Here is a 57671-nt window from a genome sequence, read left to right as displayed (position 1 = left end):
ATGGCATAGGCTATCAAACCGGCGGCAACTAACCCGAGTAGCCAGGCTCCATAGGAGGAATCCTGAATGAAAGAGAAAGCTTCAGTGGTAGTTTTTATTTCCGAAGGATCGGAACTTAAGGAGGCCTGCAGGGCAAAATACCCAATGATAAGGAAAATGACTCCCCGTGCGCTTAATCCAAATTTCGCTGTTTTTTTAATGCTTTCCCTTTTCTTTTCATCACTCAGAGAGGAAAGTCCGAATTTTTTGGTATAATCGTTTTTATACGCCTTTACAAACTGAAATATCCCTGCAATCGCTATGGCTGCTCCTCCTATTCCCAGTAGAATGAGTCCTGTCTCACTGGCGAGAAAAGAGGAATTTTCAGCAGAAGAAGAGCCGGAACCTCCGGAAGCACCAGATCCTCCTGCAGTAAAGACCCTGAGGATCCCTAAAACTGCAAGTCCGAGGTACAACAGACCGCTTATAAAGAAAGCTACCCGTTTTGCTTTTCCCTTGGTATCTGTGCCAATATTTTCGGGATCTGAAACAGATTGAACAAATCTCCAGGCGGCATAGCAGGCAAGGCCCAGCCCCATTAATACTAAAAGAATATTTCCGAATGTTTGTTTGTCAAGAAATTCAAGAACCTGAAGTTTTCCGGCCTTTTGTCCGCCCATATTAAAGGCAGCCATAAAAGTGAGGATTCCTGTTATTGCGTAAACTACTCCCTTGGCTACAAATCCTGTTTGCGCCATCTTCTTAATTTTACTGTCCATGTACTTTTTTTGTTGGTTACTTATTAAAGTTAGGAGAAAGAACTTATTTCAACAATCATTTATAAATACTTTATAAGAATCTTGATAACAAAAAAAGAGGAATTGATATCTCAACTCCTCTTTTTCGAAAAAAATACAGGCAAAATTATTTTTTTACCAACTCTGCCATTTCAGCATATCCTTTCATCCGGGCATGATGATAAGCGGTACTTCCACGACTGTCCTCAATCGACTTGTCTGCTCCGTTATCTAGCAGGAGTTGGGCTGTTTTCTTTTGATCAAACATGGCTGCGAAGATCAAAGCTGTAGCTCCACTGGAATTACGGGCATTTACATCTGCTCCATTTTTGAGAAGTAGTTCAGCAATATCAGTATATCCTTTAAAGCAAATCCCCATTAATGCAGTATTTCCGGCGGCATCCCGGGCGTCAACATCTGCACCGGCATCAATCAGCAGTCGGGTGATCTCCAGTTGATCGCTATAACTTGCTAGTACTATGGGAGGAAATCCTTTGGAGTCCTTTTGTTCTGCAAGGGATGGATTTTCAGAAAGCATCCTTTTTACTTCCGCCGATTCACCTGATTTAATTTTGTCGAAAATGCTCATTCTTTATTTTTTATTAGTGTCTGTAATATTGCCGATCCTTAAATAATTAAGTCAACAATTTTATGACAGGGTTTATGTGGTAGGTTTTTTTTATCAAAGTTCCTGAAATAGAACCAGCATAAATTTACGAAAAAGGGAATGTTTCTGTCTCTTCCCGTATTATATTTCCTTTCTTCTCAATAATTAAAATTTATTGTAACGTTGAAAACTACTCAAGATTATTATTGTTGCACGGTAACTTCCAATGCTTTCCTTCCTGAAAAAATAGTTTTTTCAGGCCAGGCTTCCTATTTTTAACCTTCAGATGTTTTTCTTCAGAAGAAACAAGCAGGGATTATCAGAAAAGGAATCAGAAGTAAATTACAGAAATACATTAATGCAAAAAGAACATTACGGAACCACTCCTAAAGGGGAAGCAGTCGACCAGTATACGATGGAGAATGAGAACGGATTAGAAGTTAAGATCATCACTTTTGGCGGCAGGATCACTTCCCTGAAAGCTCCCGATAAAAACGGTGATTTAAAGGACATTGTGCTGGGTTTTGATTCTCTTAGTGAGTACATCAATGAAAATCCATATTTCGGAGCTATAATTGGTAGGTTTGGAAACAGGATCGCCGGGGGGAAATTTTCCCTGGACGGCAGGCAGTATGAATTGGCAAGAAATAACGGGGAAAACCATTTACACGGCGGAAAAAAAGGTTTTGATAATGTGGTTTGGATTGCTGAGGAAAATGGACACAGCCAGAACAGCTTGAAATTATCCTATTTAAGTAAACATATGGAAGAAGGGTACCCCGGTAATCTGGAGGTTAGCGTTACGTATACTTTACAGCAAGATAATATTCTTGAAGTCAATTACGAGGCTACAACAGATCAACAAACCATAATCAACCTTACCCAGCATTCTTATTTTAATCTCTCCGGAAATTTTTCAGAAGAAATTTTGGATCATGAGGTTCAAATAAATGCAGATGAATTTCTTCCGGTGAATGAATCCTTAATTCCAACAGGAGATTTTAAAAAGGTAGACGGTTCAGCTTTTGATTTCAGGAAACCTAAAAAAGTAGGGCTGGAAATTGAAGCTGAAGATGAGCAGCTGAAACTGGCCAAAGGCTATGACCATTGCTGGATCATTAATAACAGTCAAGACGGAGTACGCTTTGCAGCTTCTGCCCATGATCCCAATTCCGGCAGACTTCTGGAAGTTTATACTACAGAGCTGGGAATGCAATTCTACACCGGAAACTCTTTGGATGGCAGTTTATCACAGAAAGGAGGGGAAGGAAACTTTGGGAAAAGAAGCGGATTCTGTTTTGAGACGCAGCATTTTCCCGATTCTCCCAGTCAGGAGAAATTTCCATCGGTAGTACTGAAACCGGGAGAAGTTTTCTCCTCAAAAACCTTCTTCAAATTTTCGGTAAAGTAGAAAATGAAGTATTGATTACATAATTTTGAAAAAATGGAACTATTAGATATAAATTCAAAAGTCACCTTGCTAAATGGGGTGAAAATGCCTGTTCTGGGACTTGGGGTATATAAAGCAAAGAATGGGCAGCAGGTGATAAATGCCATTCATTATGCACTTGATGCCGGATACCGCCACATAGACACGGCGAGTTTTTACAATAATGAAGAAGGGGTAGGAGAAGCAATACGTAAGGGAAATGTTGCAAGAGAAGAGATCTTCGTCACTACCAAGGTCTGGAATGATGACCACGGATTTGACAATACATTAAAAGCCTTTGAAGCCTCCAGGCAAAAGCTGCAGCTCGATTATATTGATCTGTACCTTATTCACTGGCCTGTTCCCGGAAAATATCTTGAGACATGGAAAGCGCTTGAACAATTATATCGGGAACGCAAAGTTAAAGCAATAGGAGTGTGTAATTGTATGGAACATCACCTGCAGGATATTATGGACAACTCTGAAATAAAACCTATGCTGCTTCAAAATGAATTTCATCCCCGGTTAGTTCAGCAGGAGCTGTTGGATTTCTGTAAAGAAAATCAGATTCAGTATGAAGGCTGGTCTCCACTTATGCGTGGACAGATCTTGACCAATGAAACCTTGAAAGGTTTAGCAGAAAAATACCGCAAGTCGGTTGCTCAAATCACCCTGCGATGGAATCTTCAGAAGGGAGTGGTGGCTATTCCTAAAAGTGTACATAAACACAGAATTGAGGAAAACGCCGATATTTTTGATTTTTCTTTATCTGAAGAAGAGATGAACCTGATCGATTCTCTCGACAGGGAGGAACGTACAGGCGCTCATCCAGATCATTTCATGGATCATTTTAAATAAAGAGTTGAAAATCAGTAGTGTTTTCCCGCGAATGCATATAAGGAATATTCGTGGCTTTTCTATAGTACTTCTTAAGGTTGAATAAAATAAACCATTTTTATTTTATTCAACCTTTTCACAATAATCTAAAGCCCTGGAATCCTGCCGGTGCCGGTTTCTTTTCTTTTGCTGGAGCCTTCGGGAGGATAAGGAGTCTTGTCCTGGATCTCCTTGACCTTTTCGGGATCGAACTGCGGGATCTGTAACTCTCCTTTTTCTCTCCACTGCTTCACTTTTTCTTCGGCATTTTTCGATTTCTCCTTTGATAACCCGCTGTCACGGCCAAAATAAATAGTTTGAGATGGGAAGGCAAAACCGGTCCCACTTTCTCCAACCACATCCATCATTTGTAAAAGCAGGTCTTCCTTTACCTCCAGAAATTCATCAAAAGTGGCTACAGTGATATAAGCAAACACCTCGAGGTTAATGGAATCAGATCCCAGTTCCACAAAACGTACCCTTGCAGGATCGGGTGACACCATAGGGTGGGAATAAAGTACTGCCCTTAATTCCACGAGCAGATAACGAATCTGTTCCGGGGTGGTTTCGTAACGTAATCCAAAAGTGGGATGAAACCAGAACCTGTCCCTGTGGGCATAATTTTCAATATTTTCTGAAGAAAATTTTCCGTTAGGAATGGTCACTACGGTTCTGTCCAGCGTTCGTATGCGCGTGGAGCGCATCCCAATCTTTTCGACAGTTCCTACCATGTCGCCTACCTTACAGAAATCTCCAACCCGTACAGGTTGGTCGGCGATCACAGTGACACTCCCAACAAAATTTTCAATGGTTTTTTGGGCTCCCAAGGCCAGCGCAATACCACCAATACCAAGTGCAGCAAGCCCGGTAGTGATATCAAATCCTATGGCCCCTAAAACGGCAATGATCCCAAAAATGACGATCGCAACCTTTGCGGTTCTTTGCAGGAACAGAACAACAGACACTCCGGAAATATTACCGCGGAGACTCATTCGATTTTTGCTGAAGGAACCTATAAAATCAGCTAGTTGCCAAAGCAGGATCAGGAAAGCAATTAATCCGATAATGAGAGTAATCCCGCTAAACCTTTGACGAAGGATGATGGAAATTCCCATTTCCTGTGACAAAAAAACAAAGAGCCACACAGCTATGTACAACCTGAAGGGCAGGCCAAGAGCTCCAATGATCCCTGAAGTTGGTTCTGTTCTAGCTTTCCGCCAGGAGCTACGGATCAAAAATTTGATGATAAAAACGATGGTCCATGCCAGCAGGTAGGAAATGATCGCCAGCAAAATGGCTGCCAACCATTGACCTACCGGTACGCCTCCCCATAGATTTTCATTAAGTATCTGGGGCATATACCGCTCCACTATTAGCTCGTCTTCAACGGTCACTGCGGCCAGCGTCTCTATAGTTTCTGATGAAAAAAGCCAGATGGGACCACCTTCCGGTCCTTCTGTACGCTGTACGTAAAGATCAATGTTTTCTCCATCTGCAGATACTGTTCCAACCCGATCCACATCTGGCGGAAGTTCTTCATCGGTACGGCCCCCGGGATCACTGCTTATCCAGGAATAGGGCATGATGTCTCCTCCACGGTCGAGTAATCTCTGGAGTACCAGGGCCAGATCTTCTCCTTGTTCGGCAGTATACCTATCATTTAAATGCAGGTATTGGCCCGCCCGTTCATAATTCCTTTTGGCAACTGCATCTATAAATCCGTTTACAGTACCCCGGGGAGTTCTTCTGTTTAAGGGATCATCTGGCCAATCGGGTTCTGCCTGTTCTTCATTTTCAGATTGAAGCTCCGGAAGGAGCTGGGCGGTTGACGCGATAGGGTTAGCCAAAAGAAGAATTCCGGTAAGAAAAAGTAAGGTGTATCTGTAAAAAAGTGAGGTTTTATTGGACATCATAAATACTAAGATAGGGTTTTCTTCATTTTTAAACAGTCAAAAAAATATCAATTTTCTGAAAAAATAAAGGTATCAAAACGAAAATCAGATAAAAATCTTCATTAATCAACACCTTTCAAATTTTCATGTTTCAGGTGTGTTGAGAATAAAATGTTCTTAGAAAAGGCTGAACTTTTTTCCGGAGCAGCTGCAGTTGTAAATTTATATATTAGTAGACATTTAATTTTATAACGAATGAAAAAGATTTTTGCCTGGTCTATTAGTGCTGCCTTAGCAGGTTTTTTATTTGGGTTTGATACGGTGGTGATTTCAGGAGCCGATAAGGCGCTGCAGGAAGCATGGGGAACTTCCGATGCTTTCCACGGATCGGTGGTCATGGCCATGGCTCTATGGGGAACAGTGATTGGAGCTATTTTTGGAGGTTTTCCCACCAATCACTTCGGAAGGAAAAATACCTTGTTGGGAATTGGTTTTTTATACATCATTTCTGCCCTGGGATCTGCCCTGGTAAATGATCCTGTATCTTTTGCCATTTTCAGGTTTATAGGTGGTTTGGGAGTAGGAGCCTCCACTATTGCCGCTCCCACGTATGTTTCTGAAATTGCTCCTCAAAAATACCGTGGCCGTCTGGTATCTCTTTATCAGTTTAATATTGTGCTGGGAATTCTCATTGCGTTTCTATCAAATTACCTGCTAAGGAACACTGGCGAGGAACCATGGCGGTGGATGCTTGGCGTGGAAGCTATTCCGGCAGTGATATATACGATATTTGTGGTAATGGTACCGCGGAGTCCCAGGTGGCTTATTTCAAAAGCCAGAAATGCCGAAGCAGAAAAGGTGCTTCTTGCGATCCACCCTGACAGTGACATTAAGGAGAAAATGACAGAGATCCGGCAGCAGTCGGAAACTAAACTTGCCGGGGAAAATATTTTCATGAAAAAATACCGTTTTCCACTCATCCTCGCTTTTCTGGTGGCATTTTTTAATCAGCTTTCTGGGATCAATGCATTGTTGTATTACGCTCCAAGAATTTTTGAAGCTGCAGGGCTGGGGGAAAGTACGGCATTGTTGAGCAGTATAGGTGTGGGAGTGGTTAACCTTCTTTTTACCATTCTTGGGGTGGTGTTGATCGATAAACTTGGCCGTAAACAGTTAATGCTGATAGGATCCATTGGCTACATAATTTCCCTGTCTTTGGTGGCAGCTTCCTTCTTCCTTGACTGGGGCGGACTTAGCGTACCTATTTTTCTGTTTCTTTTTATTGCGGCTCATGCTATTGGCCAGGGAGCAGTGATTTGGGTATTTATTTCTGAGATTTTTCCGAATCATTTGCGTGCCATGGGGCAGTCTTTTGGATCTTCCACCCATTGGTTACTGGCAGCAATTATTCCCTCTTTGATCCCATTCCTTTTCTCTACTGTAGGCCCTGCTTATGTTTTTGCCTTCTTTGCCTTTATGATGTTCCTGCAGTTGCTATTTGTAATTTTTATGATGCCGGAAACAAAAGGAAAATCTTTAGAAGAACTTAGCGAAGAGTTATCAATTAAGAAACATAGATCGTTCTAAATATCGGTAAATTGCTTAAAAATTAGGGGGTGTATGATCAAAAGGTTATAGATAATGATTAATCGCCTATATTTTTGAGGGGAGTATTCATTAATTTAAGTAGTATATTTGGTTTTGAATCCAAAAATAGAAAATATGAAAAAAGGATTTTTAATTGATATGGATGGGGTCATTTATGGAAATGACACCTTGATCCCTGGTGCAGATAAGTTTATAGCAGAACTTCAGAAGAAAGGAATTCCGTTTTTGTTTATGACCAATAACAGTCAGCGCACACCATTGGATACGGTGAACAAAGTAGCTAAAATGGGGATCAAAATAAAAGAGGAAAATGTCTATACAAGCGCTATGGCGACAGCTTCTTTCCTGTCCTTTATGGAACCTAAAGGAAGTGCTTACGTGCTTGGGGAAGGCGGACTTTTAACCAGCCTTTCTCAGGAAGGTTATATCCTGGTAAACAGCCATCCTGATTTTGTGGTGGTGGGGGAAGGAAGGAATTTCACCCTGGAAATGGTAAATAATGCAGTAGATATGATCTTATCAGGTTCACGTTTGATCGCTACCAATCTCGACCCTTCTCCTAAAAAAACCGGATGGGCAAATCTCGGGATCAAGGCCGTGGTTGCCATGATCGAGGAAGCAACGGGGAAAAAAGCCTTTTCGGTAGGGAAACCGAGTCCGGTGATGATGCGATCTGCCCGGAAATATTTAGGTCTGGAGGCAAAAGAGACCATCATTATCGGGGATACCATGGATACCGATATTTTGGGTGGAGTGCAACTGGGGTACACAACCATTCTCACGCTTTCGGGAGTATCAAGAAAAGAAAATCTAGCTGACTATGCCTTTAAACCGGACCTTATCGTGAACTCTGTTGCTGATATTGAACTGGAGAAAGTTCTGTCTATAAAATAAGCTTCGCAAGTAATGAATCTATCGTAATACGCTTCATAGTTTTCTTTAAATTCACCATTTATCGCTGAAAAATAAAATTTTTCAGAGAAATGCTTATAAGGTGGCACAATTACAAAAAAAATGGGGAATTGTATAGTCGTTTTATTAAATTACAGACGGTTTGGGAGTTAATTTTGGTTCTTGATTCCTGCAGCACAGCGGTCCTGGTTCTTTAAAGAGAATAATGGTTAATTACATGGCAGATTTAAAAGCGGTTTGTTTCGGGGAAGTTTTGTTTGATGTATTTCCCGATGGGGAAAGAATAGGAGGTGCTACATTAAATGTGGCATCACGCTTAAGCAGCCTCGGAATAAAAACTGAAATGATTAGTAGTGTTGGCGAAGATTCCCGGGGGAAAGAAATTATTTCCTATCTGGCTTCAAGCAATGTGGGTACCGAAAATGTTTCTGAAAACGAGAATTTTCCGACGGGCGTGGTGAATGTGACCCTCTCCAAAAATGGTTCTGCCACTTACGGCATTGCACATCCCGCGGCCTGGGACAAGATTAAACTCAACTCAAATGCTGAAAAAGCCGCGGCGACTTCAGATGTTTTTATCTTCGGAAGCCTGGCGTGCAGAGATATGGTCAGTAGAAACACCTTGTTTGAATTGTTACCAAAAGCAAAGTTCAGAGCACTGGATTTTAACTTAAGGACACCTCATTACAGCAGGGAAATTCTGCTGCAACTTATCGAAAAGGCAGATCACATTAAGTTCAACGACGATGAACTTTATGAAATTGCTTCACTTATGGGATCTAAAGCCAATTCCCTCGAACAAAATCTGAAATTCATAATTCAAAACACTTCTGCACAAACAATTTGTGTGACCAAAGGGCAGCATGGTGCTGTATTGTGGCATGAAGATCAGCTATATTATAACAGCGGTTATAAAGTCGAGGTGAAGGATACAGTTGGGGCAGGCGATTCTTTTTTTGCAACCCTCATAGCGGGGCTGCTGAAAAAGAAGCAACCACGAAAAGTACTTGACCACGCCTGCGCTGTAGGAGCCCTGGTTGCAGCCAGGGAAGGTGCTAATCCGGAGCTGAGAGCTGAAATGGTCAAAAAGTTTATGTATCCTGATATTAAATCTATTACTATGGATTTGCACAGAAATAAGCCGAAATAGATCAAACCTTAATAATTAATTGCCCTCAATTTCTGCATTTCGTTTTACAGTCCTCCCTTCTTTAATAAGAAGAGTGATATCTTCCAGGACAAGATACAGGCAAGGTACAATGACGAGAATAATAGAGGTGGCAAAAACGATCCCGAAGCCCAGGGAAATAGCCATAGGGATTAGATATTCTGCCTGGCTGGAATTTTCCAGAATAATAGGAGTGAGGCCACCAAAAGTGGTGAGCGTGGTAAGCATAATTGGCCTGAAACGTCGCAGCCCGGCTTCATGAATGGCATCGTAAACAGAGGAGTCTTCCCGTTGTTTATTGGCATAATCTATCATGATCAAAGAGTCGTTCACTACAACTCCCGAGAGTGCTATTACTCCCATTAAACTTACTACAGAAAGATCATACCCCAGCAAAATATGTCCTATTACGGCTCCCACGATTCCAAACGGAATGGCAGAAAGTACGATCAGGGGTTGCGTATAACTGCTAAAAGCAATAGCCAGCAGGGCATAGATAATTAACATGGCCATAGAGAATCCGCTCCACAGGGAATCGGTAGATTCCCTCATATCTGCCTGGCTGCCTTCAAAGCTCCAGGTAAGCCCCGGATAGTCTGCCCTTAGCTGAGGTAAAACTTCATTTTGAACAGAAGTCAGCACCTGGCTCACCGCGTTCGAGGGTTCCACATCCATTCCCACATTTACCACCCTGCGGCCGTCACGGCGGTTAATGCTGGTGAACGCCTCCCGTTGCTGTACCTCTACCACATCCAGAAGCGGAACTTCAACACCAGCAGGAGTCCGGACAAGAAAATTTTCCAGGTTATCGATATCGCGTCTTTCCTCTAGTGGAAGTTTAACACGGACTTCAATTTCATTAGTACTTCTCAACTGCCGCATGGCAAGAGCTCCAAAGAATGCATCCCGCACCTGCCGGCCTACTTCATTGGAGGTAAGCCCCAGGTTGCGGCCTTCGGGTAAAAGTTTAAAATCATACTGCACTTTTCCCTTGTCATAGTTATCATTCAGGTCACGGGTGTTCTCAAAAGTTTCCATTTCCTGAAGGAATTTGGTGCTTGCCTGCTCCAGCACATCAATATTTGAATGACTCAAATCCACACTTATATCCTGTTGATAGCCGCCCGGGCCGCGCTCTGCTTCAAAGGTAATCTGGTCCACTCCTGCAATGTCTCCAATGTTATCGCGCCAAAGCGCGATAAGCTCCCTTGCAGACATATCCCTTTCATCTGGCGGGAGCATCACAATTTCCACATCAATAAAATTTTGTCCTCGTACGTTGGTTTTTACGCCTTCTGCCACTTCGTACAGGTTATGTTCTTCAAACATTCTGCGAGTGGATTCAGTAATTTCTTCGGCGACACGGGCAGCCTGCTCGGGAGTGGTGCTTACCGGCAGTCGTACTCCGGCTTCAATTTCGTCGGCCGCTACTTCCGGCATCATGATCATTCCCATATGGTCACTGTAGCCGTAGCCGCCCACTATAAGGAGGAGAGCGACTGCCGCACTCAAGGTGATATAGCGGTATTTAAGGCAGAGGTCGAGTAAAGGCCGGTAATACTTATCAATAATCCGGTGATAGCCTTCAGCAAAAGATTCCTGCAATTTTTCCAGCTTCGCGAACCATCCCTTGCTCTTTTTGGCTTTAAGGTGCGCAAGGTGGGAAGGCAGGATAAATAGGGCTTCCAAAAGTGAAACGGCCAGGATTACAATTACCACTGCCGGAAGGGGCCACCAGAATTTTCCTGTTTCCCCGGGCATAAAAAGCAATGGAACAAAAGCAATAATTGTGGTAAGGATACTAAAAATCACCGGCTTGGAAACATCTTTGGTTCCCGCTATGGCAGCATCAATAGGGCTTAGTCCTTTTTGCCTGTATTCATGAACATTCTCTCCCACCACAATTGCGTCGTCCACAACAATCCCTAAAACAACCAGGAATCCAAACATGGAAATCATGTTAATGCTGAGTCCAAAGAGCGGAAGGAAAATAATACCACCAATAAAAGAAATGGCCATACCCATCATTACCCAGAAAGCCAGGCGGTATTCCAGGAATAAGCCCAGAATTACCAAAACGATCACGATGGCCATGATCCCGTTTTCGGTAAGCAGGGAAAGTCGCTCCCGGTAATCTTCTGCGCGGTTGCTGTCTACGCGGAATTCCACTCCCGGCGGTAACTGAAAATCATCCAGCATGGCAAGAACGGTTTCTTCAATTTCGAGCGGAGACTGATCCCCGATTCGATAGATACTCAGGTCTACGGAAGGGCTTTGGTTGAATTGACCATGAAATCCGGTTTCTTCGAATCCGTCGGTGATGGTGGCGATGTCTTTCAGGGTTACCCTTGCGCCTGAAGGGGAGGAGACAATGGTGATATTTCCGAATTCTTCTGCCCATTGTTTACGTTCCTGCATCCGCAGTAAAATTTCTCCGGAATGGGTTTCTACTGCTCCCGCCGGCACATCTTCACTGGATTGTGCAACTATGTTTGCCACCTGTCCCAGCGTCAGGTTGTATTGTCTGAGATTGTGACGCGGGATTTCGATGTGGGTAACATAATCGGGGACATTTCCTATTTCTACCTGTGTGATCTGCGGATCACCGAGTAGCTGGTTCCGAAGCCGTTCTGCCAGGATTCGCAGCGTCCAGATATCAGCTTCGCCGTAGATGGCAATTTCCATTACATCCCGCTGCCGGGACTGGAGATTTACCTGCGGCCGTTCTATATCATCGGGAAAAGTCTGGATACGCCGTACTCCCTGATCTATATCGTTAAAAGCCTGCATGCGGTTTGTCCCGGCAACCAGTTCAATAAGTATGTTTCCCGAGCCTTCATTGGCAGTGGAAGTAATCTCTTTGATACCTTGAATCCCACGAATGGCTTCTTCTACCGGAAGCAAAATTCCCTGTTCCACTTCCGCAGGGGCAGCACCCGGGTAAATCACGCTCACTTCTACATAATCCAGCTGGAACTGCGGAAATACTTCCTTTTGAATATTAAACATCGTCCAGATCCCGCCGCCTATTAAAATAATCATTAGCAGGTTTGCAGCAATGGAATTTCTGGCCATAAACGCTATAGCTCCTTCCTTCCGCACTTTTTTATCTTCAGGCTTGCCCATTGCTGTTATTCCTCTCTGTTTTGTTCTTCTTCATTAGTATTATCCGAAGATGTTTCAGCTGCTTCTGTTCTAAGTTTTACTCCTTCAGAAACCACACTCAAGTTAGTAGTCACTACTTCTTCTCCCTGTTCCAGGCCCTGACTGATGTAAACGTATTTTGCATCTGTAAGGATAACCTCTACTTCCCTGATGGATAATTCTCCATCCTCATTTACCCATACCGTCTGGTTTGTCCGGAGGTAGTCCCGGTTGAGGCGTACCACGTCTTCAATTTCCCGTGCCTGTACTTCCGCTTCTACAAAACCGCCTATCATAAGTTCCCGTTGGGTATCTGTAGTATCTTGCTGCGCCAGTGGATCCTTGACTCTTACGAGAACACGCGCGAGACGGGTCCGGTCATCCAGTGCGCCGACCTGTTTATCCAGATAACCTGTTCTGGAAATACCTTCCGGCCAACCTGAATTCCTGATCTGTACCGTAGAGCCGGACTCTTCTTCAGATTTCGGAAAAGATAACCACTGCAGTTTATCTACAGGAACTGTAAGGGTGATCCAGTATTGTTCACTGCCCACTAATCTTCCTAACTCGTCACCTGGAGTAACCTGGGAACCTACAGTTACGTTCTGACTTAAAATATGGGCATCAAAAGGTGCCCTGATGGTGGTACGTGATAATTCCAGTTCAGCCTGTGCCACTGCGGCTTCGGCAGCTTTTACCTGCGCTCGTATAGCATCCAGCTGGGGCTGGCGTAGCACCAGGGAACGTTGATTTGAGGACAACGAATCTAACCCGGCCAGTTCCAGGTCCTGTTCTGCCACTTCCTGCCGTCCCATTTCCATGTTGAGGTCGGTTTTAGCCTGTAAAAGATCACTTCTTCGAAGCTCCAGGGTATTCCGGAAATCTGAAGGATCGATCTGCAACAGAACTGCTCCTTCTTGAACAAATCCTCCCGGAATAAATTCCGGCGACCTGCGAATAATTTGTCCGCTCACCTGCGGACTTAACATTACGTCCTCCACCGGTTGCACCATTCCGGTAGCCTCAATAACCGGTCGGAAATCACCCTGTTCTGCTTTTACAACATCTATCAGCATCGCTGTTTGCTTAGTAGCACCTTCAGAACTTGCCGTAGGTTCGCTGGAAAAGATAAAATAAGTAACAACCACCGCAACAAGTAGGATGCCAAGGCAGATAATCAATATTTTTTTTGTGCTCATAATTGCCTTCTCTTTTTAAAATTCGACAGAATCTGTTCGTTCTGTTTCAAATCCGCCGGCGAGGGTTCGGTATAAACTAATCCTGTGCTCCAGGAGCGTTTGCCGGGCATCCAGGACATCCCGTTGTAACTGCTGTTCCTGGTCCAGAGACAGCAGCACATCCAGGTATTCACTAAGTCCGTTTAGAAATTCCAGTCTTAGTTGTTTATTTGTTTTTTGCGCAAGGTCCAGTCGCCGTTCCAGTACCTCAATTCTTTCCTTTTGTTTCTGTTCCCGGATGAGGGCATCCTCTACTTCCCGAAAAGCCGTCAGCACCGTTTGCCCGTATAAATAAAGCTGCTGATTTTTCAAAGCCTCGGTCCGGTCTACTTCTGCACGAAGACGACCGCCGTAGAGTAAAGGTGCTACAAGGTTCCCCGCGAGTGTGTAGGCCCAATCCCGAAAAAGGTTGTTGTAATTATTGGATCTTGCCTGTGCGCTTAAATCGAAAGACAGCCTGGGATATTTACTTCTTATCGCCTGCGCCATCTCCCTGTCGGCAGCCAGCACCAGGTTGTAAGCCTGCTGAACATCCGGACGGCGGCGGATTAGCTCCAGCGGAAGTCCGGTATTGGGAAGTGGTGGTAATTCGGGTAAATTCCTTTCTGTTATGAAATTTTCATTTTGAGGAGGACGCCCCAATAGAACGGCCAATTGATTTTGAAGCAGGCTTACTTCAGTTTCATAAAATATTTTTTGATCGCGGGTACTTTCCAGCAGCTGTTCCTGGCGCAGGATGTCTACCGCACGTATTTGTCCGCTGGTAAAACGTGCTCTAATAAGCCTGATAATATCTTCATTGGTTTCTATTTGTTGATTGGTTAATTCCAGTTGTTTTTGGGCGGTGAGAAGCTGGAACCAGGTCATGCTGATTTCTGCGGAAAGTGTCATGGCTGCGGACTGGTAATCATAAAATGAAGCCTCAGCCCTGAATTCCTCTGCCTGAATTCCCGATCGGATTCTTCCCCATAGATCCAGCTCATAGGCGGCAGAAAGTCCAGCCTGCAAATTTTCACCCCCGGCGAAGTCCGGTTCTGGACGGCTTATGGCGCTGCGCGCGGTAAGATCTAAGTCTGGCCATAAAAATGATTTTTCCCTCCGTACAATAGCCTGTGCTGCCTGAAATTGCTCCCAGGTAGCAGCGAGATTTAAATTTTCTGTGAGGGCACTGTCAATAAGTGAATTTAATACAGGATCATCAAAGGCAGTCCACCATTTTTCAGGAATAGCTTCGGTCCCTGTAAATGAAAAATTTTCAGCTTCTTTGATGGGAGCCTCGACGTTTTGAAGTTTTGGAGCACAGCTTTTCAGCAGAACTACACAAAAGATGACCAGGGGCAGCCGAATGGAGAACGATTGCCTGCAGGCCTGTTGCCTTAAGATATTACGAATGCCGGTTGTAGTGAAAATAGCTTAGCTTAAATTTAAACAAATTCCTCCAGCAATTTCCTTTTTAAGAAGTGAAGAGATACCTGTTTTGGTTCTTAATCGTTTAAACATCAGTACTTTTTTAAAGTTACATTTTTTTTGGAAGTAAACAACTGCGAGATTAGGTGCTCGAGAAGTTAAACAATCGTTTTTAGGTGTTTTTTGGGTTTCTGTGTAAGAAAAGTAATGCAAAAAACTTTTTTTAGGATATTTTTCAATCATTTTTATGAGGGATTTAGCAATTGGATTTATAACAATCACTACTTTCATCAAAAAAAATAGTCATGGAAGCAGAGGGACAAAATAATTCAGAATTTTTGGGGATAGATCTTGCCAATTTTCCCGATCGTGATTTCTGGGCAGATAAACTCGAAAAAACCAATAACGAACTCAGGTCAATGTTGAGCGAACAGGTGGTGATCCTGTGAACCTAAACATTTTGTGGAAATCTTTTTAATTTTTGAAGTGTTTCTGACTAGTAATTTTTAAATTACAAGCGGAAGGGAAATCAGGTTGTTTTATTCTGGAAATTTCTTTCCCCGGAATTTAATTTAAATTGAAAAGAACCGCAAAAGGAGAGGTAATAATTCAAGGTTGAATACCTTCAGAAGGATTATTATTTCACCAAAATATGAAGCTGCTGAAAAAAGCAATTAAATCGTCATTCTGAATTTATCGTGAATCTGAATTTTTTTCAGAATTAATGAAGTTGAAACAATTTCAGGTTGGCGTAAAAGGTACCTTTTAGAAAGCTTCCTGTTACATTAACTCCGGATGTTGGTTTCTTTTACCGGAATAGTTTTATGCAGGATCGGGATATTTCCGATCTTTGAAAAGGCTAAAAATCTGAAGTTAATGTTAGTAGACAAACATCAAAGAGTCCACGATTATTTACGAATTTCCCTAACCGACAGCTGCAACTTCCGGTGCCAGTACTGTATGCCCGATGAGAACGTCCAGTGCCTGCCCAACAAGCACCTTATGCAGGTGGATGAGATCGAAAAAATAGCAAAAACCTTTGTGGATCTTGGTGTGAACAAGGTGAGGCTTACCGGCGGGGAACCCATGGTAAGAAAAGAATTTCCCCAAATCCTGGAAATGATTTCTGCGCTGCCGGTGGAAGTAAGTCTTACCACCAATGCCGTACTTGCCCATAAATACATCGATCATCTAAAAGCAGCCGGAGTGCGCTCTCTCAATATAAGCCTGGACACCCTTGATCCCGAAACCTTTAAAAGGATCACGAAAAGGGATCAATTTCAGCGAGTTTGGGATAACATAATTTTGCTCCTAAACGAAGGTTTCAGGGTAAAGATCAATGCTGTAGCCATAGAAGGGGTGATCGAAAAAGAGATCCTCAATTTTGTGAATATCACAAAAAACCTTCCGTTACACGTAAGGATGATAGAATTCATGCCTTTTGAAGGCAACCACTGGAACAGCAAAAAAGTGGTGACGGCCAAACAAATGCTCAAGTGGGTGGAGGCGGAATATGATATGGTGAAACTGAAAGATGAACCTCATGCCACCGCAAAAAAATATAAAGCTATAGGCCACCAAGGAACCTTTGCCTTTATTACCACCATGACCGAACATTTTTGCGGCGACTGTAACCGGATGCGCTTAACAGCCGATGGAAAAATGAAAAACTGCCTCTTTGGTAGTGAAGAAATGGACCTGCTTGGCACCTTACGGAAAGGGGAGGACATTGTGCCGCTTATCCTGAATTCCATTAGCAGGAAACATGCGGTTATGGGTGGACAATTCTCAAAGTCTTACAAAGACGCAGAAGCTTCTGCACTTAAAAACCGTAGCATGATTAAAATAGGCGGATGATCTCAGTAAATGAAGCCAGAAGAATTCTTTCCGATAACTGCGAAAGAGGTGAAAAACAAACAATTTCATTAAAAAACAGCCTCAATCTTATTGTTGCTGAAGATATTTTCTCTCCCATAGACGTACCTTCCTTCAACAATTCTGCGATGGATGGGTATACCATGAAATTTGATGAAAACCAGCATCAATGGCAGGTAGATACCATGATCCAGGCCGGAGATACTTCGGTACATAAAATAGCAGAAGGAAAGGCAGCCCGGATCTTTACCGGCGCAAAGATGCCTGAAGGTGCAGATACAGTGATCCCACAGGAGCTGGTGGAATTTGACAGCGAATCCAGGGAGATTACGTATAAGGATGAGAAAATCAAAACCGGCAGCAATGTACGCTTAAGAGGCTCACAGTGCCAAAAAGGGGAGTTGATCCTGATAAAAGGAACACAAATCACCCCCGGGGTTATAGGCTTGCTTGCTTCTGTTGGATTAGCAGAGGTAAAAGTATTCACAGCACCTTCTGTCACTTACATCATCACCGGAAATGAACTAAAGGAAACAGGGACTGACTTACAGGAAGGAGAGATCTATAATTCCAATGGTCCCATGCTGGAGGCACTGCTAAACAATATTGGAATAACAGATGTTACCGCGCAAAAAGCCGGTGATGACAAAGAGGAACTGCAACAGGCGATCGATGCTGCCCTGGAACAGCAGGATGTATTAATCCTTAGCGGCGGAATTTCTGTTGGGGATTATGATTTCGTAAAGGAATGCCTTGAAACTGCAGGGGTGAAAGAGCTTTTCTATAAAATAAAGCAACGCCCCGGAAAACCATTTTATGCAGGTAAGAAAGCAGGGAAGTGGATCTTTGCACTCCCCGGAAATCCTTCTTCGGGATTAAGCTGCTTCAATCATTACGTAAAGCCGTGCCTCCGTCATATTATGGGGGCAGATGACGTTTGGCAGCCCAACAGGATCCTCGCATTGACAAATGACCATAAAAAGAAATCCGGATTCACCTTTTTTGTAAAGGCCAAAACCACCGGAGATAAGGTAGAAGTTCTGGGAGCACAGCAGTCATTCAACCTGCAGGCGTTTAGTACTGCCAACTGCTTTGTAGAGTTGGAGGAGGAACTAGACGTGGTAAAAGCAGGGACAATGGTGAAGGTTTGGGATTTGTAGGACATTCAGGCTTTTTGAGGGTCTGGTGAGGTTTCCTGATAAGTATAATTTAATGCTACATTTAGCTGAAGTTGGCACTAATGTAAAACTGCTAAACTCGAAACTATTTATTATGAAAACATTTTTTTTAATTTTCTTACTGGATTTATCTTCACCATTAGCCCTTTATAGCCAAACAAATGTTCAGTTAAAGAAATTGAAGATTCAGTCATTACTATTGATTATAGGGAAATAGAAACAAATCCTTTGTATATAATTAAAATTGCAGATAAAACCATGAACCATCGCCTTGATGACGTGACTTTGGAAGAAAGTTTCTTGAACGAACTGGTTCCAGAGTGGTTTGAGTCTGTTAATGTAATCAATGATCGGGACGGTGTCAAAAAATACGGTTCTCTTGCCGAAGATGGTGTGATCGTAATATCATTAAAAAAGAATTCCTGGGAAAAGATGACGCCAGAACTGCAAAATAGATTTAAATGAGTTCCCACCAAAAACACTATTGTCAACATTTTATCCCAAAAACAATGCTAGAACCTGTCTCAAATCTGAAATCCGTTCTCGCTTCCAATGCCGTGTTTTCCTGCGAAACTTCACATCAATGATGAAAGATATACAAGTAAAAAAGGTAACATTAAACGAAATAGAAGACTTACAGGAAATTGGCAGGCAAACCTTCTATGAAACTTTTTCCTCGGACAACAGTAAAGAAAACATGCAGGAATATCTGGAGAAAGGATTTTCCCCTGAAAAACTGAGATCCGAATTGTCGGATAAAAATTCAGAGTTCTATTTCGCTATTCTTGAAGATAAAATCTTCGGTTACCTGAAGATCAATTTCGGAGAAACCCAAACAGAAATTAAGGACGAGCATTCACTCGAAATCGAACGGATTTACGTTCTAAAAGAATTTCACGGTAAAAAGGTGGGTCAGAAATTATACGAAAAAGCCATTAAGATTGCGAAGCAAAAGGATGTTGATTACGTGTGGCTTGGAGTCTGGGAGAAAAATCCGAGGGCAATCCGGTTTTATGAGAAAAATGGATTTGAAGAATTTGACAAACACATTTTTAAATTAGGTGATGACGAGCAGACGGATATAATGATGAAACTTCAGCTTAAGAAATAAGGTAAGTTATCTACTTTTATAGGAGACGACCGGCATGTGAAACACAGACCAAAATGAAGCTAACCTTAAACCAGTACATCAAAAAGAGGAATGGGGTTTCCATGGGAAGTCCGGGGTCATTACGCAACAATCTAAATCGTTCTCTGGGAGCCAAAAACTTCTCTACCTTCTGGAATTATTGGAATCCGATCTTTGGATATTACCTGGGGAAATTCATTTTCAAGCCGCTGAAAATAACTTTTCCGGTTTCGGTTTCGTTGGTGCTTACTTTTATTTTTTGCGGTTTGATCCACGATGCTGTGACGACTCTTGTGCGGGGAAATATATCTTTCTTTTTTACAACCTGGTTTTTATTGATGAGCCTGGCTGTTTTATTCACCAGAATTCTGAAGCATGATTTTTCCCCTCGAAGCTGGATGGTAAGAGCATTAATCAATCTTGGAATAATCGGAACCTGTTTAATATTGACAGTTTATATCATAGAATAATTTTGAAGTGAAATGAAAAAGCCATTTATCATTTTTCTGTTCATACTTTTAATTGGCTGTAGTAAAGAGGACAGCCAGGCTAACTCTACGGCCGATCTGGAAGTTGGGGAAAGCACAACTTTGGATTATGGTCAATGCCATTCGATCACAGGACCCGATCTTAGAATTTGTCTGGATTCCATCAGTGATTCGAGATGTCCGGATGGATCGACCTGTGTGTGGGAAGGGGATGCAATTGCCTCTTTCACCTTTAGATCAGGTACAGAAACCAATTCATTTTCCCTGCATACTTATCGTAATTATCGGCAGGATACGATAATCAATGGTTTGAAAATTGAGCTGTTGGAGGTAACTCCTTATCCGGTGTTGAATACGAGGATAGATCCAAAAGATTATTCCGCTGAATTATTGATTTCGAATTGATACAGGCAGAAATAATTTAATAACACTAATGTTAAAAGGAGGTATGGAAATCCTATTTTTTATATTTTCGCTCCTCTTAACAGACAACACATTACAACAAAATGACAAAATTTCACAGGCTTGCGATCCTATTAATTGGTTCGGTTTTCAGTTTTGGTTGTTCATCTGATGATGACAACTGCATGAAAACTATTATTGTTCAATACGAACAGGTGATCCAGACGCCGACAGGTACAGCGTACCTTCCGGAAGTGACGCAGGAAGTTCCCTGCGATACACCCGAACCTGACCCGGTACAGGAAATCGAAGAACCGGGTTTTCTTGAAAATTTTGATTATGAAGTAGTGTCTTTTAACTTCACCCCCGATACTGGAAATAATACTTCCAGACTACAGTTTGAGATTATCCTCAAAAACCGGAATAATTTTTCGGTAACGGGAGTTCCTGTGCTGACTACCGTGGCAGATGGATTGAAAACTTCAGGTAGTTTTTCGGCCCAGGCTTCCTCTCCCTGTTACGAAATCGATGCTAACGGCAGCTGCACACTGATCTACGACCAGGAGTATTCGTTAGACCAGGGTCTTATCGAATCTCTGGAATTAAAAACTGTACAGTATTTTGTTGCTGAGTAGGTTTTATTTGGGAAAAAGGAAAAATTAATTTTCTTCCGGAACGGAATCAGCTTCAGCATCCGCAAAGATGGATTCATTTTCAGAAAAGTCCAGGGTTTCGGCATCCGGCACGTATTTCAGGATCTGATCGATTCCTTTTTTCAGCATAAGCTCTGTCGAGAATTTTCTGCTGGTCGCCAGTACGAGTCCGCCTTTCGAAAGTCTGAAGAAATATTTTCCACTTCCGGTCCTCTTTCTGGTAAAGGTAAAGTTGGATATATTCTCTTTTATGGCAGCTATCATTAATTCGCAATCAGACTTCTGTTTACAGGGGATGCTGGTAAAGATTGTTTTACCTTTTCTGGATGCCCAGGTAAACTTATAATTGCCATCACTTCTTTTACTGATTACAAATGCACTCATACTTTTTCTTCAAAAATTCTGAAGCTGCAAATCTAAAAAAAGTTGAAGTTGGAACCTTCATGCAGGGAGTACTCCATGAAAAAGTTATCAAGAAAAAGCAGCAGGAACATTTGCGTAGAAACTACAGAATATAACTATCTCATCTAAATGGTTATATTTAAAATAACAGAAATTTTCACGCAACCATTTTAAATTTTCAGGTCATAGAAGTATAGCACCTTTTGAAAGTCAACTAAATTCCACCTGCACATTATGAAAAATACTACTCTTCGATATTTTTTTCTTGTTGTATCTACTTTTTTTATGATTGGTTGTTCCTCCGATGATAATGAGGAAAAAAGCTTTGGGTCCGGACCTTTAGCTTTGACAGTGGGAACAAGTGAAAACAATTGTGAGATTTTGAAAATAAAATGCCCTGTGGGTGCAGTATGTGATGAGAATTTCATCTATCGCGCATATTCATTTGAAGATCGGGATTTACGGATCTATATCTCATTTGACCCTGATGTTGTGGATAATTATTCCCTTGAGTCTCTTCGGGAAAACTTCAACTATATTAATTTCTCCATACTTTTTCCTGAAAAAGCTACGGCAGATTCCAGATTCTATTACAGCAACCGGAATCCCGTGCGGGAACTGGGTACAGTTTCTGAAGAAGGAGTGGAATTCACTATGGATAGTTACGAAAACGGAGTTCTAAAAGGAGTGATTACCGGAACAATAAATGAGATCACAGAAGCTATAACTTCAGATGATCCCGATTGTATGACAGGTGATATAGCTGGCCGGTGTTTCGAGTCTCACGAAGTAAATATTCCATTTTCTGTAGTATACAGTTTTTGCCTCGAATAATAAGCACTGAAAGTTTTTCGAAGAATTGAGGCAATAGTTCATCTTAAGGCAAAAATTATTAATTTAGAAGCTTAATCCACCAGATGAGCTTCAGCAGAAAAGAGTAGGCAAATCTGACATACCAGACGAACGATCCATGCCTGCAGATGCTCTCTTATATTTACTAATCCTTTTACCTGTAGCCGCATTTTTTTATGCATCGGTAGGGCATGGTGGTGCAAGTAGTTATTTGATGATCCTGGCACTTGCCGGCTTTGCTCCCGAGGAAATACGACCTACGGCATTGTTAATGAACATCATTGTTTCTTTTGTAGCTTTTACAAACCACCGAAAAACATGCGAATTTCCCACAAAACTTTTCACCCAGCTAATCATTTTCTCCATGCCCGCTGCTTTTATTGGAGGGCTTGTTGTGGTTAACACCGCCGTCTATATGAACATTCTCGGGGTGTTACTGCTGTTTCCCATTTTTCAATTTCTGGGGCTATTTCCAAAGAATTATTTTAAAGGGGTAGAACCTAATAGGTGGATGCCCCCGATGATAGGTGTACTTATCGGGTTCTTTTCAGGATTGATTGGAATAGGTGGAGGAATCATCCTTTCCCCCCTGTTGCTAATGCTGGGGTGGACAAATATTCGACAAACCGCTGCGCTGAGCGCGCTGTTCATCTTTGTAAATTCTGTTGCAGGATATATTGGTACCCTTGGTTTCAGTTTTTCATTTGACCGGTCGCTCTGGATCTTTATTCCGCCAACGGTAATTGCCGGGATGTTGGGCAGCTATTATGGATCACACCGCTTCAACGTAAAGATCGTGAAAAACCTGCTGACCTTCGTACTTGCGGGAGCAGCAATTAAGTTGATCCTGTCATGACCCCGGGTCCGGAAATAGCAATTTTTGTACTTGCAGGAGGAAAGAGCAGCAGGATGGGCCGCGATAAAGGCAGGGTTTTGCTCAACGGTAAACCAATGATTGCACATGTTCTCGAGACATTACAGGAACTTGAACTTCCCATTAATATCATAGCAAATGATGCTTCCTATGAACAATTTGGTTACCCGGTTTTTCGGGATGTTGTAAAGGAAAAAGGCCCCATGGGCGGAATGTTAACAGCTTTTGAAAATACCACCGCAGATGTGGTTTTCCTGGTGAGTTGTGATATGCCATTTATAACTACAGAGGTGGCAAAGATCCTTATGAAATCGGCCAGTCAGGATGAAATTGTCGCTGCCCTGGTGGGGGAGAGGATACATCCGTTATTTGCATTATACCCGGTTGAGCTAAAGAAAAGTGTAAAGGATCTTATTTCTGAAGGGAACTTAAAAATGACTGATTTCATTTTAAAAAACAAGCACACTTTAGTACCTTCCGGTTTCTGGAAATCTGACGGAATTTTCCGGAACATAAACACGCAGCAGGAACTTAATGAAGCAGAGGAACAATGGAACTATTTAAAATAAAAGCATTTGGCCTGTTGGCAGAAAAACTGCAGGCATCTGAATTTGATTTTCCTTATCACAAAGACACAGAACAACTTCTGAATGCGCTGAAGGAATCACATCCTGAACTACAATCTTCCAAATTCTCCCTTGCGGTGGATAAAAATCTTGTTCAGCAAAATACCGGCCTCAACGGAAATGAGGAAATTGCTTTATTACCACCATTTTCGGGAGGATGAAACGATTTGAGAGACAAACCATATTACCCGATTTTGGTACCGCCGGGCAGGAGAAACTTGCCCGTGCAAAAGTGCTGGTAGTGGGAGCAGGCGGACTTGGATGTCCTTCCCTGTTGTACCTTGCTGCCGCCGGAGTGGGGACTATTGGGATTGCAGACGGTGACAGCATCAGTGAATCAAATCTTAACAGACAAACCCTCTTTGGACAGAACGACATCGGCAAACCAAAAGCTGAAACCGCTGCCAATATCCTGCAACAAAAATATCCTGATGTAAACCTCAATGTAATTCCTCAATTTCTTACGCCGCAAAATGCTCCGGAAGTGCTTGAGGAATACGACCTTATCCTTGACGGCTCCGATAATTTTGGAACCAGGTATATGATCAACGACCTGTGTGTGCTGCTTCAAAAGCCGCTAATCATGGGTGCCATTTATCAGTATGAAGGTCAGCTGGCGGTGTTCAATTATGGGGAGCGGCCCATTAATTACAGGGATATTTATCACAGTCCGCCGCAATCGAGTGAGATTCCGAATTGTAGTGAAACAGGAGTGATTGGCGTGCTTCCGGGAATCATAGGAAATCTTCAGGCAGCCGAGGCCATCAAGTTACTTTCGGGCCTTGGGAAGGTGCTGACTAATAAATTACTATTCTACAATTTAAAAACTTCCGGATTTTTTGAAGTGAATGTGGATCCCAACCCTGAATCGGTAAAATCGATTCCTCAGGATCTGGAAAGCTTCAGAAGAAAAAATTATGAGATCACCTGCGGCCTGGCAGAAAGCATCAGCTGGGAAAAAGCCTTTGACTGGTCCCGCAATCTTGAAAGTTCCAAATTGATCGACATCAGGGAAGCCGGGGAAATGCCGGAACTTGATCAGCCGGGAATAGAGAAGATTCCGATGTCTGTCCTGCTGCAGGATCAGGAACAGCTGGAATCTGTAGAAAACGTTTTGTTGTTCTGTAAATCGGGGCAGCGGAGTGAAAATCTGGCTGCACGGCTAAAAGAGCTTTTTCCGGAGAAAAAAATATTTTCCATAGCAGGAGGGATTTTAGATCCTTCTTCACCTTTAAATACTAGAATTCATGGCACGTAAACCAAAAAATATATTTGTAGAGGGAGCCATCTCTCCAGAAAAAATAGCGACTTCGATTCAGCATCATAGCGAAAAAACTGATATCGGGGCACATTCCATTTTTCTGGGCCAGGTAAGGGCAGACGAGAAGGAGGGAAGCGTGGTGAGAGCGATCGAGTACACTGCCTATGAAGAAATGGCCTTGCAAAAAGCTTTTGAAATTCGTGAAGCAGTGTTCGAAAAATACCCGCTCACCTGTATGCACATTTATCACAGCCTTGGCGAGGTCAAAACAGGGGAAATTTGCCTTTTCGTATTCACTTCCTCGAAGCACCGTAAAGTGGCTATTGATGCCTGTGAAGAGCTGGTGGAACGAATAAAAAAAGAACTACCGGTGTGGGGAAAAGAGCTGCTTGAAAATGGGGAAACCTGGAAAGTAAATACCTAATTAAAGAACAAAAATGGTCAATATAACCCATAAAAATAATACGCTTAGAATAGCCATTGCGCAGGCGGTGGTAAAGGTGAGTAGTCCCGAAACGATCCAGGCAATAGAACAGAGAAAAGTGCCAAAAGGAGATGTCTTTGAAATGGCAAAAACCGCCGGACTTTTTGCAGCGAAACGCACCAGCGACATGATTCCCGATTGTCACCCTTTGCCGATAGAATATACCAACGTTAGTTACCGGATTGACGATCTAACCGTGATTGTTGAGGTGGAGATCCATACCATTTACAAGACCGGAGTTGAGGTGGAGGCGATGCATGCTGCCTCTGTAGTAGCCATAACCATGTATGATATGCTGAAACCGATTGATAAAGGGATTAGCATTGAAAATATTAAACTGCTCACGAAAAAAGGCGGAAAGACAGATTACAGGAAAGTAGTGGAGGAAAACAATCTTACTGCAAGTGTGATCGTATGTTCCGATTCTATTTCTGCGGGTGAGAAAGAAGATAGGGCAGGGAAAGTCATTATTGAAAAGCTGGAGTCATACCAGGTTAACATCAGGGATTATACTATCATTCCTGATGAAAAAGAGGAAATTCAGGCACTGGTAAAAAGATACGTTGATGAGGGAATGAGTATGGTCATCCTCACCGGCGGCACCGGACTTTCACCCAGAGACGTTACTCCGGAAGCAGTAAAACCATTGCTGGAGAGAGAAGTTCCTGGTATTGAAGAAGCCATTAGAGCTTACGGGCAAAACCGGACTCCGTATTCCATGTTATCCAGATCTGTTTCAGGATTGATTGGGAATACGCTTGTGCTGGCATTACCGGGCTCCACAAAGGGAGCAGAAGAATCTATGGATGCTGTTTTTCCGGCAATAATGCATATTTTTAGAGTGCTGGCTGCTTTTAAGCATGACGGATAAAAAGCGTTTTTTCAGCCTTTATAAAAAATAAATTGGGACTCTAATTGCAAATTAAATTTTCAATTCGAGTCCCAATTTTTTATAAGCTAACCCTGCCCCACGAAATTTAAATCTCAAATGGTAGGAACGGTATTTTTAATTCTGTCTGCCTGCTTTTGTGCTCCTTAGTTTTTATTCGATTTGAAACTATAGATGTATTGTTGTTTCATATTCTATGCATTCGCTTGCAGTAAGACACAATGGTGCCGGTTTTTAAAAGTGCAAGTCGATTATACACAAATTTCAGCGCCATGATCAACATGATCAAATTCCAGTTTTTTCTGGGTGCGAAGAATTCTATGCATTAGTTCATCTACCGTGAGTTCTAAAGCAATGGTGCCTTCCTGAATTTCTATTTGAAATGTTGCCTCCAGTTGGTTTAACAACAAATTTACTTCGGGATTTGTAAGCTCCAGTTCCTGAAGCGTAAAGTATTTTATAGTGTCATAGGATTGGTAGATATTCAGTTCTCGCTGAAAGAAGCTATATAGTTTCTTTTTATTGTTTTTTATCTCTATCTCAATATTTTCCATAAGTTGAGTATTTTGATGAATTTGATCTATTTGTAATTTATCAGGTTTTGTCCGGGTTCCTTAGAAATTTCAGGGCTCCTTTAATCCTGATTTAAAATTCAATTTGCAGGGCTATTTTCTCCTGCCATTTTAAAGTTTATCTGCATGATAATCTTTATAAGAAGTGCTGCTTTAACAACAAACAAATTTTTCGTTCCCGAGGCCTCTCATATATTCTTTCCCCTTTTCAGTAGTAATAGCATTCATATAGAACATTAGAGCCTCATGATGAAATTGGGCCCGTGTAATATCTGTAATATTCAGGTATGGGGAAGTGTTGTAAGACATGACTAACTGAAAAAATATTTTAGCATAGAAATTTGCATCAAAATCTTCTCTGTAGTAGCCCTGGGCTCTTCCTCTTTCAATATTATGAACAAGTATATCTGAAAATTTTTCAGAAAAAAGCAGGATGTGCTTATTAAAAATATGTGGATAGTACTTGATCAATTGCCTTAACAGAATAGAATCATTTGTCTTGGAAGCTTTTTCTATGTCTTCATCACGGGAGAACATTCTTTCTATGGCATTTTCAATTTTATTGTCAAGATTTTCCATCGTTTCCAATATATTGTTCATTCCATGGGCAAGAACATCTTCCAGCAGCATATCTTTATTTTTGTACTGCTGATAAAGTGTTTTTTTTGACATGCCGAGTTCTTTGGCAATATCATCCATAGTTACCGTCTTGGCGCCGTTCTCCAGAAAAAGCTGTGACACTTTTTCAATTAATGTTTTTTCTTTCTTCATTTATTTCAAATTTCAACATTGCAAAAAAGTACAATTAAAACTATTTTTCTTTTCCTGTTGCTTTTTTTAAATATAGGTAAATTTAAAAAAGATAGTTTTGATCTTACCTTGGAGGGGGATGTAAAGAAAGAAAACTGCCCATAATGGGCAGTTTCTTCTGTTATTTAAAACTCACTTTTTGGAGCAACGTGCACATATTCCGCAACCATTAACTCCTCATAATCGCTTTTCTCTTCTTTTGAGAATTTCTCCTCTAGACGTGCCACGATCAAATAAACCACCGGCACTATCACCAAAGTAAGGAACAATGAGGACAGCAATCCACCAATGATCACAATTGCGAGTCCGTTATTCATTTCTGCCCCCGCACCTGATGCCATTGCAATTGGCAACATACCAAATACCATTGCAATAGTGGTCATAAGGATAGGACGTAACCTGGCATGGTTGGCCTGGATAAGTGCATCCTTGATCTTTTCTCCCTGTTCCAATCTGTGGTTGGCAAAATCCACCAACAGAATAGCATTCTTCGCCACCAGACCAATGAGCATGATGATACCCAGTATGGTAAAGATGTTTAAACTCTGGTTGGTTAACGCCAACGCCCAAAGTGCACCAATGAACGAAAGTGGAATAGAGAACAATACGATGAACGGCTTGATAAAGTCATCATACAACACCACCATGATCATATACACCAGCATAATAGCTGTTAACAGGGCGATTCCAAGAGTTCCGAATCCTTCGCTCTGGTTTTCCATGTTTCCACCCCAGGTCCAGCTTACGCCGTTTGGTTTTTCAACATCGGCAAGACTTGCTTCCCACTCCTGAGCTACGGTACCTGTAGTTTTACCTACAGTCTGTGCGCTTACCGTTACCGATGGTGCCCTGTCATAACGTTCCAGCAAGGAAGGGCCTGAACCGTAGCTAATGTCTGCAAACTGAGCCAGGTTTACCTTTTGTCCCATGTTGTTAATAAAGTTGATGTTCTCCACATTATTAATACTGGTTCTGTAGGCTTCATCCAGAATGATATTTATATCATACTCTGTGTTTCCTGTCCGGTATTTATTATCGGTGTTTCCGCTAAAGGCTGTTCTAAGGGTTTGTCCTACGGTAGCCACATTTAATCCCAATTTAGTCATCCTGTCACGGTCAACAGACACTGCGATTTCGGGGTTTCCATCCTCCACACTCAGGTCAATCTCGGTAGCACCTTCAATGCTTCGAAGTTTTGCCTCGGCTGCCTGGGCGTAAGCCATGGCATCTTCGAGGTTACTTGCAGTAATGGTCATCTGCAATGGAGCCTCTTCTGCACCTATGATTCCCATAGGAACAGTGGTCACTTTAGCACCTACTAACTCCTGTTCAAGCTCACGTTTAAGTTTTGCAGCATAGACGTTTGTTTTATCGTCTCTTTCAGATTTATCTACCAGAGTCACATTGATTTCCGATTTATAAGCGGTGGATTGTGCCGCACCCATTCCGCTGCTGGATTGCCCAACGGTGGTGATCATTCTTTCAATTTCGGGCTTCTGCCTTAGAAAATTTTCAGCCTGTTGGGTCAGAAAGTTAGTTTCCTCAATCGAGGTATCCTTATCCAATTCAAGCTGTACCAGGAATTCCCCCCGGTCTGCTTTTGGGAAGAAGTCGGTCCCTATATATCCCAGACCAACCAGGAAGAAGGAACTTATGAACAACACCCCTGCGATAATAATCGTAACGAGCTTGTGATTCATACACCACTTAAGGATTTTGGTGACCTCATGCGTGAAGATATCCAGTCCTTTTTCAAAGCCGTGGATCATTTTTCCGAAAAGTGATTTTTCACTAATAAGCTCCAGTTTTCCATACCTTGAAAACAACCATGGAACCACGGTAAAAGAAACCAGCAGGGATAGTAAAGTCGCAATTACCACGGTCATTGCAAATTGACCAATAATGTCAGCAACCAATCCGCTACTTAAAGCGATCGGGAGGAATACCACCACAATTACCAGAGTAATGGCAGTAACGGTAAATCCAATTTCTTTTGCCCCGTCATACGCCGCACGTACTTTGTTCTTGCCCATTTCCATGTGTCTGTGAATGTTCTCGATCACCACGATCGCATCATCCACAAGAATACCTACCACCAGTGACAGTGCAAGCAAGCTCATAAGGTTTAGGCTGTATCCCAATAGCAGCATTCCAATAAAGGTTGCAATAAGCGAGGTTGGGATCGCCACCATTACAATAAGCGCATTCCTGAAAGAATGCAGGAAGAATAGCATCACAAATGCCACCAGGGCTACTGCGATGAAAAGGTCTTTTATTACTGAGTTTGCTGCAGCCAGCGTAAATACAGAAGTATCATTGGCCAGCTCGATCTGCACGCCCTGTGCGGCATACTGCGCTTCTATCTTCTCAATATTCTCCTGAACCAGTTCACTCACCGTTACGGCGTTCGCATCTGTTTGCTTCTGAATTTGAAGCAAAATGGTATTCTGCTGATCTATACGGGCGATTTTTTCAATATCTTTCTGAGTACTCTGAACTTCAGCAACATCTGAAAGCCGTATGTCCTGCCCATTATTGGAAGTCAGCACCAGGTTTCTCAATTCCTCCACTGAATTGATCTTTCCGGCAAGACGGATAAGAGTAGTGTTTTCCCTCGTCTTTAAACTTCCTGTAGGGAAATCCATATTCGACATGGAAATCATTTGTTGTACCTGCGGAATGGTCAATCCATAACCTTCCAGCTTGTTCTGGTCCAGGTTTACTTTGATCTCCCTTTGCTGCCCACCAATCATATTCACCTGTGCCACCCCCGGAATACGTGAAAAGTTAGGCTGAATTTTCTCATCGATAAGGTCATAGAGCTCATGTTCACTCAGGTTTGCTGTAACCCCCAGACTTACTACCGGAAGATCTGACAATGAGAACTGAGAAATAGACGGCTCATCAATATCATCTGGTAAATCACTTCGAATGGCGTTGATCTTACGTTGTGCATCATTCAAGGAATAATCTACATCTGCTTCGTTGTTAAACTGAATGGTGACTACCGAAAGGCTTTCAAAAGATTTTGTTTGAATCTTTTTGATGTTTTCCAAAGAAGACACTGCATCTTCGATTTTCCTTGAGACGGTATTCTCCACTTCGGCTGGTGATGCTCCCGGATATACGGTTGCCACAGTCACCACCTTGACTTCGAATTTCGGGATCAACTCATAACTGAGCTGAGTATAGCTAAAGAGTCCGCCAAGGATAAGTAATGCAAGCATCACGATCACGAGGCTGGGTCTTTTTATAGAAACTTCTGCTAATTTCATTTTTTTCTTTCTTAATGTTTATTGGATGACCTTAACACCTGCATTGTCAATTAGGTTGATCTGTCCGCTGGTCACTACTACGTCACCTTCGGTTAACCCTCCTGTTACCTGCACTTTATCTCCATAGTTTACACCACTCTGGATCTGGGTAAGGACCGCTTTGTTATCTCTAACAACAAATACTTTGTTGTCACTTATACTTCCTACGAAAGCTTCTCGTGGAACGGTAAGCACATCGTTCATTCCGGCACTATTGAAGACAGCAATACCATCCATTCCGGCTTTTATTTTCCTTTCACTGTTGTCCAGCGTTATTTCAACAGAAAATTTCAATGCACCGTTAGAAGCCGGAGCTATAAAGGTAATTTCACCTTCGAGAGATTCTCCGGTTACCGAAGGAACTACCTGTACCGTGTCGCCAATGCTTAACTGACTTACCAGATTCTGGTCTACCTCCACTTTTAATTTTAGGGAACTAATATCCACTACTTCTACAATTCCGGTACCGGCACCTACTACGGTTCCCACTTCTACCAGTTTTTTGTTCACGATCCCGTCTATCTTGGATTTTACATTGGTGTCTCCGGAATTTAATTGTGCAGATTCCAGCTGTGCCATTGCGTTTTGCACCTGTAGCTTTGCCTGGTCCAGCTGCATTGCGGTAACACCTCCAGATTTGAAGGCTTCTTCATACCTGTTCAATGAAGAAACTGCATTATCAAGATTTGCCTGGGCATTGTTCACATTTACGTTAATCTTATCACCAGATATTTTTGCAATGGTTTGGCCGGCTTTTACTTCGCTGCCTTCCTCTACAAAGAGGCGTACCAGCTGGCCTCCAAGTTCAGGGGAAACCTGTGCCTGTGTCTTTGGAAGGAAAGTTCCGTTCACTCTAAAAACCCCGCTGATGGATTCCTTCTGTGCTTTTGCAGTTTTTACTGCTATCTCTGTATTTGTTTCGGCAACAATATCCAGTTCTGCCTGATTCTTTTTCTTGTTATTCTGAAGAATGAAGAAAAAAGCTGCTGCAATTCCCAACAGGGCGATTACTGTTATGACTGATTTTCTTTTCATTTTATTTTAGTTGTTTAAGTTTAATGTTCTTAGTTTTCCCTGAGATTTGAGTAGTTCCACCTCGGCAAGTTTATAATCCAGCCTTGCATTGGTAAGATTGTTTTTTGAATCTGCAAGATCCCGTTCGGCATCCAGCATGTCGTTAAGAGAGGCCAGTCCCAGGCTGTAATTGTTCTGGGTATCGTTAAAAACTTCCTGTGCCAGCTCCACATTCTCTATCTGATTTCTAATTGTAATAAGGCTGTTTTCCAGTTGAGCCAGGGCGTTGCTGTAAGCAAGCTGCAGGGCCAGTTTGGTTTCCCGGAGGTCTGCCTCGGCTTTTTCAATTTCAATCTTATCCTGTTTCACCCTTGATCTTGTGCCGAAGCCATTGAAAATGGGAATCTGAATATTAATACCCACAGATGACATATCTCCCCAGAAAACACCTTCATCTTCTCCATTCCATATGGGTACTTCCGGTCCCTGTCCCAACCATCCGTAATTAGCCACAAAGGCTGCAGAAGGATAATACTCTGCCTGGGTGGCTTTCTTTTGCCAGTTAAGCAGCTCCAGTTGTTTGTTGATGAGTTTGATTTCTGTCCTGTCTGCCATGAAATCATCATTCATTTCGGGCAAAAATCCAGGATCAAAAGTTTCCTGCGGAAGTGCTATAGCTTCATCTATAGGCATTCCAATCATGAATTTCAGGGCATTCTGGCTTAGTTGTACGGCATTAATCAATTGCTGCCTGTTTGAAGTAAGATTGTTCAAAGCTACCCTGGTCCTGTCATAATCGATCTTCTTTGCAAGGCCGTTATCATACAGGCCTTTCACGATTTCAACAGTCTGTTCGGTAAGGTCCAGGTTACTTTGCAGGTTTTCCAGCATTTGCTCTGTCTGGTATACCTGGTAGTAAGCTGTTGCTACTTTTTCTATGATTTGTTCTTCTGTAAGTTCGTGGTTGAGCAGGTAGAATTCTTTCGTGGATTTTGCAGCTTTAAGCCCAGTAAAAACCGATTGGTTGAACAGCACCTGAGACAGCTGTGCGCTTACGTTAGAAGTCCATTCCTGTCCAAAAGCCACTCTTACGCTTTGTCCCGGTAATCCAAAGATCTCTCCCGGCAAAACATTCTCCTGTAACAACGGATTAAAGGTGGTGCTACCACTTACTGATAATTGTGGCAGGGCATTGGCTCTTACTTCGGCTATTTGTGCATCTCCTCTTTCGATGTCCAGCCGGGACTTTTCAGCGTCGGCTTTATTATCAAGGGCGTAAGACACGGCCTCGGCTAAGGTTAGGACTTTGGCTTCCTGTGCGAATGTAAAACCACTTGCTAAAAGAAAGCACATTATTAATCTTTTCATTTTTGCTTCAGTTATTATTAAACTTTAATTCGTGAATGAGGATGCAAAGATAATACCAAAGGAAACTAAAAAACAAATTTAGTTTCCTAGTTTTTTGAAAATAATTTCTGAAGGCTAGGATAGAAGAGAAAAATGCTGTTGATCTGGACTTGTATCAGGTAAGTTCGGAACCCCCTTAAGGCTTCAATATGGTATTCATGCCAGTCCGGTAGAATTATTGGGAATCAGAAAGGGTTCTTAAAAAGGTAATATGGTTGCTAGCCAGAATGTCATAAATGAGTCTGAAAAAGGTTTTATCTGGAACATGACGTGAAGAAAATGATGGATTACCACAATTTTTTAGCTTCAACTGGAGCTTTTATCTTACTACAAAAAGCAAACATGAACTGAAATTATCGGGTGATTCTGAACTTTGAGTCACTTGTCCTTTGCATTTAAGGGTATTGAAAAATTGCGTTGATTTTTACTATCAGTTCTTATTCCGCAGTGCCAGGTTAATTCAGCAGGAAATCCGGACTGGTTTTTTTACCGGATCCGGTTTTTTTTAAAGAAACCTGTGGCAACATTTAGTGGACGTAAGGCTCCGTGTTTCTTGAACATGTGCTTGATCATTCGCTCATCAATGTTGGCAAGTGTTTCCACGGCTTCTCTTATAAAAGGCCCCTTGTTGAGCATCACACATTCGGCGCGTACAGACATGGCTGCGTCTGTGATCTCGGCACGGGAAGCCAGACCTTCCTTCAGCAGATTTTCAAGAACCTGAGTTGCCCAGATGATAGGAACATGGGCTGCATCACAAAGCCAAAGGATTTGTTCCTGAACTTCGGCTATTCTTGCAAACCCTACCTCAATGGCAAGGTCACCTCGTGCCAGCATGACGCCAAACCGCGAACTGCGCATGCTTTCCAGTAATAATTCCGGAAGGTTTCGAAAGGCTTCCCGGGTTTCTATTTTCAGGATGATAGGCAGCTCATCTTTGTGGAGTTTTCGTAATTCCTCCTGCAATTGGTGCACATCTGATGGTTTTCGAACAAAAGAGTAACCCACCATGTCTGCATTTCTGCTGATAAATGGCAGGATCTTTAAATCATATTCGGTGAGGGGCGGCAGGCTAAGATCTGTTTCAGGAAGATTAATACCCTTATCACTGCGAAGATTAGTGCCTTTTCCGGGTCGGGCACGAGTGATGAGGACCTCCATCCGGTCTTTAGAAATTTCGGTTATTTCACCGCCAATTTTTCCGTCGTCAAAAAATATCGAATGCCCCATCTGCACATCTTCCCAGATTTCGGGGAGGGTGGTAGAGATTTGTGCCGGTTTTACCTGTTTTCCTTGCCCGTCCAATTTTGCGGCATCTCCGGTTACAGCTTTTCTATAGATATGTAGTTTCTCCCCAACGGAAAGCCGTATCGCCGCACCTTTGCTTTTTTTCCCTTCCAGCTGTGGATTTATGGGTCCGGTGCGGAGTTTTGGCCCCGGAAGATCCATATAAATAAGGCAGGGTCTCTCGTGCTTTTTAGCTGCTTTCCGGATGTTGTTGATCATTTTCCCCCAGGTATCCTCGTCGGCATGGCTACAATTGATACGGGCCACATCCATTCCTGCACCTACCAGTTTTTCCACCAGTTGGGGATCATCTGCTGCCTCCAGGGGCATAGTGACCATAATCCTGGAGCCGGAGCGGCGGGATGGGCCAAAAATGGCTTCGGTATTTTTGTTCAGCAGCTTTCTTCCGGCAGGGTAATTTAGAGTAAGAGGTGTGTCGGGATAAATTCCGGAAGGTTTCTCTCCGGATATCTTGTAAAGGATGTGCAGGATGTTGTCGATGTTCACACGGGTGAATCGCTCGGCATGACTTAGCGAGGACAAACCAAGGGTAGTTAATTCCTCCTGTACCGGCCGAAGATCAAAGGACCTCATGGCGAGGTAATTGATCAAATTGCGGGCACTTTTCTCATTGGTAGGATGTACTTGATCAAAAAAGCTATCGGGAAAGGATCTTTCCTGTTCAATGATAAAGTTCCTAACCTTTTCCAGTTTCCCGATAAGGCTTTTAATATCGACCTGCTCGTTTGTCATGTCATCAAAATTCTTTAATAAAGATAGAGTTTTTGATGATGACAGTAGATGATAAGCATCATGATTTGAATTACATGCTACCCATTAAAAGGAAGAACAACAGCACTACCACAAGGATGGAGTATATGGCCGGTTTGATCCAGCTCTTTCTTTTATATTCAACATATTTTCCTATGAATTTGTTCCAGAAGAATTCATTCAGGATGGCTGCGCCAATCACATTGGCAACGGGAGTAAGTCCGGGGTCAAGGTTGAGAGCCTGGATTGTAAGGGCTGTCACGATCAAATATACAATTCCAAAGGTCAATACATAAACAGCTTCTTTTTTCTTTCCGATACTTCGCAGGTTGGAAAAAAGAAGTACAGCTGCGAAGATAGGAGAGAACAGGATTGAAAAAATGATGATGAGGGTTTTGGAATAAAACGCCGGTATTTCCTGTTGATTCTCTTCAATGGGATTTTCTGATTCCCAACCTGAATTTTCCTCCTGATCTGCCATGAATATGATTTTTTTTTAAGGCTGCAAATTTATTCAAAAAATGCAGGAAATACAGGCTTTTTAAATCTGCATTTATGCTTTTATTGGCAGGAGGTTTATACATGTTTTGCGGAAATAAATCCTCGTAAGAAAATCCGGATTTCGAATTATTGATTTATACGCCAGGTTCTTCAGAAATAAGATGAAAAGAAATCCCGGGTCCCTAGGATCTCATATTCTCTTTATCCTTCAGGAGCCTTTTAATGTCTTTATTATTTCCGTAGAGGACCATAATATCGTCCTGGTAAAGTTTGGTCTTTGCAGAAGCTACGCCCTGCACATTGGAAACATCTTTTAACGAGCCTATTTCATTCTTTTCACGGGTGAGTTTAATTGTCGTAAGTACAATGATATTATAGTTCTTTTTGAGGCCAATTTCTTCAAGCGTCCTACCGTCAAATTCCCTGGGGACTGTGGTTTCCACAATGCTGTAATCCCGGTTCACTTCAAAAGAATCCACAACGCCGTGCAAATTGAGCTTTTTGGACCATCTTTCGGCTGTTTCTTCTTCGGGATGTATGATTTCATCTACTCCCATGGCTTCAAGTACCATTTCCTGCAGTGGAGAAACGGCACGGCTTATAAGGCGTTTTACATGCAGCTGCTTCATAAGTGCTGTAGACATGATGTTAGCGCCCTTATCTTCCCCAATTCCCACGATCACGATATCGGTGTCTTTGAGTGGGAGATTGGAAACAGCGGCAATATCTGTAGAATCAAGATTGACGGCATGAGTGATCTTATCTTTTATAGCTTCTACTTTGGCCATATTAATATCGACGCCTATAACTTCATTTCCCATTTCGGTTAATTTTTCGGCTAAAGAAGCTCCGAAATTTCCGAGTCCGATGATGATATATTTCATAACAAGAATTTAATTCATTAAAATTTCTTCATGAGGATACCTGTAATTCAGGTGTTTGACATTCCTTAATACAGCAATGAGAATGGTTAACATGCTCACCCGCCCAATAAACATGGTTAAAATGATCACTATTTTTGAGGCTGCAGTTAAATCTGCAGTGATCCCCAGGCTTAATCCTACTGTACTGTAAGCCGAAAAACATTCAAAAGCTATACTTAGGAGATCTTTTTCGCTGTCGAAAGAAGCAATGAGAAAAATTGCCATCCCGATAACGACAAGAGAGAGTGCTATGATTGCAAAAGCCCTGCGGACAGAAATATCTGTGATTTCCCGGCGATATACTTCTATCCGGTCTTTTCCCCGCGCTAGACTTAGAAAATTGAGAGTAGCGACGGCAAAGGTACTTGTTTTGATACCACCACCCGTAGAACCGGGAGAAGCTCCTATCCACATAAGAAGAAAAACAATCATGACAGTAGAAAGGTTTAATGCCGAAGTATCAACAGAATTAAATCCTGCAGTCCTGGGGGTGGCCCCACCAAAAAAGGCGGTGACAATTTTTCCGAAGCCATTATGTTCTGCAAGAGTATTGTTGTATTCAAAAAAATAGAACAAAACACTTCCCGAAATGAGCAGGATCACAGTGGTGGTTAGCACAATTCGACTGTTAAGGCTTAGTACCCAAGGTTTGTAGACAGAATCCTTTGGATGGCGCAATTTCAGAAACTGATGCTTTGCGAAGTATCCGAAGTATTTGTAAAGGTTGAACAGTATGGGAAAACCAATTCCTCCCAGGATAAACAGAACTGCCACAATGAGCTGAAGCGGATAATTAAACTGAAATTCCGGTTCATACAGACTGTTTTCTAAGGTGGAAAACCCCGCATTACAAAAGCCTGAAACGGTATGAAAAACAGCAAAAAAGATTCTTTCAGAAACAGATTCGATTACCTCCTTGGAGATGCTCAGGTAAATAAAAACTGCTCCTATGAATTCAATCAAAAAAGTAACAAGGATAATTTTCTTCAGAACACTGAATACCTCTCCAATTTTATCGGAATTGGTCATATCCTTCAACATCAGCTGGTTCTCATAGGATGCCCTTCCCCTGAAGAAATAACTGAAATAACTGGCGAAAGTCATAATTCCTAAGCCTCCCAGCTGAATAAGAATAAGTATAATGGTTTGGCCAAAGCCGGTAAAATAACTTCCGGTATCCACCACAATGAGGCCTGTAACGCAAACGGCACTGGTGGAGGTGAAAAGTGCATCTAGAGCCGATATTCCTTCATGTGTGGCTTTTGGGAGCATCAATAAGAAAGTCCCCATAAAAATAATGAGTAAAAAGCTGCCGATAAAAACCTGAGCGGGATTGAGGTATTCCCGTTTGAAATCGAAAGTAAGAGCAGAAAATTCCCTAATGAAATAGAGGAAAATGGTAAGAAAAACCCATCCCATTTTATTGAAAAACTGCAGAAAATCACTGCCTTCAAGAAGAAGGTCTATTTGCACCAGCCCCAAAATTATAAACAGAGAAAAGAGCAGGGCATCAAAAATTCTCACCTTTACCCTGAACTTCTGTTTGGATAAAAGGTATCTCACAAGGATAGAAATAACTCCCAGAAATAAAACCACCGGATAAAATGAATCCAGTACATCCCTGGTTTCTGCTGAATGAGGGAATCCAAGATCGAAAATTAAAACACCTACAGTGGTCAAACTTAACCAGAAAGAGCATTTTTTAAGAAACCTGAAAAGTTTGCTGCTAGGAGTCATTTGCTCCTGAAAGCCAGAAAGATCCAATCTAATTCTTTTTTAAAGTTCACCGGTTCTGGAAAAATAATCCAGAGCCACAATCAGTAAAAAAATCAGGATGACCAGGATGATTGCAGGCCATTTTAAATGGCTGTAATTTGATTTCCCGGAATCTGGTTTTAGCTGTTTATTTTCCTCTCCATCCTTATCCACTAAACTTTCCTTTTGAAATTAGATTACAAAGTTATGCGGAAGGATATAAGTAGGTTATAAAGATTATGGTGTCCATATAAAGATTTTATAAAGATTTTTGAGCAGGAGGTAATGGGAGAGTTACTTAAACCGGTACCCCACCCCACTTTCGGTAATTATATGTTGAGGTCGGTTGGGGTTTTCTTCGAGCTTTTTTCTTAGCTGAGCGACGAAAACCCTTAAATACTGGGTTTCTTTTAAAGCTCCCAAACCCCAGATTTCCTTGAGGATATATTGGTGCGTAAGAACTTTTCCCTGGTTTTTAACAAACAGGGCAATTAATTTATATTCTGTGGTAGTGAGTTTTACAGGATTTTCATTGCGTTTAACAGTTCTTGAAACAAGATCTATTTCCAGATCCCCTACAAAAATTTGAGGCTGGTTATCGAGATTTTGATTGAGACGAATGGAAGATCTGATCCTCGCGAGCAATTCCCCTGTCCTGAACGGTTTTGCTAGATAATCTGTAGCACCATTATCGAGGGCCTCCACAATATCTTTTTCGCTGTCCTGTACAGAAAGCATAATGATCGATTTTTCATACCAGTCCCTTAATTCTTTCAAGATTTCGTGGCCATTTTTGTCAGGCAGACCAATATCCAGAATGATAAGTTCAGGAGAATAGTTTGCAGCCAAAGCCAGCCCTTCTGCTCCTGTGGAAGCCTGTATAACTTTGTAGTCATGGCTTTCCAGGGAAATCTTCAGTAATTTCCTTATTTGTGGTTCATCGTCTATAATTAAAATCTCACCTTTATTCATTTTCATAGGTATTTAAGTAGGTGGTTTCAGCTGGAATAATGACTGTGAATTTAGCACCTCCTGTGAGTCTGTTTTCTACCTTTATGCTGCCGTTATGGGCCTGCGCAAAACCTTTGGCAATAGAGAGTCCCAAACCTGTTCCTCCCGTTGCAGTGTTTGGCAGCCTGTAAAATTTGTCAAAAACCGCATTAATCTTATCTTCCGGAAATCCTTTTCCGTTATCTGCAATTTCTATTTTGCAAAGGCTTTCTTCATGATCCACGCCTATTTCTATAATCGAACCCGGGGGAGTATATTGCAGGGCATTATGTATTATGTTGTGGAGGATTTGCTCTATTAAAGCTCCGTCCATTTTGAAAAGCGGCAGTTGATCATTAGATTCGTAAATGATCGTATGATTTGAACATCCATCCTGGTTGTTCTGGATGACGTTGTGGATGAGTTCATTCATGTCATACCAATCTACCTGAAGCTGGATAAAATCAGATTCCAGCCTGCTCATGCTAAGTAAGTTTCCTACCTGGCGATTAAGACGGTGCCCTGCAATATCAATTTCAGAATACAGCTCCATTTTGTTTTCTTCGGAAAGTTTTACGGAATTTTCTTTCAGGGTATCTATGGCTCCCACAATGGTCGATATAGGGGTTCGCAGTTCATGAGAAAGAGAGTTTAGTAAAGTATTATATAATTTGATGGTTTTTTCCCGCTCCTCTTTATCCCGTACCTTACTTTCTGCATTTCGTATCCTGGTGGTGAAAAAAGCATTCATAAGAGCAATGACAAAATACATGGAAAACAAAAGAACATCCTCTGGGGTTCCTACATGAAAAGTGTGCCGGGGCGGGATAAAAAAGAAATTCCAAATGAGGGCACTGCCGATGGCAATTAGCATTATTGGCAGAACCTCAAACAACATGGCCAGCAACGAAACCGCCAATAACAGAATAAGAGCCACACTGTGATAATTGATCAAATCTATGGAAAGATAACAACTAAGAGAGATAATAAAGATCAATCCAAAGCCCAGGAGGTACTGCTGCTTACTGTTTTTTCTTACCTTTTCTAAGACATCCATGGAGAATAAAATCTTTTTCAAAAGTATTATTTTTGGAGGAGGAAGTAACTACAGATATGAAATTCTACAGCGAAGGGTTTCTTTATTAAACTATTTCTGAAATTTGTAAGTCAGGAAAAACAGTATGATCTTCAGAAAAATAACTGGTTAATTAAAAAATCATCCTATCTATTTTTAAGAAAAGTAAAAAAAGAGGCTGTCCAAAAAGCACTTCTTGGACAGCCTCCTCATTCAGAATTGGGTTTGAATTACATCTTCCATAGGCAAGCAATTTTAGCTGTTAATAGAATCTGTAAAAATCAATTGGAAACAGATTTAACTTTTATTCATATGCATTCACTTTAGTTCCTGAATTTAAGGTGAGATATTCCTAATGCTATCCTCTTTCCCGTACTTCAAACATAATTGGTAAGGAATACACCACGGCAACAGCTCTGTCTCGTTGTCTTCCCGGAGTCATTTTAGGTAAGAGCTTCACCACACGTTCGGCCTCGTTTTCGAGTCTTTGGTTAGGTCCTCTGGCTTTGATATCTACAACATCACCTTTTTCATTGATCTTGAAAACCACATAGATCCTGTTGAACCCATATAGTCCCATTTCAGCACCAATACCGGTATTAAATTCACGTCTTACCAGGGCATCGATTCTCTCGGTCATACATTTTTTCTGCTCATCCCTGTCCTTAATATTCTCACACCCTGGATAGATAGGAATGTTTTCCACCACTGTAAAAGGAACATTTTCTATTTCTTCCTCTTCTTCTTCATATACAATGTCCTTTACTTCAATGATCTTGTCGATCTTTTCGTTCTGGCTGCTTTCTGTGGACTGGATAAGGTCTTCTTCAACATCTATTTCGTCTTCAACAATCTCCACCACTTCGGGCATTGCAGGTGGCGGGGGAGGAGGTGGAGGAGGAGGCGTATTGAGCTGAGTAATGGGAATGTCTTCCAGATCTTCATCTGGAATTTCTACCTGAAAATATTCGGCATCACTTTTTTCATAGGATTTCCATTCCAGACCAAAATAAGTGGATGCCAGCACCAGTATCAATCCAATCTGAAAAAAGATGATGCTTGATCTTCCCAGGTCGGCTTTTGGATATTTTTTGACTTCCATAACAGTAGATTTAAAAATTAATGAACTAAAACAATATATAGAGGGATTTCTCCCGTTAAATAGTCCTATTTAACCTGCCTTCATATTCTTTGCGGTAGTGTAGCAGATGTACACTTTGAATCATCCTTTCTGAAAAAGATCCTGCCGCCACTAAATTCAGATTTTTATTTCCCTAAAAACCCCTAATTGAGTGCCAGGCACACCTCTTATCCGGCATATTAAAGTTATGAATCATTTAGGGTTAGAAATATGATATTCATCATCCAATTCACAATTTTTCCTGTAAATATTATTAGCTGTAAAACGTATAATAAATTGAAAATAAATGGTTTATTGCTTTTGGGAATAGGCAGGGCCAGGAATAGCAGAATACCACAAGCCTGAAAAAATCCAGGCCTCCACAGCTTCTGAAGGAGGGTTGTTTTTAAAAAATGTCAGGAAAGAGAAATGTTGGGTGGGAGCTTCAGAAGTAGAGGGTTTGGAGTGAAAACAATGAAGGTCTTTCTTCAAAGAAGTGGATGACTGATAATATTCATACAGGATTTAATCACTGCATCAGCCGCTATTATTCTTTATGGCTATTTTCTGAAAATCAGTTCTTTTGTTGGTAAAATTGGAACAGTATTGAGGCTTTGGGAGGCATAAGAAAAAGCAGGCAGTAAATGAAGGTAGAAGCGGCTTTTAGACATTAAGGTGTTGAAAAGCCTAGTAGGCAGAAGGGATGCAGTATAACATGAAGAAGACCTGAATTTAATTTTAATTCTACAGTGAACCTCTCTGCTACCACAGAAAAATTCGCAAATAAAAATTAAGAAAAAAATCAGGCCTTTTGATCACCACAACCGGAATCGTGTAGTAATTTCATGTATATATGCTATTCCGCTTTCGCTCCCAATTCGAACCACCGTTCGGTTTTCTTTTCGATCTCGTCGATAACCGATTGTAATTCCAGGGAGGTTTTATCGATTTCTTCCCCGCTTAGATCCTTCAGGAATTTCTTCTGAACTTCTTCTTTTTTCTTCTCGAGGTTATGGATCTCTTTTTCGAGTCTGTTGTATTCTTTCTGTTCGTTATAGGTAAGTCCGGGGGAAGCTTTAGCTTCTTTTTTGATTTCCTTCTTTTCTGTTGATGGATCTGCTTTTTGCACTATTTCCGGAACTGCGCTGGCCTCATATTCCCTGTAATCCGAATAATTTCCGGGGAAATCTTCTATCTCGGAATTCCCTTTGAATACAAACAGGTGATCCACGATCTTGTCCATGAAATACCTGTCGTGAGAAACAACCAAGAGATTTCCGGGGAAATCGAGCAGGAAGTTTTCCAGCACGTTCAATGTCACGATATCAAGATCGTTGGTAGGCTCATCGAGGATAAGGAAATTAGGATTCTGAATTAGAACGGTACACAGGTAAAGCCGCTTTCTTTCACCACCGCTGAGTTTCTCAACGAAATCATATTGCTTTTTACGGTCAAAAAGGAATTTTTCCAGCAATTGTTGTGCAGAAATCTGCCGACCTTTTTTCAGCGGAATATATTCTCCAAATTCCCTGATGACATCAATGACCTTTTGACCTTCCTTTACTTCAATTCCACGTTGCGTATAATATCCAAACTTCACAGTTTCTCCAATCACCACTTTTCCGGAATCGGGTTCCATGTTTCCGGTGAGGATATTCAGAAAAGTGGATTTTCCGGTACCGTTTTTTCCGATGATCCCGAGTCGGTCGCCCGGCTGGAAATTGTAATCAAACTTGTTCAGGAGTTGTTTGTCTTCAAAGCTCTTGGATATCTTGTGCATCTCCACAATCTTGTTTCCCATCCGTTCCATATTGATCTCCAGCTGTACCTGATGATCATTTCGGCGCTTACTTGCACGGTCTTTGATCTCGTGGAAATCTTCAATCCGGGATTTGGATTTTGTAGTCCGGGCTTTGGGCTGCCGGCGCATCCAGTCCAGCTCTTTTTTGAAAAGCTGCTTTGCTTTATCGGTGTTTGTTTGTTCCAGGGAAACCCGATCTTCCTTTTTGTCAAGATAATAGGAGTAGTTTCCTTTATAGGTATAAAGATTACCATCTTCAAGTTCCACGATTTCATTACACACACGTTCCAGGAAATACCTGTCGTGAGTGACCATGAAAATGGTGAAATTTTCTTTTCTGAAAAATTCTTCCAGCCACTCGATCATATCAAGATCAAGGTGGTTGGTAGGCTCATCCATGATGATGAGGTCCGGTTTGTGCAGGATCATGGAAGCCAGGGCCAGACGTTTTTTTTGTCCACCACTAAGCTCACCAACAAGTTTGTCCATCTCTTCCAGCTTCAGCTTAAAGAGGATTTGTTTATAGGTGGTTTCAAAATCCCAGGCCTGGTGGGCCTCCATCTGCTCGAAAGCTTTCTGATAAGCATCGGCATCATCGGGATTCTGAAGCGCTTTTTCGTAGCGTTCAATCGCTTTCAGGATCTCATTGTCGGCAGCAAAGATTGTTTGCTCCACTGTTAGCTTCGGATCCAGGTTTGGTTCCTGGGGTAAAAAGGCAGTGGTAATGTCTTTGCGGTATACCACATTTCCCTCATCGGGAGAGTCGGGTCCTGAAAGGATATTCAGAAGGGAAGTTTTTCCCGTTCCATTCTTGGCAACAAAACCTACTTTCTGGCCTTCGTTAATTCCGAAGGAGATATTGGCGAACAATTCCCGTTCCCCGTAGGCTTTGGCTATATTTTCAACTGATAAGTAATTCACGTACTGGATATTTTTGCAAAAGTAGCTAATTAGATGGTGAATAAAGAAAGAATGTTTTAGTACTGAACAAGGGAAGGAGTAATGCAGTAAAGATGTGATACTGTGAGGTTGTTATGAGGTTGTGAATTTTTTGAGGCTGTAGGAATAGATTTTTCCTCCTTGAAAAGGAGGGAAGTTCTTAGTTACGGGTTAGTGCCTACGGCACCAGCGAGTTTCTCGTGCTAAAAGGAGTATTTTTTATTTATTCCCACATCAGTTAATTATTTCGGGTAATTTATTTAAACTGGTCTTTAGCCCCTCTCCTTTGGAGAGGGCTGGGGAGAATATGAGGGCCGGAGAGAGGAATAACATAATATTAACACTACGACAATAATTCTCTAAATGTTTTGTTATTAACCTGCAAGACTTATATTTGCCTCATTCATAGCCTTGTCCCTAAATGAATATAAAATACTTCTTTGTAATAGTTTCAGTCCTTCTTTGTATGTCTTCCTGTGTATCCACAAAACGCCTGAAGTATCTTCAGGAGAGTGAGGCAGTTGACAGTATTATTTCCGTAGAGCGTATTCAAAAACCATATAGAATTCAGACGAATGACCTGCTAAGTATTAGAGTGAAAGCTTTGGATCAGGAGCTGGTAGGGATGTTCAATCCTATCGGGGAGGAAAATCCGAATGCAACGGGAGAGGAAAGAATGTATTACGACGGATTCCTGGTGGATTCCCACGGAAACATCAGGGTTCCTACTTTGGGTGAAGTGAATGTGCTTGGGTATACCGTGGAAGAAGTTCGTGAGAAAATTGAGGAGGCCTTGTTGGAAGGCTATTTTACGCAGGAAGCAAATATTTTTGTTACCGTGAAACTCGCAGGAATCAGGTACACTACCATTGGAGAAATAGGCTCCGGAAGTCAGGTGATCTACAAAGAGCAGGTAACCATTATGGAAGCCATTGCAAACGCGGGGGATATCACCGATTATGGGGATCGTACAGATGTGGTGATCGTGCGACAGTATCCCGGAGGGGAGAAACGTCATCATATAGATTTGACGACCATAGATGCAGTAAAATCACCTTATTATTTTATTCAGCCGAATGATTTGATCATTGTGAATCCGTTGCCACAGAAGGCATGGGGATTAGGTACTACCGGACTTGAAACTTTCAGGACAGTAACTACCGTACTTGCATTTTTATCTTCAGCAATTCTTTTAATTACCCGATAGCAGATGGAACATGAAAGTGATCACATATCAGATGTAGGCTCCACCTTTGATTTTAAAGGCTTTGTGCTCAAGGTATTCAGTTATTGGCAGCTTATCCTGCTTTCCGTGGCAATTAGCCTTGGAGTGGCTTATTACAACAACGTTCGAAAATTACCGGTGTACAGGTTGGGAAATATGATCTCCATAAAAGATGATCAAAACCCTTTTTTTACCAGTAATACTAGTCTTACTTTTAACTGGGGAGGAACTTCAGATAAGGTAAATACGGCCATGACCATTTTAACATCCCGTTCGCACAATGAGGAAGTAGTGGAGCGTCTTCAATATTATATAGGATATCAAAAAGACGGGGAATATCAAAGGGTAAATGCTTACGGGCAGACTCCTTTTAAATTAATTGCCGATACTTCTGCAAATCAGGCGCAGGGCAAAACATTTACCGTTGAATTCAAAGATCCACATACCTTCACGTTGTCGACCACTTTTCAGGGCGGCAGTGTCGGTGTAATGAATTACGGTACTAAAGAACGAGGTTCTGTAGTAGTGGAGGAAGGAGAATTTAGCAGGGAATATAAGCTGGGGCAACCTATAAATCTTCCGTTTTTTAATGGAGTGCTGGAACCGACGAATATGGAACCTGTTCCGGGACAGCCTTTTTATCTTCAGTTTAAACATTTCGACGGGGTGGTGGGCAGGTTCAAAGGCATTTCTGTAAATGCGCAGAGCAGGGGGGCTTCTGTATTGAATCTTGCGCTCACAGGTGATAATAAAGCTGAAATTGTAGATTACCTCAATGGATCGGTAAGGGTTCTGAGTGAAAATATGCTGGAGCGAAAAAACCTATTTGCCACGAAAACAATCAGGTTTATTGACAGTAGTCTGGCAGTAAAATCGATGGAACTTCAGAATGTCGAGGATGAACTGAATCTTTTCAGAAATCAGAATGCCATTGTGGATATTTCTGCGGAAAGTAGTCAGCTTAACAGTAAGCTTCTAACGCTGGATGTCCGTAAAGAAGATATTACCCGGCAGCTGGCCTACTACGAAACTTTAGAGGATTACCTGCAAACCAGGAATGATTACTCCAATGTGCCCGCGCCTTCGGTGGCCGGGATCAACGAAGGAAGTATTGTGAGTGGGGTAGGACGAATTATTACTTTGGCCGAAGAACGTCGGAAATATCAGTATTCCCTTCAGGAGAATTCCCCCGTATTTGCAGATATTGACCGGCAAATCAATGCGGTGAAATCTATACTGCTGGAGAATATGACCTCTTCAAAAGAATTACTTCGGAAGGAGTTGCAGGATATTAACCGTAATATTGCTGTTGCAGAAACCGAGATCAGAAAACTTCCGCAGGAAGAACAGGACCTGCTGAAGATCCAACGGAAATATTCCCTTAGTGAAAAAACATATAACCTTTTCCTCGAAAAACGCAGTGAAGCCGGGCTTGTAAAAGCAGCGAATGTGAGTGATGTGATGGTCATCGATATGGCCAAGGATACCGGCGGCGGGCAAATAGGTCCCAACACCCAGCTCAATTACGTGATGGCATTGATGGTAGGAGGTGTGATCCCGCTGACATTTGTTTTCTTACTGGTATTCCTGAATACAAACGTGCACAATGCGCAGGAAGTGACGCGGTTATCTCCCATCCCTATTCTTGGAATGATTGGAAAGAGCCGGATGGACACAAACCTTGCGGTGTTCAATAAACCAAAATCTGCTATTGCTGAAGGTTTCCGGGGGTTGCGATCCAGTCTTCAGTTCATGTATAAAAAGCAGGGGGTGACGGGTTCAAAAGCACTGTTGATCACTTCTTCGGTTTCAGGGGAAGGAAAAACCTTTTGTGCCATGAACCTGGCGACGGTATTTGCCTTGAGTGAAAAGAAAACTGTCTTGGTGGGAGCCGATTTAAGAAAACCGAAGATCTTTGATGATTTCGGGATCAACAATGATGTGGGGATGACAAATTACCTGATTGGTCAGGAATCGCTTGATAGTATTATTCAGAATAGTATGGTTCCTCATCTGGACGTTATTACTGCAGGGCCTATTCCGCCGAACCCTTCCGAATTGCTGATGAACGAACAGATGGAAACTTTGATGGCCGAACTGAAGGAGCGCTACGACTACATCGTGATGGATACCCCGCCGGTAGGAGTGGTGGCAGATGCCCTGAACCTTGTAAAATATGCAGATGCAACCCTGTACCTAATTCGGCAGGATTACACCAAACGCGGAATGCTGGATGTGATCAATGAGAAATATGCCAAAGGAGAAGTGAAAAATATCAGTTTTGTGCTCAACCACTTCGTACACCGCGCCAAATACGGTTATGGCTATGGGTATGGCTACGGTTATGGATACGGATATTCCTACGGTCGTTACGGCACCGGCTACCATGAAAAAGGTCCCACAACAGGTATCAAAAAATGGTGGCGGGAGATGAAACGGAATTTTGAATAATGGCATTCGCTGGCGCTCGTGCCAAATTTATTGCTTTTTGTTTGTAGTTAGTTTTGGTTAATCTGGAATTAAATCAAATTTTCTCAATAACAGTATTTTTGAACAGAAAACAGAAAACAACAAACCAACCTCTACCACCCCCGCTCAATCAACTCCCCCAACTGCCCCTCCACTTCAGTACAAGTAATCCCTTTTTTGCTACGCAGGTATTTTTCGATCTGGATAGGAGAAAGGTTGTATGTTTCCTTTAATCCCTCGATGATGATCTTTAGATAATGTTCATTGGGCGGATTGATCTCGTCAGTCAGGAACTCCATATTGGTAAACGTGAAAATGGGATATCCTTCATCTTTTTCTAAATATAGCAGTTTGTTGTACCAGGACTCTGGTCGTTTTAGATCAAAAGCAGTGTCTTTTATAGCTCTATCGAAATCGATTGTTAGATTTCCTTCATGTATTATTTCCTGTTTCATCAGTTCGATAAATTGTTCGGTGGTGATAAGGTTCATTCGTCCAAGGGTGGAGACATTCTCGTTAATTTTAGGTTTTATGAAAGCTGGGCCGCCGCCGCTCCAGGTCTTTGATACTTTAGCAAAATAAAATTTTGTATTTATTTTTATCGGCTTACTGGCGATAGGAGCAGTAGTATCGGTACAGCCGGGATATGTACGATACGCACCTCTGGGCTTCCCTCCGCCTATATAACAGGAAAACCATTCTTCCAGTAGATTGGAACCATAACTGGCGTACCAGAGTTTGTTGAAATTTTTTTTCATTTGGGTTATTTGTAGTTTTTGTTTATTGTTCAGGGTTATCTAGTAGTATTGAATAAAGCAATTTTTAAGTGTTATCCAAATTGGAGAGCTTTTTATTAACTGAAACAGCAATGGGACCTGTCATTGCGAACCCATTGCCACGGTCGCAAAAAAGCTCTCTCGCAATAGCGTTTTTACAAGGATGCTTTTGCAATGACACTTTAAAACAAAAAACACCCACCAAAAAACATGAAATTTCCTTAAATCCCTTACCTTCGCACTTTTAAGCCCCAACCTACAAACAAGATAACAGTGAGCGAAGCGAACGATGACTGGCTCTACGAGATTACCCCGAAGCGGAAGCTCATCGACCTTAATTTTAAGGAGATTTGGCGCTACCGGGATTTGTTGGTGCTGTTTGTGAAACGGGATATTGTAACCGTTTACAAACAGACAATCCTTGGGCCTTTATGGTATTTCATTCAGCCGCTTTTTACTTCTGTAATATTTACGCTGGTTTTCAATAACATCGCTGATATCCCTACCGAGAACATTCCTCCTTTCCTGTTCAACCTCGCGGGGATTACGGCCTGGAACTACTTTGCACAATGCCTTACGGGCAGCTCGAACACTTTTAGGAGCAATGCCGGACTATTCGGAAAAGTATATTTCCCACGGGTAATCATGCCGCTGTCCATTACCATTTCCAATTTGATGAAATTTGGGATCCAGTTATTGATCTTGATTGGCTTCTATCTTTACTTTGTGTTTATTGCAGGTCATGATATTTCTCCTAATTCAAATTTGGTGTTGTTTCCGGTATATCTTTTTATGATTGCCACGATGGGATTGGGGCTGGGAATGATAATTTCAGCTTTTACGACCAAATACAGGGATTTAACAGTGCTGGTGGGATTTGCCACCTCTCTGCTTATTTACATTTCAGCCGTACCTTACCCGGTGAGCGAGGCTTCTAAGGAATTGGGCAGCTATGGTTGGATAGTGGAATACAATCCGATAACCTATATTATCGAGGGGTTTAGATATATGCTATTGGATATCGGGATTTTTACCTGGGCCAGTTTTGGGTATACATTTTTGATATCAGTCGTTCTGTTCCTGGTTGGTTTGATTATTTTCAACAGGACTGAGAAGAATTTTATTGATACCGTGTAAAATAGACCGCTGCGCTGGGAGATGTAGGACATTAGAACGCTATGCTATTAGACTTATGTGTTTCATTACACCGTTTATTCGAATGTCCTTGACCAGAACAATATATTAATTATTAGCTAGTTATGTTTTAAAGAAAATCCAGAATAGGTTACTAACTTGTTTTACTATTTCTTTTCTTTGCAAGAATCCCAATCTTCTTCAATGAGTATTATTTTAAAAGCTGAAAATATTTCCAAACAATACCGCCTGGGAACGGTGGGTACAGGGACTCTGGGCCACGACATAAACCGTTGGTGGCACACTGTAAGGGGAAAGGAAAATCCATATCTTCAGGTGGGTGGGGTGAGCAACCGTGCCTCAAAAGCCAATGAAGACTATGTATGGGCGTTGCGGGATATTAATTTTGAAGTAAAACAAGGTGAGGTTCTGGGTATTATAGGAAAAAACGGCGCAGGGAAATCTACGCTGTTAAAGATTTTGTCTCGCGTAACTGCACCTACTACAGGTAGTATAAAAACCAAAGGGCGTATCGCCTCTTTGCTGGAAGTGGGAACGGGATTTCATCCGGAACTTACCGGCAGGGAAAATATTTACCTTAATGGAGCTATCCTCGGGATGACCAAGCCTGAAATTAAATCTAAGATTGATGAAATAATTGATTTTTCGGGTTGCGAAATGTACATAGATACGCCAGTAAAAAGGTATAGCAGCGGGATGCGGGTGCGTTTGGGTTTTGCCGTGGCAGCCCACCTGGAACCTGAGATTTTAGTAGTGGACGAGGTGTTAGCAGTAGGGGATGCTGAATTTCAGAAAAAAGCCATTGGTAAGATGCAGGATCTTTCTACAGGTGAAGGGGGTACGGTACTCTTTGTAAGTCATAATATGGCAAGTGTCAAAAGTTTATGTACTAGGGGGGTTGTATTAGAAAATGGTTATAATGTTTTCGAAGGTAAGGCAGAAGAAGCAGTAAATTTTTATCTTAAATCTAGCGACAAATCAGAAGAGGCTGATTTGTTATCAAGAAAAGACAGGACAGGGAATGGAAAAATCCTGGTTTCGAATATTGAAATTTTTGGAGGAAGTAAATTAAAATTAGATTCAGTTATTTCTGGTGAATTTTTGAGATTAAGATTTTATTTTGAAGTTCATGAAGAAGTGAATGAAAAGCTGATTTTTGGTTTTTCTATGAGAGATCAGAATGAAGAGTTAAAAGCCATGGTTGTTACTGATGAAATGGGAATTGATGTTAATGATTTAATAAAAAGAGGATATATAGATTTTTCTTTCAAGAATTTAATCCTTAGAGGAGGATTGTACAATATTCAATTTACTTTAAGTAAAACAAACACGAATAAAGAAAATCATATCGATTATATGGAAAAAGCTTTTTACTTAAATGTTTTACAAGGAGATTTTTATCATATAGGTCGACTTAACCGAGCTTACACGGCGGCGATAATACCTTGTTTTGTAGATTAAATGAGAAAGGTAGTAGAATTTTATAACAAATTTGATAAAAAATTAATTGATGATTACGTTCTTGGCAATAGAAGGATTGAATCTGCAATAATTAATTTATCCAAGTTTATTCCTGTTGAATCCACTAATATATTGGATATAGGCTGTGGTTTGGGATGGAGCAGCCATGAATTTGCTAAAAATTTTCCTGCGGCGAAAATTGAAGGTGTAGATCTAAGTCCCGTGCTAATAGACACAGCTTCAAAGCTTTTTGATTTGCAAAATTTAACTTATCAGGTTTATGATTTGACAAAATCGTTGCCAAAAACAACATACGATGCGGTGGTAATGATAGATGTATATGAGCATGTGCAAAAACATGAAAGGAAAAAATTTCACGAAAGCCTAAGATTTCTTTTAAAGAAGCAAGGTAGGTTGATTTTAGCCTGTCCCTCAAAATATCATCAAACTTGGCTAAAAGAAACAAATCCTGCAGGATTGCAACCTATTGATGAAGATGTTGATTTTATGGTGATTGCAGATTTAGCACAAGGGATTAATGGGGAAATCATATTTTTTGAATATCAAAAAATATGGAGAAGCTATGATTATTTTTATGCGGTTATAGAAATTCATCCTGTTTATAACGCAATATCTCCTGTAAAAACAAACACAAAAATTAAATTAGAAGAAACCTTTGAGAAAATATACCGTGCTAAGGAACGTTTAGGGCTGGATTATGAAAAAGCAAAAATTCAAACCACAAAGAAGTTAAGTCGAAAACTGGTAAATAAAATTTTAAAGACTTTAAGGAAAAAAAAATCATGAGATTAGCCTTTGTTACAAATAAACCATATTCCACTTGTGAAACTTTTGTAAAAGCTCAAATTGATCATCTTCCTTTTGAAATAGAACATTTTTGGGGATTTAATTTACCTTTAAATATTAAGCCATCAGACAAGTTGGCAGATAGGCTAAAAAGAAGAATATGGGAAAAAGATAAAGCTAAAATTTTAAGTAGTGAATTCCGGAAAAGGAAGATTGATGTTGTGCTGGCTCATTATGGAATGATGGGAGTGAAGGTTTTGCCAGTATGTGTGGATTTAAGCCTTCCTTTAGTTGTTCATTTTCATGGGCACGATGCAGTTCGTAAATCTGTTTTGGAGGAATATGAACATTTTTATAAAGAAATGTTTTCATATTCAAGATGTACAGTCATTTCTGTAAGTCATGAAATGACTAAAAGATTGATAAAAATCGGGTGTCCACAAGAGAAGATTATTTATAACGTGTACGGACCAAATAATTCATTTTTTAAGGTTAATCCTACCTATGGTAATTCACAGTTTATTGGAATTGGTAGATTTGTGGAAAAAAAGGCACCTCATTTCACCATTTTGGCTTTTGACAAGATATTGAAAATACATCCTGATGCGAAGCTAGTAATAGCCGGGGACGGGGGGTTACATAATAGTGTCAAAGATTTGGTTCAAGCTTTGGATATCGAAAAAAATGTAAATTTACCAGGTAAGATTACTCCAGAGGAATACAAATTGTACCTACAAGATTCGTTGGCGTTTGTACAACATTCCATAGAAGCACAGGACGGTGATATGGAAGGTACACCTGTCGCTTTATTGGAAGCAGGTGCCGCAGGATTGCCTACAATTAGTACTTTTCATGCTGGTATTCCAGATGTTGTAATCCATAAGGAAACTGGATTGCTTTCCTACGAAAAAGATATAGAGGGAATGGCAGATAATATGTTATGGATCTTGGAAAACAAAAAAGAATCGGTACAAATGGGAAAGAATGCCAAAAAAAGAATAGAGACAGACTTTTCTTTTGATAAACATATTAGGCAATTGGCAGCCATTCTTGAAGCTTCGGCAAACAAAATCAGTTAATATGCTTGTTTCCATTGTCATTCCAACTTATAATCGTTCCGATTTAATTGGGGCGACATTAGACTCCATCATTGCACAAACTTATCTCCAGTGGGAATGTATTGTGGTTGATGATGATTCTATAGATTATACTGTAGAACTAATGGAATTTTATTGTAAAAAAGATCCACGTGTAAAATATTTACAACGTCCTGAAAACAGAAGAAAAGGAGCCAATGCCTGTAGAAATTATGGATTCGAAAAGAGTAGAGGGAATTATATTCAGTGGTTTGACAGTGACGATTTAATGGTTCCTGAATTTTTAGAAGCAAAGGTGAAATCAATAGAAGAACATGAGGTGGATTTTGTAATTTCAAAATCGGCCAATTTTCAAGATCCCAATTCAGAAAATATAATTAGCAGAAATGACGGGTATTACCGCTTTGATAAATTTAATTTGACAAATTATAATTATGTAACTCAAAATATAAATTGGTTGACATATGATTTCTTAGGGAAGCGGGAATTATGCGAAAAGGTTAGGTTTAATGAAACACTTTCTTCCAGTCAGGAATATAATTTTTTTTGTAAGCTCACCTGTTTTTCTACAAAAGCTTTTATCATAGATAAATTCCTAACGAACAGGAGAGTTCATTCCGACTCAATTAGAGTCAGATATAAATCAAATCCCAAAAAAGAAGAAGAGAGGAATCATATAGATTTAGAAACCTGGAGAGAAATAGCTGAAATTAAACCTGGATCTAAATCTGAAAGGTATTTTCTGTTTTCTTTACTGAAATTTGACCAACGCTCTTTACCAACCAAAGGAAATCAAAAGTATATTTTTAAAAGCATGTATAAGCAAAATAGATTAACAACTGTTTTCCTATTTCTTTTATATAGACATTTCTTTCAAATTACTGGTCGAGGATATTTTTTAAGAAGATTAGCTTTAATAGATTTTACAAATTGAACAATTTTAAATGGGATTATTAGTATCCATTATTATACCCACATATAATAGAGCTCATCTCATTAGTGGGACTCTCGATTCTGTTATGGCTCAATCTTACCAAAACTGGGAATGCATTGTAGTGGACGATGGTTCTACGGACACCACAAAAGAGCTCTTGGAGAGGTACTGCAAAAGAGACAAAAGATTTAGATACCTTCTTCGACCAAAAAATAGACCTAAAGGAGCAAATGCTTGTCGAAATTATGGGCTCGAAATGAGTAAAGGAGCTTATGTGAATTGGTTTGATAGTGATGATATAATGCTAAAGAGTAAATTGCAATACCAGGTAGAGGCTTTAGAGAACAACATCTCTTACTTTTTTTGTCTCTGTCAAACTGAGGTTATAGATACTATTTCTGGTAGATCAAAAGGGCTACGTGCTGCGCAAATTTTTTCTGATTCTGCATTTAATGATTATATCCGCCGTGAAATCTTCTGGTTAACTGGGGCTCCTCTCTGGAAAAGGGAATTTATTGATAAAAACCATCTAAGGTTTGATGAAAAGCTACAGCAGTCACAAGATTATGATTTTCATATTTCTATTCTGGCAATTTGCGATAGTTACATACCCCTTGAAGCAGTCTTAGTACAATTACAATTACATGATGGAAATATGTCTAATAGCATAATAGATTCTTCTCAAAAATTTCTTTCCAATATTGAGGTACGAGTGAGAACTCTACACAAATACACTGCTCAATTGGATGAGGAAACAAAGGCATTCTTATTTAATGATATATTTTCTTTTTTTAAATTAAGCATTTCTACCCAGAATTTATCCACAAGATTGAAATCATGGTTTATGGTAGTAAGAAGTCTGAAATATTTTAATATTCCGGTTCAATCGAAATTAAAAGAAAGCAGCAAGTGGTTATTTGGAGCCATTTCATCTAAAAGGTATTACTTAACTTCGCTAATACTACTTCCTAATGATTAGCTTATGTTCAATTATTGTTCCCTCTTACAATCAGGCAGAATTTCTGAAGGATTCTTTAAATTCTGTTTTGGAACAAAGTTATTCAAATTGGGAGTGTATCATAATAGATGATGGAAGTGAAGACGATACTTCGATCGTAGCGAAAAAATGGTGTGAAAAGGATGTTCGTTTTAGGTTTTTTTCTATCTCTAACGGAGGTTTAAGCAATGCCAGAAATTTCGGTATCGCTCAGGCAGAGGGTATTTTCATTTTACCTTTAGATGCTGACGATAAAATATCACCTGAATATCTAGAATTGGCAATTAAGGCCTTCGAGGAAACTCCCGAATTAAAACTTGTTTATTGTCTAGCAGCAAAATTTGGCAAAGTCGATGAACCATGGTCTTTGCCTCCCTTTTCCTTGATTAATTTGAGCAGAAAGAACATGATATTCTCGTCTGCCGTTTTTAAGAAAGATGATTGGGTCAAAATTGGGGGTTATGATTTAAGTATGAGGTATGGTTGGGAAGATTGGGAGTTTTGGATATCTTTATTAAAGAACGGCGGAAAGGTCGAGCAGTTGAACATCACGGGGTTCTTTTATAGAATAAGAGAAAATTCCATGATGACTCAGATCAATCATAATAAAGCGAAATATCTTTTAGAATATTTGTCTGTTAAACACGCAGACTTTTTTGTTCGCTATTATGGTTCATTCAATGAACTAGATAAAAAAAATCTTCGGAATAAGCAGAATTTTATTTCCACGTTAAAAAGCGAAAAATTTGTGTTGGATCTTTTCTGTAAAACATTTTTTGGATTCACGATTTTCGGAACATACAAGCAAAAAATACTAGATCTTGAAATCAAAAAAAATTAAATTCCTTGCTTATTATCTCCCCCAGTACCATCCTATCCCCGAAAATGATGAATGGTGGGGGAAAGGATTTACAGAATGGACAAATGTGACGAAAGCAAAGTCTTTATTCAGAGGTCATAAACAGCCTAATTTACCTGCAGATTTAGGATTTTATGATTTGAGGGTTCCACAAGTACAAATAGAACAGGCTTTATTGGCAAAAAAAAATGGTATTGATGGTTTTATATATTATCAATACTGGTTTGGTAATGGTAAGATGTTACTTGGGTTACCTGCTGAACGGATGCTCCAAAATAAAGATATTGATATTCCTTTTTGCTTTTGCTGGGCAAACGAGACCTGGAAAGGGATTTGGCATGGGATTGATGATCCAAAGGTATTGATCGAACAAAAATATGAAGGTGAAGAAGGGTATATTCGGTATTTCGATTACTTGTTACCGTTCTTTAAAGACGACAGGTATTTAAAGGTAGATAATAAGCCAATGTTTCATATCCTTCGGATTGAAGATATTCCTAATCTACAATTATTTATAAAGATTTTTAACTCCTTAGCTGTTCAGGCAGGTTTCGATGGAATTTATTTTATTTCCACATTGGTTTATAATCAAGAATTAATCATTAAAGATCCGAATATCTATGGTCATGTAGGATTGGATATATTTAACAAAATGAGATATGGACAAACTACCATATTTAATAATAATTCACTATTACAAAAAATTGAACTAAAACTCAAAAAGCTTGTAGGACATACCAATAAAGTTGGAGATAGAAAAAGGCCTCTTATTTTTGATTATCAAAAGGGAGTTCAAAATCTTGAGATAAAATTTCCTCATGAAAAGTACATAACTTGTGTTTTTCCTAATTGGGACAATTCCCCGAGGAGTGGAGAAAAATCTATGATATTTAAAAATTCGACTCCGGCTGCATGGGAGAAGCATCTAAAAAAATCTATTTCCGAATTAAGGAGTAATCCAGAGAACCCTCCTTTTGTTATAATTAAATCGTGGAATGAATGGGCAGAAGGTAACTATCTGGAACCGGATCAAAAATATGGGCTAGAGTGGTTAGCCGTAGTTAGGAAGGTCAAGCAGCATCAGTTATTAAACATTCAAGAGTAGATTGATATGATCTTTTATAAAGAAAGAAAGAAATTTACCAGAATGTTAATGAGTATCCTTAGATATTATCACTGTTTAATCTCTACTAAAAGAATAAAGACTAAGCGGAAAAGGGTATATATCGATATTTCTAATGTTGTTCTAAATAGGCATTTATATAATTTCCTGAAGTATTTTGATTTAAATGATTATACGGTCTTCTTGCCAAGAAAGAGGAAAATTATTAATGAACTATTAGTACTGATGCGTTATTTTTTAGTCGTTAAATAAGTCCAGTTGTTCTTTGTCATTTTGATTTGTTTGATATTCGGTTAAGATCTCGTACAAAGGCGTTTTA

At 40.9% G+C, this 57671-nt stretch carries 53 protein-coding genes (1 of these 53 running past the window's edge); 30 read left to right on the top strand and 23 right to left on the bottom strand.

From position 1 onward, the window contains the following. Positions 1-758 carry the 5' portion of a DUF1206 domain-containing protein gene (locus IE056_RS16975; protein ID WP_189606163.1) on the bottom strand. It extends 43 nt beyond the left edge of the window, so 758 of the gene's 801 nt are visible here — the first part of the coding sequence; it begins with the start codon at positions 756-758; the stop codon falls past the left edge of the window. Positions 759-903: 145 nt separating this feature from the next. Continuing rightward, positions 904-1365, bottom strand: a complete 462-nt coding sequence (locus tag IE056_RS16970) for an ankyrin repeat domain-containing protein (RefSeq protein WP_189606161.1) — start codon at positions 1363-1365, stop codon at positions 904-906. 376 nt (positions 1366-1741) lie between these two features. Here IE056_RS16970 and IE056_RS16965 point away from each other — a divergent pair, with 376 nt between their 5' ends. Both IE056_RS16965 and IE056_RS16960 read left to right on the top strand, forming a co-directional pair. Then, positions 1742-2794, top strand: coding sequence for an aldose epimerase family protein (locus tag IE056_RS16965; RefSeq protein WP_229793801.1), 1053 nt, complete (start codon positions 1742-1744; stop codon positions 2792-2794). Positions 2795-2827: 33 nt separating this feature from the next. Beyond that, a complete protein-coding gene (locus IE056_RS16960) occupies positions 2828-3670 on the top strand; it encodes an aldo/keto reductase (RefSeq protein WP_189606157.1) in 843 nt (280 codons plus the stop codon). Between the two features lie 125 nt (positions 3671-3795). Here IE056_RS16960 and IE056_RS16955 read toward each other — a convergent pair whose 3' ends face one another. Beyond that, complete coding sequence (locus IE056_RS16955) at positions 3796-5601, bottom strand: mechanosensitive ion channel family protein (protein WP_229793800.1); 1806 nt, start codon at positions 5599-5601, stop codon at positions 3796-3798. A gap of 234 nt (positions 5602-5835) precedes the next feature. Between IE056_RS16955 and IE056_RS16950 the strand changes: the two genes are divergently transcribed. The 3 genes from IE056_RS16950 (at position 5836) to IE056_RS16940 (ending at position 9250) form a co-directional block, all read left to right on the top strand. Continuing rightward, positions 5836-7167 (top strand): sugar porter family MFS transporter, encoded by a 1332-nt coding sequence (locus tag IE056_RS16950; RefSeq protein WP_189606156.1) that lies wholly within the window; start codon positions 5836-5838, stop codon positions 7165-7167. Between the two features lie 135 nt (positions 7168-7302). Further along, positions 7303-8082: an HAD-IIA family hydrolase gene (locus IE056_RS16945; protein WP_189606155.1), complete on the top strand. Its 780-nt coding sequence runs from the start codon at positions 7303-7305 to the stop codon at positions 8080-8082. A gap of 235 nt (positions 8083-8317) precedes the next feature. Next, on the top strand, positions 8318-9250 hold the full coding sequence (locus IE056_RS16940) for a carbohydrate kinase family protein (RefSeq protein WP_189606153.1): 933 nt from the start codon (positions 8318-8320) through the stop codon (positions 9248-9250). A 15-nt stretch (positions 9251-9265) separates the two neighbouring features. On the opposite strand, the gene IE056_RS16935 is transcribed toward IE056_RS16940, so the two are convergent. From IE056_RS16935 to IE056_RS16920, 4 genes are all read right to left on the bottom strand, one after another. After that, positions 9266-12394, bottom strand: coding sequence for an efflux RND transporter permease subunit (locus IE056_RS16935; RefSeq protein ID WP_189606151.1), 3129 nt, complete (start codon positions 12392-12394; stop codon positions 9266-9268). Positions 12395-12399: 5 nt separating this feature from the next. Then, positions 12400-13611 carry an efflux RND transporter periplasmic adaptor subunit gene (locus IE056_RS16930; protein WP_189606149.1) on the bottom strand — a complete coding sequence of 404 codons (1212 nt, stop codon included), beginning with the start codon at positions 13609-13611 and terminating at the stop codon, positions 12400-12402. A gap of 15 nt (positions 13612-13626) precedes the next feature. Further along, entirely contained in the window at positions 13627-14961 is a 1335-nt protein-coding gene (locus tag IE056_RS16925; RefSeq protein WP_262891478.1) for an efflux transporter outer membrane subunit, read from the bottom strand. Between the two features lie 102 nt (positions 14962-15063). Further along, complete coding sequence (locus IE056_RS16920) at positions 15064-15348, bottom strand: hypothetical protein (protein WP_189606147.1); 285 nt, start codon at positions 15346-15348, stop codon at positions 15064-15066. A 14-nt stretch (positions 15349-15362) separates the two neighbouring features. Here IE056_RS16920 and IE056_RS16915 point away from each other — a divergent pair, with 14 nt between their 5' ends. The 8 genes from IE056_RS16915 to IE056_RS16880 all read left to right on the top strand — a co-directional run bounded on the left by IE056_RS16915 (position 15363) and on the right by IE056_RS16880 (position 20764). Beyond that, positions 15363-15506, top strand: coding sequence for a hypothetical protein (locus IE056_RS16915; protein ID WP_189606145.1), 144 nt, complete (start codon positions 15363-15365; stop codon positions 15504-15506). Positions 15507-15933: 427 nt separating this feature from the next. Then, positions 15934-16914 (top strand): GTP 3',8-cyclase MoaA, encoded by a 981-nt coding sequence (gene moaA, locus IE056_RS16910; protein ID WP_189606142.1) that lies wholly within the window; start codon positions 15934-15936, stop codon positions 16912-16914. Further along, entirely contained in the window at positions 16911-18092 is a 1182-nt protein-coding gene (locus tag IE056_RS16905; RefSeq protein ID WP_189606141.1) for a molybdopterin molybdotransferase MoeA, read from the top strand. Before moaA ends, IE056_RS16905 begins: the two co-directional genes overlap by 4 nt. 276 nt (positions 18093-18368) lie before the next feature. Then, positions 18369-18575 (top strand): hypothetical protein, encoded by a 207-nt coding sequence (locus IE056_RS16900; RefSeq protein WP_189606139.1) that lies wholly within the window; start codon positions 18369-18371, stop codon positions 18573-18575. A 121-nt stretch (positions 18576-18696) separates the two neighbouring features. Beyond that, on the top strand, positions 18697-19221 hold the full coding sequence (locus IE056_RS16895) for a GNAT family N-acetyltransferase (protein WP_189606137.1): 525 nt from the start codon (positions 18697-18699) through the stop codon (positions 19219-19221). Between the two features lie 53 nt (positions 19222-19274). Next, positions 19275-19709, top strand: coding sequence for an acyltransferase (locus IE056_RS16890; RefSeq protein ID WP_189606134.1), 435 nt, complete (start codon positions 19275-19277; stop codon positions 19707-19709). Between the two features lie 12 nt (positions 19710-19721). Next, positions 19722-20132 carry a hypothetical protein gene (locus IE056_RS16885; protein WP_189606132.1) on the top strand — a complete coding sequence of 137 codons (411 nt, stop codon included), beginning with the start codon at positions 19722-19724 and terminating at the stop codon, positions 20130-20132. Positions 20133-20233: 101 nt separating this feature from the next. Next, positions 20234-20764, top strand: coding sequence for a hypothetical protein (locus IE056_RS16880; RefSeq protein WP_189606131.1), 531 nt, complete (start codon positions 20234-20236; stop codon positions 20762-20764). Between the two features lie 24 nt (positions 20765-20788). Here the strand turns inward: IE056_RS16880 and IE056_RS16875 are convergent, their stop codons facing one another. Beyond that, positions 20789-21166, bottom strand: coding sequence for a YegP family protein (locus IE056_RS16875; protein WP_189606130.1), 378 nt, complete (start codon positions 21164-21166; stop codon positions 20789-20791). A 252-nt stretch (positions 21167-21418) separates the two neighbouring features. On the opposite strand from IE056_RS16875, the gene IE056_RS16870 reads away from it, so the two are divergent. From IE056_RS16870 to moaCB, 7 genes are all read left to right on the top strand, one after another. Then, positions 21419-22018 carry a hypothetical protein gene (locus tag IE056_RS16870; RefSeq protein WP_189606128.1) on the top strand — a complete coding sequence of 200 codons (600 nt, stop codon included), beginning with the start codon at positions 21419-21421 and terminating at the stop codon, positions 22016-22018. A 136-nt stretch (positions 22019-22154) separates the two neighbouring features. Further along, the gene (locus tag IE056_RS16865) at positions 22155-22892 is read left to right on the top strand and encodes a sulfite exporter TauE/SafE family protein (RefSeq protein ID WP_189606126.1); all 738 of its coding nucleotides are present in this window, start codon (positions 22155-22157) and stop codon (positions 22890-22892) included. Then, the gene (gene mobA, locus IE056_RS16860) at positions 22889-23479 is read left to right on the top strand and encodes a molybdenum cofactor guanylyltransferase (protein WP_189606123.1); all 591 of its coding nucleotides are present in this window, start codon (positions 22889-22891) and stop codon (positions 23477-23479) included. The genes IE056_RS16865 and mobA overlap by 4 nt, the downstream gene beginning before the upstream one ends. Further along, complete coding sequence (locus IE056_RS16855) at positions 23461-23697, top strand: MoaD/ThiS family protein (protein WP_189606121.1); 237 nt, start codon at positions 23461-23463, stop codon at positions 23695-23697. Before mobA ends, IE056_RS16855 begins: the two co-directional genes overlap by 19 nt. Then, positions 23694-24794: a HesA/MoeB/ThiF family protein gene (locus IE056_RS16850; RefSeq protein WP_189606119.1), complete on the top strand. Its 1101-nt coding sequence runs from the start codon at positions 23694-23696 to the stop codon at positions 24792-24794. The genes IE056_RS16855 and IE056_RS16850 overlap by 4 nt, the downstream gene beginning before the upstream one ends. Continuing rightward, positions 24784-25221 (top strand): molybdenum cofactor biosynthesis protein MoaE, encoded by a 438-nt coding sequence (locus IE056_RS16845; RefSeq protein ID WP_189606117.1) that lies wholly within the window; start codon positions 24784-24786, stop codon positions 25219-25221. Before IE056_RS16850 ends, IE056_RS16845 begins: the two co-directional genes overlap by 11 nt. Positions 25222-25234: 13 nt before the next feature. Continuing rightward, on the top strand, positions 25235-26152 hold the full coding sequence (gene moaCB, locus IE056_RS16840) for a bifunctional molybdenum cofactor biosynthesis protein MoaC/MoaB (protein ID WP_189606115.1): 918 nt from the start codon (positions 25235-25237) through the stop codon (positions 26150-26152). 269 nt (positions 26153-26421) lie between these two features. Here moaCB and IE056_RS16835 read toward each other — a convergent pair whose 3' ends face one another. The 14 genes from IE056_RS16835 to IE056_RS16770 all read right to left on the bottom strand — a co-directional run bounded on the left by IE056_RS16835 (position 26422) and on the right by IE056_RS16770 (position 44431). Then, positions 26422-26724, bottom strand: coding sequence for a hypothetical protein (locus IE056_RS16835; protein ID WP_189606113.1), 303 nt, complete (start codon positions 26722-26724; stop codon positions 26422-26424). A gap of 171 nt (positions 26725-26895) precedes the next feature. Further along, a complete protein-coding gene (locus IE056_RS16830) occupies positions 26896-27513 on the bottom strand; it encodes a TetR/AcrR family transcriptional regulator (protein WP_189606111.1) in 618 nt (205 codons plus the stop codon). 164 nt (positions 27514-27677) lie between these two features. Then, positions 27678-30827, bottom strand: coding sequence for an efflux RND transporter permease subunit (locus IE056_RS16825; protein WP_189606109.1), 3150 nt, complete (start codon positions 30825-30827; stop codon positions 27678-27680). 18 nt (positions 30828-30845) lie between these two features. Next, positions 30846-31901: an efflux RND transporter periplasmic adaptor subunit gene (locus IE056_RS16820; RefSeq protein WP_189606107.1), complete on the bottom strand. Its 1056-nt coding sequence runs from the start codon at positions 31899-31901 to the stop codon at positions 30846-30848. A 6-nt stretch (positions 31902-31907) separates the two neighbouring features. Then, positions 31908-33248, bottom strand: a complete 1341-nt coding sequence (locus IE056_RS16815; RefSeq protein WP_189606105.1) for a TolC family protein — start codon at positions 33246-33248, stop codon at positions 31908-31910. Between the two features lie 525 nt (positions 33249-33773). Further along, entirely contained in the window at positions 33774-35327 is a 1554-nt protein-coding gene (locus IE056_RS16810; RefSeq protein WP_189606104.1) for a pyruvate kinase, read from the bottom strand. 70 nt (positions 35328-35397) lie between these two features. Continuing rightward, positions 35398-35826, bottom strand: a complete 429-nt coding sequence (locus IE056_RS16805) for a hypothetical protein (protein WP_189606102.1) — start codon at positions 35824-35826, stop codon at positions 35398-35400. Positions 35827-36028: 202 nt separating this feature from the next. Further along, on the bottom strand, positions 36029-36730 hold the full coding sequence (locus IE056_RS16800; protein ID WP_189606099.1) for a potassium channel family protein: 702 nt from the start codon (positions 36728-36730) through the stop codon (positions 36029-36031). A 9-nt stretch (positions 36731-36739) separates the two neighbouring features. Continuing rightward, positions 36740-38506 carry a TrkH family potassium uptake protein gene (locus IE056_RS16795; protein WP_189606178.1) on the bottom strand — a complete coding sequence of 589 codons (1767 nt, stop codon included), beginning with the start codon at positions 38504-38506 and terminating at the stop codon, positions 36740-36742. Positions 38507-38545: 39 nt separating this feature from the next. Next, positions 38546-38698, bottom strand: a complete 153-nt coding sequence (locus IE056_RS16790; protein ID WP_189606098.1) for a hypothetical protein — start codon at positions 38696-38698, stop codon at positions 38546-38548. Positions 38699-38818: 120 nt separating this feature from the next. Next, positions 38819-39502, bottom strand: coding sequence for a response regulator (locus IE056_RS16785; protein WP_308427657.1), 684 nt, complete (start codon positions 39500-39502; stop codon positions 38819-38821). Then, positions 39489-40592: a sensor histidine kinase gene (locus IE056_RS16780; protein ID WP_229793799.1), complete on the bottom strand. Its 1104-nt coding sequence runs from the start codon at positions 40590-40592 to the stop codon at positions 39489-39491. Before IE056_RS16780 ends, IE056_RS16785 begins: the two co-directional genes overlap by 14 nt. 355 nt (positions 40593-40947) lie before the next feature. After that, a complete protein-coding gene (locus IE056_RS16775; RefSeq protein ID WP_189606096.1) occupies positions 40948-41691 on the bottom strand; it encodes an energy transducer TonB in 744 nt (247 codons plus the stop codon). A gap of 874 nt (positions 41692-42565) precedes the next feature. Continuing rightward, positions 42566-44431 (bottom strand): ABC-F family ATP-binding cassette domain-containing protein, encoded by a 1866-nt coding sequence (locus IE056_RS16770; RefSeq protein ID WP_189606094.1) that lies wholly within the window; start codon positions 44429-44431, stop codon positions 42566-42568. 484 nt (positions 44432-44915) lie between these two features. On the opposite strand from IE056_RS16770, the gene IE056_RS16765 reads away from it, so the two are divergent. Both IE056_RS16765 and IE056_RS16760 read left to right on the top strand, forming a co-directional pair. Beyond that, a complete protein-coding gene (locus tag IE056_RS16765) occupies positions 44916-45656 on the top strand; it encodes a polysaccharide biosynthesis/export family protein (protein ID WP_229793798.1) in 741 nt (246 codons plus the stop codon). A 3-nt stretch (positions 45657-45659) separates the two neighbouring features. After that, positions 45660-48125 (top strand): polysaccharide biosynthesis tyrosine autokinase, encoded by a 2466-nt coding sequence (locus tag IE056_RS16760; protein WP_189606089.1) that lies wholly within the window; start codon positions 45660-45662, stop codon positions 48123-48125. Positions 48126-48256: 131 nt separating this feature from the next. Here the strand turns inward: IE056_RS16760 and IE056_RS16755 are convergent, their stop codons facing one another. Continuing rightward, positions 48257-48901: a hypothetical protein gene (locus IE056_RS16755; RefSeq protein ID WP_189606087.1), complete on the bottom strand. Its 645-nt coding sequence runs from the start codon at positions 48899-48901 to the stop codon at positions 48257-48259. Positions 48902-49192: 291 nt separating this feature from the next. Here IE056_RS16755 and IE056_RS16750 point away from each other — a divergent pair, with 291 nt between their 5' ends. From IE056_RS16750 to IE056_RS16715, 8 genes are all read left to right on the top strand, one after another. After that, positions 49193-50056: an ABC transporter permease gene (locus IE056_RS16750; protein ID WP_189606085.1), complete on the top strand. Its 864-nt coding sequence runs from the start codon at positions 49193-49195 to the stop codon at positions 50054-50056. A 201-nt stretch (positions 50057-50257) separates the two neighbouring features. Next, complete coding sequence (locus IE056_RS16745; protein ID WP_189606082.1) at positions 50258-51535, top strand: ABC transporter ATP-binding protein; 1278 nt, start codon at positions 50258-50260, stop codon at positions 51533-51535. Further along, the gene (locus IE056_RS16740; protein ID WP_189606081.1) at positions 51536-52342 is read left to right on the top strand and encodes a class I SAM-dependent methyltransferase; all 807 of its coding nucleotides are present in this window, start codon (positions 51536-51538) and stop codon (positions 52340-52342) included. Continuing rightward, positions 52339-53421 (top strand): glycosyltransferase, encoded by a 1083-nt coding sequence (locus IE056_RS16735; RefSeq protein ID WP_189606079.1) that lies wholly within the window; start codon positions 52339-52341, stop codon positions 53419-53421. Before IE056_RS16740 ends, IE056_RS16735 begins: the two co-directional genes overlap by 4 nt. Before the next feature lies 1 nt (position 53422). Continuing rightward, entirely contained in the window at positions 53423-54373 is a 951-nt protein-coding gene (locus IE056_RS16730) for a glycosyltransferase family 2 protein (RefSeq protein WP_189606077.1), read from the top strand. A 10-nt stretch (positions 54374-54383) separates the two neighbouring features. Next, on the top strand, positions 54384-55352 hold the full coding sequence (locus tag IE056_RS16725; RefSeq protein ID WP_189606075.1) for a glycosyltransferase family 2 protein: 969 nt from the start codon (positions 54384-54386) through the stop codon (positions 55350-55352). Continuing rightward, positions 55345-56211: a glycosyltransferase family 2 protein gene (locus IE056_RS16720; protein ID WP_189606073.1), complete on the top strand. Its 867-nt coding sequence runs from the start codon at positions 55345-55347 to the stop codon at positions 56209-56211. The genes IE056_RS16725 and IE056_RS16720 overlap by 8 nt, the downstream gene beginning before the upstream one ends. Then, complete coding sequence (locus IE056_RS16715) at positions 56192-57334, top strand: glycosyltransferase WbsX family protein (protein WP_189606071.1); 1143 nt, start codon at positions 56192-56194, stop codon at positions 57332-57334. Before IE056_RS16720 ends, IE056_RS16715 begins: the two co-directional genes overlap by 20 nt. Positions 57335-57671 lie beyond the last annotated feature (337 nt).

The organism is Salinimicrobium marinum, assembly GCF_014651535.1.
GTDB lineage: Bacteria > Bacteroidota > Bacteroidia > Flavobacteriales > Flavobacteriaceae > Salinimicrobium > Salinimicrobium marinum.
The sequence above is the reverse complement of the archived record's forward strand: the minus strand, read 5'-3'. Positions and strand labels throughout refer to the sequence as shown.

Bases quoted from the DNA above. Each gene is read 5' to 3' on its own strand.
- IE056_RS16815 (WP_189606105.1), bottom strand. From the start codon at position 33,248: ATGAAAAGATTAATAATGTGCTTTCTTTTAGCAAGTGGTTTTACATTC.
- IE056_RS16940 (WP_189606153.1), top strand. From the start codon at position 8,318: ATGGCAGATTTAAAAGCGGTTTGTTTCGGGGAAGTTTTGTTTGATGTA.
- IE056_RS16755 (WP_189606087.1), bottom strand. From the start codon at position 48,901: ATGAAAAAAAATTTCAACAAACTCTGGTACGCCAGTTATGGTTCCAAT.
- IE056_RS16930 (WP_189606149.1), bottom strand. From the start codon at position 13,611: ATGAGCACAAAAAAAATATTGATTATCTGCCTTGGCATCCTACTTGTT.
- IE056_RS16765 (WP_229793798.1), top strand. From the start codon at position 44,916: ATGTCTTCCTGTGTATCCACAAAACGCCTGAAGTATCTTCAGGAGAGT.
- IE056_RS16935 (WP_189606151.1), bottom strand. From the start codon at position 12,394: ATGGGCAAGCCTGAAGATAAAAAAGTGCGGAAGGAAGGAGCTATAGCG.
- IE056_RS16880 (WP_189606131.1), top strand. From the start codon at position 20,234: ATGACAAAATTTCACAGGCTTGCGATCCTATTAATTGGTTCGGTTTTC.
- IE056_RS16820 (WP_189606107.1), bottom strand. From the start codon at position 31,901: ATGAAAAGAAAATCAGTCATAACAGTAATCGCCCTGTTGGGAATTGCA.
- moaCB (WP_189606115.1), top strand. From the start codon at position 25,235: ATGGTCAATATAACCCATAAAAATAATACGCTTAGAATAGCCATTGCG.
- IE056_RS16800 (WP_189606099.1), bottom strand. From the start codon at position 36,730: ATGAAATATATCATCATCGGACTCGGAAATTTCGGAGCTTCTTTAGCC.
- IE056_RS16875 (WP_189606130.1), bottom strand. From the start codon at position 21,166: ATGAGTGCATTTGTAATCAGTAAAAGAAGTGATGGCAATTATAAGTTT.
- IE056_RS16775 (WP_189606096.1), bottom strand. From the start codon at position 41,691: ATGGAAGTCAAAAAATATCCAAAAGCCGACCTGGGAAGATCAAGCATC.
- IE056_RS16835 (WP_189606113.1), bottom strand. From the start codon at position 26,724: ATGGAAAATATTGAGATAGAGATAAAAAACAATAAAAAGAAACTATAT.
- IE056_RS16945 (WP_189606155.1), top strand. From the start codon at position 7,303: ATGAAAAAAGGATTTTTAATTGATATGGATGGGGTCATTTATGGAAAT.
- IE056_RS16895 (WP_189606137.1), top strand. From the start codon at position 18,697: ATGAAAGATATACAAGTAAAAAAGGTAACATTAAACGAAATAGAAGAC.
- IE056_RS16760 (WP_189606089.1), top strand. From the start codon at position 45,660: ATGGAACATGAAAGTGATCACATATCAGATGTAGGCTCCACCTTTGAT.
- IE056_RS16965 (WP_229793801.1), top strand. From the start codon at position 1,742: ATGCAAAAAGAACATTACGGAACCACTCCTAAAGGGGAAGCAGTCGAC.
- IE056_RS16845 (WP_189606117.1), top strand. From the start codon at position 24,784: ATGGCACGTAAACCAAAAAATATATTTGTAGAGGGAGCCATCTCTCCA.
- IE056_RS16890 (WP_189606134.1), top strand. From the start codon at position 19,275: ATGAAGCTAACCTTAAACCAGTACATCAAAAAGAGGAATGGGGTTTCC.
- IE056_RS16900 (WP_189606139.1), top strand. From the start codon at position 18,369: ATGAACCATCGCCTTGATGACGTGACTTTGGAAGAAAGTTTCTTGAAC.
- IE056_RS16960 (WP_189606157.1), top strand. From the start codon at position 2,828: ATGGAACTATTAGATATAAATTCAAAAGTCACCTTGCTAAATGGGGTG.
- IE056_RS16870 (WP_189606128.1), top strand. From the start codon at position 21,419: ATGAAAAATACTACTCTTCGATATTTTTTTCTTGTTGTATCTACTTTT.
- IE056_RS16855 (WP_189606121.1), top strand. From the start codon at position 23,461: ATGGAACTATTTAAAATAAAAGCATTTGGCCTGTTGGCAGAAAAACTG.
- IE056_RS16735 (WP_189606079.1), top strand. From the start codon at position 52,339: ATGAGATTAGCCTTTGTTACAAATAAACCATATTCCACTTGTGAAACT.
- IE056_RS16730 (WP_189606077.1), top strand. From the start codon at position 53,423: ATGCTTGTTTCCATTGTCATTCCAACTTATAATCGTTCCGATTTAATT.
- IE056_RS16785 (WP_308427657.1), bottom strand. From the start codon at position 39,502: ATGAAAATGAATAAAGGTGAGATTTTAATTATAGACGATGAACCACAA.
- IE056_RS16810 (WP_189606104.1), bottom strand. From the start codon at position 35,327: ATGACAAACGAGCAGGTCGATATTAAAAGCCTTATCGGGAAACTGGAA.
- IE056_RS16885 (WP_189606132.1), top strand. From the start codon at position 19,722: ATGAAAAAGCCATTTATCATTTTTCTGTTCATACTTTTAATTGGCTGT.
- IE056_RS16745 (WP_189606082.1), top strand. From the start codon at position 50,258: ATGAGTATTATTTTAAAAGCTGAAAATATTTCCAAACAATACCGCCTG.
- moaA (WP_189606142.1), top strand. From the start codon at position 15,934: ATGTTAGTAGACAAACATCAAAGAGTCCACGATTATTTACGAATTTCC.
- IE056_RS16955 (WP_229793800.1), bottom strand. From the start codon at position 5,601: ATGATGTCCAATAAAACCTCACTTTTTTACAGATACACCTTACTTTTT.
- IE056_RS16805 (WP_189606102.1), bottom strand. From the start codon at position 35,826: ATGGCAGATCAGGAGGAAAATTCAGGTTGGGAATCAGAAAATCCCATT.
- IE056_RS16865 (WP_189606126.1), top strand. From the start codon at position 22,155: ATGCCTGCAGATGCTCTCTTATATTTACTAATCCTTTTACCTGTAGCC.
- IE056_RS16905 (WP_189606141.1), top strand. From the start codon at position 16,911: ATGATCTCAGTAAATGAAGCCAGAAGAATTCTTTCCGATAACTGCGAA.
- IE056_RS16920 (WP_189606147.1), bottom strand. From the start codon at position 15,348: ATGAAAGTAGTGATTGTTATAAATCCAATTGCTAAATCCCTCATAAAA.
- mobA (WP_189606123.1), top strand. From the start codon at position 22,889: ATGACCCCGGGTCCGGAAATAGCAATTTTTGTACTTGCAGGAGGAAAG.
- IE056_RS16915 (WP_189606145.1), top strand. From the start codon at position 15,363: ATGGAAGCAGAGGGACAAAATAATTCAGAATTTTTGGGGATAGATCTT.
- IE056_RS16725 (WP_189606075.1), top strand. From the start codon at position 54,384: ATGGGATTATTAGTATCCATTATTATACCCACATATAATAGAGCTCAT.
- IE056_RS16850 (WP_189606119.1), top strand. From the start codon at position 23,694: ATGAAACGATTTGAGAGACAAACCATATTACCCGATTTTGGTACCGCC.
- IE056_RS16825 (WP_189606109.1), bottom strand. From the start codon at position 30,827: ATGAAATTAGCAGAAGTTTCTATAAAAAGACCCAGCCTCGTGATCGTG.
- IE056_RS16720 (WP_189606073.1), top strand. From the start codon at position 55,345: ATGATTAGCTTATGTTCAATTATTGTTCCCTCTTACAATCAGGCAGAA.
- IE056_RS16950 (WP_189606156.1), top strand. From the start codon at position 5,836: ATGAAAAAGATTTTTGCCTGGTCTATTAGTGCTGCCTTAGCAGGTTTT.
- IE056_RS16740 (WP_189606081.1), top strand. From the start codon at position 51,536: ATGAGAAAGGTAGTAGAATTTTATAACAAATTTGATAAAAAATTAATT.
- IE056_RS16830 (WP_189606111.1), bottom strand. From the start codon at position 27,513: ATGAAGAAAGAAAAAACATTAATTGAAAAAGTGTCACAGCTTTTTCTG.
- IE056_RS16795 (WP_189606178.1), bottom strand. From the start codon at position 38,506: ATGACTCCTAGCAGCAAACTTTTCAGGTTTCTTAAAAAATGCTCTTTC.
- IE056_RS16970 (WP_189606161.1), bottom strand. From the start codon at position 1,365: ATGAGCATTTTCGACAAAATTAAATCAGGTGAATCGGCGGAAGTAAAA.